The organism is Oenococcus oeni (assembly GCF_020510245.1).
Classification (GTDB): Bacteria; Bacillota; Bacilli; order Lactobacillales; family Lactobacillaceae; genus Oenococcus; species Oenococcus oeni.
The window spans coordinates 57672-115342 of sequence record NZ_CP084701.1; the positions used below are offsets into that span (position 1 = coordinate 57672).

At 36.9% G+C, this 57671-nt stretch carries 58 protein-coding genes, 2 tRNA genes and 2 pseudogenes (1 of these 62 only partly in view); 46 read left to right on the top strand and 16 right to left on the bottom strand.

Annotated features, from left to right (window positions below; genetic code table 11):
- Window positions 1-56: 56 nt before the first annotated feature.
- From J3U91_RS00300 to J3U91_RS00315, 4 genes are all read right to left on the bottom strand, one after another.
- On the bottom strand, window positions 57-257 hold the full coding sequence (locus tag J3U91_RS00300) for a DUF3923 family protein (RefSeq protein ID WP_002817997.1): 201 nt from the start codon (window positions 255-257) through the stop codon (window positions 57-59).
- Between the two features lie 206 nt (window positions 258-463).
- Window positions 464-1066 (bottom strand): MFS transporter, encoded by a 603-nt coding sequence (locus J3U91_RS00305; protein ID WP_226489952.1) that lies wholly within the window; start codon window positions 1064-1066, stop codon window positions 464-466.
- Entirely contained in the window at window positions 955-1401 is a 447-nt protein-coding gene (locus J3U91_RS00310; protein WP_026163830.1) for an MFS transporter, read from the bottom strand. The genes J3U91_RS00305 and J3U91_RS00310 overlap by 112 nt, the downstream gene beginning before the upstream one ends.
- A complete protein-coding gene (locus J3U91_RS00315; RefSeq protein WP_002818000.1) occupies window positions 1385-1726 on the bottom strand; it encodes a hypothetical protein in 342 nt (113 codons plus the stop codon). Before J3U91_RS00315 ends, J3U91_RS00310 begins: the two co-directional genes overlap by 17 nt.
- Before the next feature lie 273 nt (window positions 1727-1999).
- Here J3U91_RS00315 and J3U91_RS00320 point away from each other — a divergent pair, with 273 nt between their 5' ends.
- The 5 genes and pseudogenes from J3U91_RS00320 (at window position 2000) to J3U91_RS00340 (ending at window position 6585) form a co-directional block, all read left to right on the top strand.
- Window positions 2000-2851 carry a serine hydrolase domain-containing protein gene (locus J3U91_RS00320; protein ID WP_226489953.1) on the top strand — a complete coding sequence of 284 codons (852 nt, stop codon included), beginning with the start codon at window positions 2000-2002 and terminating at the stop codon, window positions 2849-2851.
- 64 nt (window positions 2852-2915) lie between these two features.
- Window positions 2916-3059, top strand: a pseudogene (locus J3U91_RS00325) (ATP-binding cassette domain-containing protein); the annotation flags it as partial.
- Between the two features lie 264 nt (window positions 3060-3323).
- Window positions 3324-5492, top strand: a complete 2169-nt coding sequence (topB, locus tag J3U91_RS00330; protein ID WP_002818003.1) for a DNA topoisomerase III — start codon at window positions 3324-3326, stop codon at window positions 5490-5492.
- Between the two features lie 63 nt (window positions 5493-5555).
- On the top strand, window positions 5556-5906 hold the full coding sequence (locus J3U91_RS00335) for a hypothetical protein (protein ID WP_002818005.1): 351 nt from the start codon (window positions 5556-5558) through the stop codon (window positions 5904-5906).
- Between the two features lie 448 nt (window positions 5907-6354).
- Window positions 6355-6585 carry a thioredoxin domain-containing protein gene (locus J3U91_RS00340; RefSeq protein WP_002818006.1) on the top strand — a complete coding sequence of 77 codons (231 nt, stop codon included), beginning with the start codon at window positions 6355-6357 and terminating at the stop codon, window positions 6583-6585.
- A 146-nt stretch (window positions 6586-6731) separates the two neighbouring features.
- Here J3U91_RS00340 and J3U91_RS00345 read toward each other — a convergent pair whose 3' ends face one another.
- Window positions 6732-7325, bottom strand: a complete 594-nt coding sequence (locus tag J3U91_RS00345; protein WP_002818007.1) for a TetR/AcrR family transcriptional regulator — start codon at window positions 7323-7325, stop codon at window positions 6732-6734.
- 107 nt (window positions 7326-7432) lie between these two features.
- On the opposite strand from J3U91_RS00345, the gene J3U91_RS00350 reads away from it, so the two are divergent.
- Together J3U91_RS00350 and J3U91_RS00355 are read left to right on the top strand one after the other, a co-directional pair.
- Window positions 7433-8914, top strand: a complete 1482-nt coding sequence (locus tag J3U91_RS00350; RefSeq protein WP_002818008.1) for an MDR family MFS transporter — start codon at window positions 7433-7435, stop codon at window positions 8912-8914.
- Window positions 8915-9630: 716 nt separating this feature from the next.
- The gene (locus J3U91_RS00355) at window positions 9631-9972 is read left to right on the top strand and encodes a nucleoside/nucleotide kinase family protein (protein ID WP_002818009.1); all 342 of its coding nucleotides are present in this window, start codon (window positions 9631-9633) and stop codon (window positions 9970-9972) included.
- A gap of 758 nt (window positions 9973-10730) precedes the next feature.
- Here the strand turns inward: J3U91_RS00355 and J3U91_RS00360 are convergent.
- Entirely contained in the window at window positions 10731-11267 is a 537-nt protein-coding gene (locus J3U91_RS00360) for a helix-turn-helix domain-containing protein (protein ID WP_002818010.1), read from the bottom strand.
- 594 nt (window positions 11268-11861) lie between these two features.
- On the opposite strand from J3U91_RS00360, the gene J3U91_RS00365 reads away from it, so the two are divergent.
- From J3U91_RS00365 to J3U91_RS00390, 6 genes are all read left to right on the top strand, one after another.
- Complete coding sequence (locus tag J3U91_RS00365) at window positions 11862-12620, top strand: helix-turn-helix domain-containing protein (protein ID WP_002818011.1); 759 nt, start codon at window positions 11862-11864, stop codon at window positions 12618-12620.
- Between the two features lie 99 nt (window positions 12621-12719).
- Window positions 12720-13949: an MFS transporter gene (locus J3U91_RS00370; protein WP_002820698.1), complete on the top strand. Its 1230-nt coding sequence runs from the start codon at window positions 12720-12722 to the stop codon at window positions 13947-13949.
- Window positions 13946-14881 (top strand): FAD-binding oxidoreductase, encoded by a 936-nt coding sequence (locus tag J3U91_RS00375; RefSeq protein WP_002818013.1) that lies wholly within the window; start codon window positions 13946-13948, stop codon window positions 14879-14881. Before J3U91_RS00370 ends, J3U91_RS00375 begins: the two co-directional genes overlap by 4 nt.
- Window positions 14859-15311 (top strand): hypothetical protein, encoded by a 453-nt coding sequence (locus J3U91_RS00380; protein ID WP_226489954.1) that lies wholly within the window; start codon window positions 14859-14861, stop codon window positions 15309-15311. The genes J3U91_RS00375 and J3U91_RS00380 overlap by 23 nt, the downstream gene beginning before the upstream one ends.
- Before the next feature lie 125 nt (window positions 15312-15436).
- Window positions 15437-16117 (top strand): metallophosphoesterase family protein, encoded by a 681-nt coding sequence (locus tag J3U91_RS00385; protein ID WP_002818015.1) that lies wholly within the window; start codon window positions 15437-15439, stop codon window positions 16115-16117.
- A 284-nt stretch (window positions 16118-16401) separates the two neighbouring features.
- Window positions 16402-16505, top strand: a tRNA-OTHER gene (locus tag J3U91_RS00390).
- A gap of 684 nt (window positions 16506-17189) precedes the next feature.
- On the opposite strand, the gene J3U91_RS00395 is transcribed toward J3U91_RS00390, so the two are convergent.
- A tRNA-Lys gene (locus J3U91_RS00395) sits at window positions 17190-17262 on the bottom strand.
- A 93-nt stretch (window positions 17263-17355) separates the two neighbouring features.
- Between J3U91_RS00395 and yycF the strand changes: the two genes are divergently transcribed.
- The 4 genes from yycF (at window position 17356) to rlmH (ending at window position 21968) form a co-directional block, all read left to right on the top strand.
- On the top strand, window positions 17356-18069 hold the full coding sequence (gene yycF / locus J3U91_RS00400; RefSeq protein ID WP_002818016.1) for a response regulator YycF: 714 nt from the start codon (window positions 17356-17358) through the stop codon (window positions 18067-18069).
- 21 nt (window positions 18070-18090) lie between these two features.
- Entirely contained in the window at window positions 18091-19992 is a 1902-nt protein-coding gene (locus J3U91_RS00405) for an ATP-binding protein (RefSeq protein WP_002821022.1), read from the top strand.
- Between the two features lie 64 nt (window positions 19993-20056).
- On the top strand, window positions 20057-21334 hold the full coding sequence (locus J3U91_RS00410; protein ID WP_002818018.1) for a S1C family serine protease: 1278 nt from the start codon (window positions 20057-20059) through the stop codon (window positions 21332-21334).
- Between the two features lie 151 nt (window positions 21335-21485).
- Window positions 21486-21968, top strand: a complete 483-nt coding sequence (gene rlmH / locus J3U91_RS00415) for a 23S rRNA (pseudouridine(1915)-N(3))-methyltransferase RlmH (RefSeq protein WP_002818020.1) — start codon at window positions 21486-21488, stop codon at window positions 21966-21968.
- A gap of 20 nt (window positions 21969-21988) precedes the next feature.
- On the opposite strand, the gene J3U91_RS00420 is transcribed toward rlmH, so the two are convergent.
- Window positions 21989-22369 (bottom strand): SHOCT domain-containing protein, encoded by a 381-nt coding sequence (locus J3U91_RS00420; RefSeq protein ID WP_002818022.1) that lies wholly within the window; start codon window positions 22367-22369, stop codon window positions 21989-21991.
- 64 nt (window positions 22370-22433) lie between these two features.
- On the bottom strand, window positions 22434-22610 hold the full coding sequence (locus J3U91_RS00425; protein WP_002818023.1) for a hypothetical protein: 177 nt from the start codon (window positions 22608-22610) through the stop codon (window positions 22434-22436).
- 95 nt (window positions 22611-22705) lie between these two features.
- Here J3U91_RS00425 and J3U91_RS00430 point away from each other — a divergent pair, with 95 nt between their 5' ends.
- The 12 genes from J3U91_RS00430 to gpmA all read left to right on the top strand — a co-directional run bounded on the left by J3U91_RS00430 (window position 22706) and on the right by gpmA (window position 32596).
- On the top strand, window positions 22706-23890 hold the full coding sequence (locus J3U91_RS00430) for an AI-2E family transporter (RefSeq protein ID WP_002818024.1): 1185 nt from the start codon (window positions 22706-22708) through the stop codon (window positions 23888-23890).
- Window positions 23887-24615 (top strand): 16S rRNA (guanine(527)-N(7))-methyltransferase RsmG, encoded by a 729-nt coding sequence (rsmG, locus tag J3U91_RS00435; RefSeq protein WP_002818025.1) that lies wholly within the window; start codon window positions 23887-23889, stop codon window positions 24613-24615. The genes J3U91_RS00430 and rsmG overlap by 4 nt, the downstream gene beginning before the upstream one ends.
- Window positions 24608-25378: a ParA family protein gene (locus tag J3U91_RS00440; protein WP_002818026.1), complete on the top strand. Its 771-nt coding sequence runs from the start codon at window positions 24608-24610 to the stop codon at window positions 25376-25378. The genes rsmG and J3U91_RS00440 overlap by 8 nt, the downstream gene beginning before the upstream one ends.
- Complete coding sequence (locus tag J3U91_RS00445; protein WP_002818028.1) at window positions 25359-25571, top strand: hypothetical protein; 213 nt, start codon at window positions 25359-25361, stop codon at window positions 25569-25571. The genes J3U91_RS00440 and J3U91_RS00445 overlap by 20 nt, the downstream gene beginning before the upstream one ends.
- Window positions 25561-26448, top strand: coding sequence for a ParB/RepB/Spo0J family partition protein (locus tag J3U91_RS00450; protein WP_002818029.1), 888 nt, complete (start codon window positions 25561-25563; stop codon window positions 26446-26448). The genes J3U91_RS00445 and J3U91_RS00450 overlap by 11 nt, the downstream gene beginning before the upstream one ends.
- The gene (locus tag J3U91_RS00455) at window positions 26448-26627 is read left to right on the top strand and encodes a DUF951 domain-containing protein (RefSeq protein WP_002818031.1); all 180 of its coding nucleotides are present in this window, start codon (window positions 26448-26450) and stop codon (window positions 26625-26627) included. Before J3U91_RS00450 ends, J3U91_RS00455 begins: the two co-directional genes overlap by 1 nt.
- 63 nt (window positions 26628-26690) lie before the next feature.
- On the top strand, window positions 26691-27794 hold the full coding sequence (gene ychF, locus J3U91_RS00460; RefSeq protein WP_002816650.1) for a redox-regulated ATPase YchF: 1104 nt from the start codon (window positions 26691-26693) through the stop codon (window positions 27792-27794).
- Window positions 27795-27867: 73 nt separating this feature from the next.
- Complete coding sequence (locus J3U91_RS00465) at window positions 27868-28671, top strand: DUF1129 domain-containing protein (RefSeq protein WP_002816651.1); 804 nt, start codon at window positions 27868-27870, stop codon at window positions 28669-28671.
- Window positions 28671-29363: a response regulator transcription factor gene (locus J3U91_RS00470; protein ID WP_002816652.1), complete on the top strand. Its 693-nt coding sequence runs from the start codon at window positions 28671-28673 to the stop codon at window positions 29361-29363. The genes J3U91_RS00465 and J3U91_RS00470 overlap by 1 nt, the downstream gene beginning before the upstream one ends.
- Complete coding sequence (locus J3U91_RS00475; RefSeq protein WP_002818033.1) at window positions 29363-30511, top strand: sensor histidine kinase; 1149 nt, start codon at window positions 29363-29365, stop codon at window positions 30509-30511. The genes J3U91_RS00470 and J3U91_RS00475 overlap by 1 nt, the downstream gene beginning before the upstream one ends.
- A complete protein-coding gene (locus J3U91_RS00480; RefSeq protein ID WP_002818034.1) occupies window positions 30504-31826 on the top strand; it encodes a D-alanyl-D-alanine carboxypeptidase family protein in 1323 nt (440 codons plus the stop codon). The genes J3U91_RS00475 and J3U91_RS00480 overlap by 8 nt, the downstream gene beginning before the upstream one ends.
- A gap of 56 nt (window positions 31827-31882) precedes the next feature.
- The gene (gene gpmA, locus J3U91_RS00485; protein WP_002816653.1) at window positions 31883-32596 is read left to right on the top strand and encodes a 2,3-diphosphoglycerate-dependent phosphoglycerate mutase; all 714 of its coding nucleotides are present in this window, start codon (window positions 31883-31885) and stop codon (window positions 32594-32596) included.
- A gap of 55 nt (window positions 32597-32651) precedes the next feature.
- Here the strand turns inward: gpmA and J3U91_RS00490 are convergent, their stop codons facing one another.
- Window positions 32652-34007, bottom strand: coding sequence for a hypothetical protein (locus J3U91_RS00490; RefSeq protein ID WP_226489956.1), 1356 nt, complete (start codon window positions 34005-34007; stop codon window positions 32652-32654).
- 15 nt (window positions 34008-34022) lie between these two features.
- Entirely contained in the window at window positions 34023-34532 is a 510-nt protein-coding gene (locus J3U91_RS00495) for a QueT transporter family protein (RefSeq protein WP_002818036.1), read from the bottom strand.
- 235 nt (window positions 34533-34767) lie between these two features.
- On the opposite strand from J3U91_RS00495, the gene J3U91_RS00500 reads away from it, so the two are divergent.
- The 7 genes from J3U91_RS00500 (at window position 34768) to hxlB (ending at window position 40274) form a co-directional block, all read left to right on the top strand.
- Complete coding sequence (locus J3U91_RS00500) at window positions 34768-35724, top strand: LacI family DNA-binding transcriptional regulator (RefSeq protein WP_002818037.1); 957 nt, start codon at window positions 34768-34770, stop codon at window positions 35722-35724.
- A 118-nt stretch (window positions 35725-35842) separates the two neighbouring features.
- Complete coding sequence (locus tag J3U91_RS00505; RefSeq protein WP_002816657.1) at window positions 35843-36100, top strand: hypothetical protein; 258 nt, start codon at window positions 35843-35845, stop codon at window positions 36098-36100.
- A 10-nt stretch (window positions 36101-36110) separates the two neighbouring features.
- Window positions 36111-36854 (top strand): sugar phosphate isomerase/epimerase family protein, encoded by a 744-nt coding sequence (locus J3U91_RS00510; RefSeq protein ID WP_002818038.1) that lies wholly within the window; start codon window positions 36111-36113, stop codon window positions 36852-36854.
- The gene (locus tag J3U91_RS00515; protein WP_002818039.1) at window positions 36851-38143 is read left to right on the top strand and encodes a hypothetical protein; all 1293 of its coding nucleotides are present in this window, start codon (window positions 36851-36853) and stop codon (window positions 38141-38143) included. The genes J3U91_RS00510 and J3U91_RS00515 overlap by 4 nt, the downstream gene beginning before the upstream one ends.
- A gap of 6 nt (window positions 38144-38149) precedes the next feature.
- Entirely contained in the window at window positions 38150-39112 is a 963-nt protein-coding gene (locus J3U91_RS00520; protein WP_002818040.1) for a sugar kinase, read from the top strand.
- A complete protein-coding gene (locus J3U91_RS00525) occupies window positions 39112-39735 on the top strand; it encodes an orotidine 5'-phosphate decarboxylase / HUMPS family protein (protein ID WP_002818041.1) in 624 nt (207 codons plus the stop codon). The genes J3U91_RS00520 and J3U91_RS00525 overlap by 1 nt, the downstream gene beginning before the upstream one ends.
- Window positions 39732-40274 (top strand): 6-phospho-3-hexuloisomerase, encoded by a 543-nt coding sequence (hxlB, locus tag J3U91_RS00530; RefSeq protein ID WP_002818042.1) that lies wholly within the window; start codon window positions 39732-39734, stop codon window positions 40272-40274. Before J3U91_RS00525 ends, hxlB begins: the two co-directional genes overlap by 4 nt.
- 252 nt (window positions 40275-40526) lie before the next feature.
- Here the strand turns inward: hxlB and J3U91_RS00535 are convergent, their stop codons facing one another.
- Window positions 40527-41516, bottom strand: coding sequence for an MFS transporter (locus tag J3U91_RS00535; protein ID WP_226489957.1), 990 nt, complete (start codon window positions 41514-41516; stop codon window positions 40527-40529).
- 69 nt (window positions 41517-41585) lie between these two features.
- The gene (gene zwf / locus J3U91_RS00540) at window positions 41586-43058 is read right to left on the bottom strand and encodes a glucose-6-phosphate dehydrogenase (protein ID WP_002818045.1); all 1473 of its coding nucleotides are present in this window, start codon (window positions 43056-43058) and stop codon (window positions 41586-41588) included.
- Window positions 43059-43134: 76 nt separating this feature from the next.
- Between zwf and J3U91_RS00545 the strand changes: the two genes are divergently transcribed.
- Window positions 43135-44340, top strand: coding sequence for an MFS transporter (locus tag J3U91_RS00545; protein WP_002818046.1), 1206 nt, complete (start codon window positions 43135-43137; stop codon window positions 44338-44340).
- A gap of 54 nt (window positions 44341-44394) precedes the next feature.
- Here J3U91_RS00545 and J3U91_RS00550 read toward each other — a convergent pair whose 3' ends face one another.
- Both J3U91_RS00550 and J3U91_RS00555 read right to left on the bottom strand, forming a co-directional pair.
- Window positions 44395-45807 (bottom strand): hemolysin family protein, encoded by a 1413-nt coding sequence (locus J3U91_RS00550; protein ID WP_032805139.1) that lies wholly within the window; start codon window positions 45805-45807, stop codon window positions 44395-44397.
- A gap of 73 nt (window positions 45808-45880) precedes the next feature.
- Complete coding sequence (locus J3U91_RS00555; RefSeq protein WP_002816666.1) at window positions 45881-46348, bottom strand: class Ib ribonucleoside-diphosphate reductase assembly flavoprotein NrdI; 468 nt, start codon at window positions 46346-46348, stop codon at window positions 45881-45883.
- Between the two features lie 343 nt (window positions 46349-46691).
- On the opposite strand from J3U91_RS00555, the gene nrdH reads away from it, so the two are divergent.
- The 6 genes from nrdH to J3U91_RS00585 all read left to right on the top strand — a co-directional run bounded on the left by nrdH (window position 46692) and on the right by J3U91_RS00585 (window position 53381).
- Complete coding sequence (gene nrdH, locus J3U91_RS00560; protein ID WP_002818049.1) at window positions 46692-46937, top strand: glutaredoxin-like protein NrdH; 246 nt, start codon at window positions 46692-46694, stop codon at window positions 46935-46937.
- Window positions 46938-47009: 72 nt separating this feature from the next.
- Entirely contained in the window at window positions 47010-49181 is a 2172-nt protein-coding gene (nrdE, locus tag J3U91_RS00565) for a class 1b ribonucleoside-diphosphate reductase subunit alpha (RefSeq protein ID WP_002818052.1), read from the top strand.
- Window positions 49182-49208: 27 nt separating this feature from the next.
- Window positions 49209-50222 carry a class 1b ribonucleoside-diphosphate reductase subunit beta gene (gene nrdF, locus J3U91_RS00570; protein WP_002818053.1) on the top strand — a complete coding sequence of 338 codons (1014 nt, stop codon included), beginning with the start codon at window positions 49209-49211 and terminating at the stop codon, window positions 50220-50222.
- A gap of 355 nt (window positions 50223-50577) precedes the next feature.
- The gene (locus J3U91_RS00575) at window positions 50578-51273 is read left to right on the top strand and encodes a response regulator transcription factor (RefSeq protein WP_002816670.1); all 696 of its coding nucleotides are present in this window, start codon (window positions 50578-50580) and stop codon (window positions 51271-51273) included.
- Window positions 51260-52636: a sensor histidine kinase gene (locus J3U91_RS00580; RefSeq protein WP_002818057.1), complete on the top strand. Its 1377-nt coding sequence runs from the start codon at window positions 51260-51262 to the stop codon at window positions 52634-52636. The genes J3U91_RS00575 and J3U91_RS00580 overlap by 14 nt, the downstream gene beginning before the upstream one ends.
- Before the next feature lie 49 nt (window positions 52637-52685).
- Window positions 52686-53381, top strand: a complete 696-nt coding sequence (locus tag J3U91_RS00585; RefSeq protein ID WP_002816672.1) for a peptidoglycan recognition protein family protein — start codon at window positions 52686-52688, stop codon at window positions 53379-53381.
- 33 nt (window positions 53382-53414) lie between these two features.
- Here the strand turns inward: J3U91_RS00585 and J3U91_RS00590 are convergent, their stop codons facing one another.
- Window positions 53415-54077, bottom strand: coding sequence for a phosphatase PAP2 family protein (locus J3U91_RS00590; protein WP_002818058.1), 663 nt, complete (start codon window positions 54075-54077; stop codon window positions 53415-53417).
- Window positions 54078-54343: 266 nt separating this feature from the next.
- On the opposite strand from J3U91_RS00590, the gene rbsR reads away from it, so the two are divergent.
- The 3 genes and pseudogenes from rbsR to J3U91_RS00605 all read left to right on the top strand — a co-directional run.
- Complete coding sequence (rbsR, locus tag J3U91_RS00595) at window positions 54344-55351, top strand: ribose utilization transcriptional repressor RbsR (protein ID WP_002818059.1); 1008 nt, start codon at window positions 54344-54346, stop codon at window positions 55349-55351.
- Window positions 55352-55487: 136 nt separating this feature from the next.
- Window positions 55488-56428: pseudogene (gene rbsK / locus J3U91_RS00600) on the top strand (ribokinase).
- Between the two features lie 452 nt (window positions 56429-56880).
- Window positions 56881-57671, top strand: the 5' portion of a protein-coding gene (locus J3U91_RS00605; protein ID WP_002820705.1) for an MFS transporter. It continues 427 nt past the right edge of the window; 791 of the gene's 1218 nt are visible here — the first part of the coding sequence; its start codon is at window positions 56881-56883; the stop codon falls past the right edge of the window.

Here is a 57671-nt window from a genome sequence, read left to right on the forward strand (position 1 = left end):
ATGGTTATGACAACTTCCCATTGATAATTTAGCTATCACAAGGAGGACATAGTTTTTTATTTCTTTAATAAGTGATGCCAAATTAACATTCCAATGAGAATAACCAAAAAAAGGATTACCCAGATAGAGAGTCCGATAACTTGGTAAGCAAATGTGTTTTTAACGCCAGCAGCGTCTGCTTTGCGAAACCAAATAAATAAAGCTCCGACAACAAATAAAACGGTTATGCCAAGACTAACGTTTCGCCATAGTTTCATGATTAAGAATCCCCCTATCTTAATTTCAATTGTTCAATCCTTTGTAATTCGATCTTTATTCATACGTCTTTCGGAAAAGCAGGTTACTAGCTATTTATCAATTCAGATTTTTAAATTAATTTTTCTGAAGCAAAACTGCATGCCATAATATTTTGAATTAAGACAATAGTTTAATCAGAGTTTCTTTTGGTATAAATAAGCAAACTCTAACCGCCGATTGGGACAGTTGCTTCTTTGCGTCGACTTACAATAATAAGAACCCAACATGATAGAACCAGCATGACCAGACCACCGAATGTAAAGACAACAAAAGTGTTAAATTGGTCAAACAGTATCCCAAATACTATCGTTCCGGCAGGCATTAGAATCGAACTTACAGTTTCATCTATCGAAAAGACGCGTCCCTGCATCTTTTCCGGGATATGTTGTTGCATGTAAACGTCGACCGGTGTGTTTGAAAACACAAGTAACAATCCGAGGACAATGTTAATCGCGATAAACAAAATGGTGTATGCGTCTTTTGGCAAAGCGATCAGGTTCGGAAGCCCACTCAGTGAAACAATTAATGAGAATATGCTCAAACTAAAGTAGGCCACTTTCAATGATTGTGTTTTAAAATTAAGCCTACTCAGAACCAAACCGCCAAGGAACATACCTCCCGCAAACGCAGACTCTGTAAAACCATATTGTGTGTTTGTTAGATTAAGTTTATCAACCAGAAAAAAGGCAGGCCGATATTGATTGTCGCAAAGAAGAAGTTGATAGCACCAGACGATCCCGAAAACACTAGGTATAATTTGTTTTCCCACAAAAATCTTAGACCTTCGATAAAATTTGACACAATATGACTTTCTGTGTCGGCAACTTGCAAATCCTCGGCATCCGAAATTTTGCTGTTCTTCAAAAACTTGAGAAATATGATTGCAATTAAGGCAACTGTTTCAAAACCTACTTCTATATATGCGAACATGTCTAGGTTAATCAAAGTGTAGACGACCGCCCCTAAAACCGGAGCCAGAAACTCTGCAAGAGATGAAGTTGACTGGTTGAGCGAGTTCGCCCTTTGGAGATCGTCTTTACCAAACAGTTGTGTGAGACTTGCCTGTACCGCGGTGGTTAAAAATCCATCAGAAACTGCAAGCAACGTAATCAATACCACCCAGCTCTACAAAATATATGTTAGGGAATTCAATGAAAAAAAGAGCAAATAACAATAGGAAGACAATTGTTCCAAGTTGCGAGGCGATCATAATTTTTTTATGGCTATACGTATCAACGGCATATCCAACAAAGGGCGTAATACAAAGGCTGACGATTGGTCCAGTGACCAAGCTGATTCCCATACCCAAAGTAGATACTGTTCGCCATAGGATATAAAGACCGATTGCAAAAGAAAGCATTTCGCTGCCAAACGTTCCAAAAAATTTCGCAATAAGAATCCTGCTAAGGTTATTGTTCACTCTCAACATAAGTTAATCTCCTATTTTTACTATAATAACAGTTGTTTTTTATGGTAAAGATGAGTGTCTTTTTCTCCTAAACGGTTCGCTTCGCCTTCCATACTGATATTTTTAATCAAAAAATATTCAGCCAAACTCGTCAGTGTTATTACTAAATAAAAGGAATTAAAGCAATTGTATTTATCATCAAAAGCAGAAGTTATTATTAAAAAAATTATCGGTTTATATCCAGAAAGTACGCTGTCAATCGGTACTTTTTATCAGGAAAAATTATCATGGCGAGTGTATGGTAAAAACTGCCGCCTGAATAAGGAAAAGCTGCAAAATTATGAAATTGGTTCGCTAACGAAAGTTTTCACAGCTTTTTATTTTATTGAATTATTCAAGGAAAAAGTTGTGACAAGTCAAACCAAAATAAATGAAGTTGTTTCTGATTTACCTACAAAAAATTATCCAACAATTGGCGAGTTACTGACGCACCAATCGGGTTATGGCTATTTAATCCCTCTAAAGCTAAGCGACTTGATTGGGATTATTAAACATAAAGGCATTTGTCGGTACAATCCTTACGAGAGCAATATGTGTGCAGATAATGTTAGAAAAATCTTGATTGAAAAGAAAATTCCAACTCATCGTAGACGCGTATATTCCAATTTCGGATATGCTGTTTTAGGTCTTATCCTTTCAGAATTAGAGGCTAAAAACTATGAAGAGTGTATTAACGCATTTTCTAAGAAGAAGTTGGGTTTAAACCATACTAATTTTGGCAATACTGATTTATTACCAGGTTATTTTAGAAATAAAAATTATGGCAATTGGCAATGGCTTGATTGTGAAAATAATCTTGGTAAGGCTACTGGTGGGCTTAGATCCAACGTAGTAGATATGCTGAAGTTTTCAAGTAAAATACTTGCGGAATCGACCTTTTTAAAGCAAACAGAATCTTTTTCCTTGATGGGGATGTTTAAAAGTCGAGATGGAATTTGGATGAAAATCGGCCAGACCGGAACACAATTATCAGTCATGATGATTGATATCGAAAACAGTTCATCTGCTGTTGTTTTAGTTAATTGTTTGAATAAATACAGTGTCTCCTTGGCCAGAGAACTACTTTTAAGAGCCTTTGAAGAGTAACTTTTCCAAATTCTCGATGAACTTCAATGTATACAAATTTATAATTCGGGAGAATAAACTATTTATGGCTTATATTCAGGTACAGCATCTTTATAAACGATATCAGATGGGCAATGAGGTAATTGAAGCAAATCGGGATATTAATTTCACGATCAACAAAGGAGAACTGGTGATCATTTTAGGCTCTTCTGGAGCGGGAAAATATACTTGACTAAACATTCTCGGTGGAAAAAGTTTTAATCCTTAACTTAACATTAATTGCTTAACTATTGTAATGACACTAATGACCACGCTTTTTAGATCACTGGATAAAGTCTAGGAGCTTTCAACATATACAATTGGTTTAGGTTTATCAGTTACTAAATCACTAATAACATTGCAGAATGTTTGGCAATTAACAGGAATAGCAAAATCAATATCATGTAATAGGAATGTTGTTGAAACACACAGGATGGAAAGGTGGGAAAAACGCATGACAACAGTTATTTTGGCCGAAAAGCCTAGTCAAGCCCGATCATATGTAGAAGCATTTAAGAACAGCACAAAAAAAGAGGGTTACTTTTCAGTCAGTGATCCTGTTTTAGTTAATGAGACATTTATAACCTATGGTTTTGGTCATTTAGTAGAATTGGCAACGCCGGAAAAATACGATCAAAAGTACAAACGATGGTCCTTTTCTAATTTGCCGATTTTTCCCGATAAGTACAAATTTATTGTCCCTAGGGACAAGAAAACCCAGTTTAAAATTGTCAAAGATTTGCTGATGAAAGCCGATACGATTATTATTGCGACTGATAGTGATCGCGAAGGTGAAAATATTGCTTGGTCGATCATGAATCAAGCAAAAATTAACTTAAAAAGTAAAACTATCAAACGCTTATGGATCAACTCGCTTGAAAAGGACGCTATTTTAAATGGTTTTAAAAATTTAAAAGATGCTTGGAATTATTACCCTGCCTACCAAGAAGCTCAAACCAGACAAATTAGCGATTGGCTGGTCGGAATGAATGGAAGCCCACTATATACATTGCTATTAAGACAAAGTGGAGTTCGTGGTGTCTATTCAATTGGTCGGGTCCAGACGCCAACTCTTTATATGGTCTATCAAAGAGATCAGGAAATTAAAAACTTTAAGCCGGAGCCTTATTTTGAAATAAGCGCCGAAATTTTAGCTAATCGGCAAAAATTCGTTGCCAAATTAGATCCCTATCAACGCTTTAAAGACGAAGGAAGTCTGACTTCATTTATGGAGGCAAAAGACCTTCGGATCGGTTTCCGAGAAGCCTTAATCAAAGATGTTTTACAAGAGACGAAAAAAACAGCTAGTCCGCGCTTGTTCTCTCTTTCGAGTCTGCAAAGTGCGATTAACAAACGCTATCACGCTAGTGCCAGCGATGTCTTAAAAGCTGTTCAAGCTCTATATGAGGCTAAGTTGCTTACTTACCCAAGAACCGATTGCAACTATATTACCGATCAAGAATTCAATTATTTGTTTTCAAACCTAACGGGATATTTGAGTTTGGTGTCTAATCAAGTCTCTTTAAATAATACTGAAGCGAATAAACGTTATGTAAACGGTAAAAAAGTCCAGGAACATCATGCTATTATTATGACTAAGATTATTCCAAATAAAGCGAAATTGGCAGCACTGCCTAAGTTGCAACAACAAGTTTATGGCTTAGTTTTGAGAACAACGCTAGCTATGTTTGCTGATCCTTATGAATATGAGCAAACAATAATTATTACTGAGGTTGGCAAAGCCAATTTTAAGGCAACCGGAAATGTGCCAATCAAACAAGGCTGGAAATTACTATTTGCAGACGATAAAGACAAAAATGATGAAACGGTTGTAACGCTGCCCAAGGTGACAAAAAACCAGAAAGTTCAAGCCGACTTGAAAACACCGCAAAAGGAAACTACCCCACCTGTACCCTTTACCGAAGGTACATTAATCACGGCTATGAAAACTGCCGGTAGAACTCTCGATGATGAAGAAGCCCAATCAATCTTAAAAGATGTTGAAGGGATCGGCACCGAAGCAACCAGAGCTAACGTTCTTGAGGTCTTAAAAAAACGCGGATATTTGCTTTCTAAAAAGAATCAGCTGCATGTTAGCGAACAGGGAATTACTTTATGTACAGCTGTTGAGCTTGAACCATTACTCACCAGCCCGGAAATGACGGCCAAATGGGAACTTGCCTTAAAAGAAATAAGCCAAAAGAAACGCAGCCAGGAGAGTTTCTTAATTCAAATTAAAAAATTTGTATCAAAATTGGTCGACGAAGTGCCGACACAAATTAAACAAAGTGAAGGTTTATCCAAGCAAGTTAAAAACCAAAAAATTGTTGAAATCCAAGACCGGCAACAAGAAGCAATTGGCAGGTGTCCTCTTTGCAAAGAAGGGATGATTGTTGATAAGGGCAAATTTTACGGTTGCACAAATTATAAGGCTGCTGTTCCGTGCCGTTTCACTCTACCGAAAAAATGGAGCGAAAAGACAATTGGTAAAACAGCTATCAAAGCTTTAATTACAAAGGGTGAAAGTAACAGGCTAAAAGGATTCAAGAGTAAGAAAAGCGGTAAGAAATTCGATGCCAAGTTGAAATTGGAGGGCAGTAAATTAAGTTTTGATTTTAGCTAATCTATCGTTTTCACAACATTCTACTTTTTTAAAATTTGTATTCTATCCTTTTATTTCTTTTCTATGCTGATTAAGAATATGCCGGATGTCCCGAATGGCTTTGACGTTATTACTAACAGCCACGATGGCTTGAATTTTGACGGTATCACACGTTTTTTCAAGAATGGCGGTTTATTCATTACTGAACAGGTTGGTGCAACCAACAATTACAGTCTCTCCAGCTTTTTAACAGATAATTATATTCCTGCCCATCCTGAAAACGTAATGGTTAATGTTATTTCCAAGCTGGTAGAACGTGGCTTTCAAATTCTTAAAAGCAATTCTTTTTATCCTAAAATTTGGTTCTATGATGTTGGCGCATTTGTTTATTATGCCAAGATAATCAGTTGGGAATTTCCTGATTTTCAGTGTTGAAATATCAGTCCTAATTGATGCGCTTGCAACGAATTATTGAGCAAACAGGTTTTATTGAAAGCAATGGGGACCGTTTTCTTCTAGTAGCAAAAAAACAATAAGATAACCAATAGTAGCCTGAGGGCTGCTTTTTATTTCACCGAAAGTAGATTAATGTCATTTAAATATTTTTAATTTAAGTAAGAATTTTCGCTGTCTTTTCTCTAAAACAATCAAATTGAGATCTGGTTCGGATCATGTTCAGTTCAAATACTTCTTATATTGATATGTTCGAAAAAGTAAAGATATTATCATAAGGATTATTAGTTCAAAAGAACCTGGTTTGTATATTTTTGATAATTATTAAAAATATTACATAAATTTTATTTTTTTAAATAGTATGACTTACTAATTTAAAGATTACCCGTTAGCATGTGAAATAACAAAAGAATTTAGGGGGGCGATTCATTTGTTAATAAAAGTCTATACAGATCAAAGTATTCAATCAGTGGCGACAAAAAAATGTTTGAGTAACCATCACGTAGATTTTAAGGAAATCAAAGCGATCGGCAATAAAAAAGTCTTTGATTATTTAAGAAAAGTAAAAGCCAAGATGCTTCCTTATGTCGAAACAGAAAATGATTCTTGGTCGGGATACCGTCCTGATAGATTAAGAAAAATGATAGAAAACAAATCTTGATTAGAAAACCAAGTCATTAAAAGATCAAGACCTAAGCTACGCCCAGATGGTTAAAAAATTGAATAAAGTTGATTTATTTGCATCAATTATATTCAACAAATCGATTAATTGCTTGTGGTGAATCTATATTATTAATTGTAAAAATCTCACTTATCTTCTAAATATATCGGCAGAATAATATCGTCGACTAACAATTCCAATGCTTTCTCATCAATACTTTCTTGAACAAATACTCGGTATCTCAACCAATCAAAGGGCAGTAACTTAATTGCTTCAGGTAAATTTTTTTTAACATGTTCACCACGCTTTAAGGCACGCTTAAGGATACGGTTAATCGCATTAATATCAACGCTCGAATTACCATTGATTATCTTGGCAAGAGAATCATTATAGCAATTAGGTTCAGCTAAAATTTCGCGGAAAAAGCTTTTGCCAATCACGTCGACGCTGACCAAAAAACGATGCAAAACTTGAAAGAGATCCTCTCGCAAACTTTGACCTGTTAGAACAATTTCGTCTACTTTACCATGATTATCTCTACGAATTTTGTCTTGTAGAGCCGCCAATGCAAGTCCAAAAGGTGTTTTCCAACGACGATAAATCACAGGTTTACTTGTAGCAGCTTTTTTAGCAACCCGTTCAAAAGTCAAAGTCCTAAAACCAGTTTCATCGATAATCCCTCTTGTTGCAATATAAATGTCTTTCTCCAATTCTTTTCCACGCCGTCTTTGCTTTGTCATAACTTTTCCATTAAGATACTTTTAGTTTCTTATTGACTTTTCTCTCTGAGAGTAATATAACATTTCTTGTTAAGAAACTTTAAGTATCTTATAAACAAGGAGATTAAATGAATCAAAAAGAAGGAATTATCGATAAAACAACGATGACGACCGCTTGGGTTTTGGTTTTTGGTGCGCTCGCGCCATTACTAGACTCAACAATGATTAATATTGCTGTGCACAGTTTAGTAAGGAACTTACATAGTTCTGTCTCAACCATCCAATGGGCCGTCACTGGTTATGTTCTAGCCACGGCCATTGCCGTGACTTTCTCAAGTTGGCTGTTAAATCAATTTGACGGAAAAAAGGTTTTTCTAGCTGGTGAAATTATATTCGCATTTGGCTCAGTCTTATCGGCTTTAGCAATTAATGCTCAGTTTCTGATTGGAGCAAGATTAATTCAGGGGTTTGCCGGTGGAATAATTATGCCTTTACTAACAACTTTGTTAGTTCAAACGGCAGGACAAAAAGTGATGGGCCAAATGATGGCCACAGTTGGATTGCCGATTATTATTGGGCCGTTAGTTGGGCCTATAATCGGAGGGATCATCATTAAATATCTCTCTTGGCAATGGATTTTTTGGGTTAATGTGCCAGTGGCTGTTATTTCAATTCTGCTGATTTTATGGAAGATGCCTAGTTATCCGGCCCAAAATAAGTCAGCGAAAATGGATTTCGTTGGAATTGTTTTCCTAGCTGGTGCGACAACCAGCATGATCTATGGGATTGTCAAAGCCGCTAGAAAGGCCAGTTTCGCCAATAAAGACACACTACTTTTCATTGGATTAGGTTTAGCTTTAGCTCTTCTCTATGTATTTTGGGCAATGCGAATCAAAGACAAAGCTGTTCTACCACTGAATTTGTTTAAATATCGTTCCTTTAATGGATCGGTCTTAGGACTGCTAATTGCCGGAACGGTTTTAAATGGTGCGATGTTAGCTTTGCCTCTCTTTTTCCAAGAAGTGCGCGGCATGAGTGTCATGATGGCCGGATTAGCTCTGATTCCGCAAGGTGCTGGTATGCTGGTCTCAAGAACATTAACGGGCAAATTAACAGATAAATTTGGTGCTAAATATGTAGTATTGACCAGTCTTATTATTACTTTTATTGGCACAATTCCTTTTTACTGGTTTAACCACGAGACATCCTATTGGATAATTGCACTCGTTCTTTTCGTTCGGGGAATTGGCGCTGGTGGAATTTTGATGCCACTCATGGCTGATTCCTATACAGGTATGCAAGGAGCATTAATTCCAGCCGCGTCGATTGGTTCACGCACGATTCAAAATATTGGTAGTGCTTTTGGCACGGCAATTATCACTACACTGATCACGGCCTATTCGAACGCCAAAATCAAAGGATTCAAACAAAATATTTCAAGCGCTAATTACCATGTTAAAGCCGCGAATATGTCTCAATTTGTTGCACGACATTTAGACTTGATTCAAATACACGCTTTTCAATATGGTTTTTTCTGTATTTCAATTGCTGCATTATTAATTGCTTTGCCAACTTTTCTATTGACTAACAAAATTGAAAAGAATCAGTAGCCAGTTCTTTATCCAGATCCTACTATTGTATTTTAAATACGCTCTTCCAATAATTGTCTGTTGGCTATTAGTTCTCAAAGGGGGATTTATTACTAACAAAAATTTGGCTATTTTTTTGAAGGACTGACTTCTTTGTGTTATTTTTAATCTTTTTTAATTAGTGTTTCTACCTTTTTTTTGAGCGAAAAGTTTTTTCGATTGAACGTTGTGAAGGTACCTCAAGCATAAGTTCGTTTTATTTTTTCACTGTAGATGGTTGTGTTTTGACAAAATGTTTTAAAAACTACATACTTTTTTCATTTATTGAAAAAATGATCTAAAAATGTCTTCGGTCTCTGTGGATTAGATATTTTTTACTTAAAAAAATTAGAAATAATCGCAAATAATTCAAAATAATAGTGTAAATAATCGCAAATTTTCGTAATAAATCCTCTGTGCAACAATCTGTGCTTGATGGGCTTTGAGTGAGAGAATAGTGCTAAAACATTGGTAGCTGGATAATTTAGAAGAAAAGTGGATTTAATTATGTCAAAAGTAATAGTAATTAGTGGCCTGACGGCTGGAGGAAAGACAACACTCATCAAACGCTGGCACAAAAATTAACCAATAGCAAAATTATTTCCTTTGATGATTATGATATTGATCAATTACCTTCAGCCCCATCATTGAGCACTCCCTTGTCTGAGTCTGTTAATCAGTATGATATTACAGAAGTTGTGCGAGCTGTAAAATCTGCTAGAACAAAATTCGATTATGTATTGGTGGATTTTCCATTTGGAAATCGCCATAATTCATTGGCTTCTTTAATTAACTTAACCGTGTATATTAAAACACCCTTAGATCTTTTATTGGCTCGACAGATATTACGCGATTATTCGACTAGCAAACTAACAGACATTCTCGATTGGTTAAAAACATACATCAGAATTGCCCGGCCTATATTTCTCGCAAATGAACAATTTGTTTCATCAAGTGCTGATTTGATCCTAGATGGCAGCAGTTCTCTGCCATCAAAAGTGGATTTTGTCTTAAAAACACTTCAGCGCGATAAATTTTAAAAGTAAATCTATGATTTAATATTCAAATTTATATTGATACTTTACTTATTGGATTGTATTTCTTCGTGAAGAAGCGTCCTAACTGATAAGTCATGCAATTGATATCCATACATGAGACTGTGAGATGCAACGCTAATTTATTTAATTCTTAAAATACATATTTGTTATCCTTATAAATTTAGGAAAATTTATTAAAGATATTTTGTTTTGCTATTCAGGATGACGAGTACTCTAATAAGCAAAAATTATGAACCAAATTTCAGAGATCTTAATTTCCTTGAATGTTGTAAGGATAAAAGTTAAAAAATAATAGGTACTTAAGCTTCTGAATTTTTTTACTGGACTTTAGATTTAGTAATTTTTAATAGGCATTGTATTGTTGACTGAATGAGTTAGGTCACTTTAATAAGCCAAAAATAAAGTAATTGTTGAGGATAGGGACTTTTTGCTAACTAATGATCATCGACTTTTTAAGAAAAATAATATATAAAACAAAGTAAATCATGGCAATCAATCAAGAGAAAAAGACATCTGAATTGTTATGAAAATATACTGAATCCGTGTCGTTATCATTTTAATATTTCAATTTACTATAAAAATTATAATAAGGCTCCCTTGAATCTCCAATGAGAGCCAACAATTTTAACTGAATTAAAAAGCAAAGAAGGTCTGACCCTATATGAGACAATCTTTGCTTAAGCATCCAGATAAATGAATGCTTTTTATTTTTCCCGGCTATTAACGATTTTTATAATCATTTATTTATAAATGGCTCTTTGATTAAATCGAAGATATTTAATCAAGAAATCTATTAGATAATAACTAACTTTTTTAGCAAAAGGATATAAAAATATGCCAATGATAAAAAAGACGATACTTAGACTTGTTTGAATTAAAGAAAATGATTGTAAGCCCAGTAAATTAACGATTAATAATATTATCGGAGAAAATATAAAACTAATTGAAATTGTCCAAATAGATAAAAGTAAACCAGCTGCAGTGATCAAAACACTAGAAAAAAGACACAAATTAAATATGATGGCACCGAACAAAGCTAACCAATTAATCTTTTTCATTTTTCTAAATTCCTCATTTCTTTTCGTTTGTAAAGAAAGATTATCTAAAGATAAACCATAGAGTTGTTTAAGCTCTCTAAGCACATATATATTTGGCAGCGTTTTTCCCTGTTCCCATCTGGAAACAGTTTGCCTAGTCACATACATTTTCTTTGCGACTTGGTCTTGAGTTAAGCCAACAGCATTTCTAGCAGATTTTAAAGATTCACCTAAAGACATTTTTCCTCCTAAAATTAACTATGATAGATAGTTCAAAAAAAAGAAAGCAACAAGTCTGTTACATGATGCGATTTTATAATTGGTTGATCCGTATTAATGTTTTTATTAAGATAACTCCAACAGTTTAGTTAATATTTGCGGATGAAAAAAACATCTTTAAGAGGAGGCGTTTAAGTATCGATTCCTCTCTTGTTTTTTTGTTTAAAAATATATATGCCTATATCCTATATTGAAGTATGAAGTAAGTCATTTTTATAAAAAATATTCTACTAAGAAATTCAATAGGAGATCTTCGTCAAGACAAAATATGATAAATGTGATTTGATTATCAGAGCAGTATTTAAATAATTTGTTTACTATTTTTTAAAATCTGAATTATCAAGAATAATATTATTTTTCTATTAATTAAATTTAAAAGGACAAAAAATTGCAGTATAAATCTTTCTGGAAATATGGAAATAATTCGTCACTCAAAAAAATATTAGTTTTGGACAAGGTGATAGTCTTCTTAAAAGTAGTTATATAGAAATATTTAATGGACTAGAAAATTTTATCCATAATTACGAAATATCTAATTTTAATTATCCAATTAAGATGTCCAAAAACGTTATTAGAATTGATTATTCTTATAATGAAATAGTTGAATTTGGTAAAAGTAAAAACAAAAAACTTTACTTATTTCCAGGCATTTTAAAATTCGATAAAAGAATTATGGATCAAAATAACTATAGTTTTAGAAAAGGGCATTATCAAGGAATCACTATCTTGGTAAAGAAGGATATAAAGGATCCATTTTTGAAACAATTTTTTGGAGAAGGAAAACTCTTTGGTTCTTTCAATCAGAGCGAGGACTATTTTTTTCTTAAAAGCGATTTTATTAAGAATTTTTTTGATAGTTTACTGATTCCTGATATTAGCGATTCTTTATTATTTTTAAGACTCAAAGCCATTGAATTATTATTATATCTATCTTCGGAGCGGGCGACTAAAGATATAATCTCAAAACAAAAAATATCAATAGAAAAAATCGGAATCCTAAGGGATATTCAGATATATTTGGATAACAATTTGGATAGAAAAATAAGTCTAACTTTTTTAAGCAACAACTTCCATATTAGTGAAAGTAAACTCGAATACTTGTTCAAGGATACTTATGGAATTACTATTCATGATTATTTTCTGATCCAAAAAATCGATTATGCCTGCCAAATGCTTAAAAATACTAATAATAAAATAACTGACATTGCTAATGAAGTAGGCTATGAAAATGCTAGTAAATTTTCTGCTGTTTTTAAAAACAGAAAACTACTAACCCCGCGTGAATATAGATACTTAAATAAAATTATTAATTAATTGAATTGGATCATAAAAAACCAATTGGAGCATTACCTCTATTAATTGTTTGCTAAATTGAAATCGTTGCAGTTTATATTGAAAGGATCTCAATTCTTAATGAAAAACAAATTATTTATAGCTACTTTAATATCATACCTTGGTATATACATCACAATGCCTGTTCTTTCTGCGATTTCTACTAAAGCCCATATGCTGCCTGGCCAGATTGGAGTGATGATATCCTTAGGTGCAATCGCTATGCTTGTATTTGCGCCAGTTTGGGGAAAGCTTAGCGATAAATTAGGCAGAAAAACTGTTATAGTTGCTGGGCTAATGGGAATGGGGGTCATGTTTATTCTTTATACGGCCCTTTTTAGATTGTCAATTTCACAAAGCAAAACAATTACGATTTTAGTAATCTTGCTTATGGCAGTGAGATTTTTATTAGGCATTTTTATGACAACGGCACCTACCGCAGCTAATGCCTATATGGCGGATATTTCTTATCCAGAAAATCGAGCCAAAGATATGTCATCTTTAGGTCTGGCAACCGGTCTAGCAATGGTGCTTGGACCAATAATTGGTGGAATTTTATCTTCGATTGGAACTTTATATCTTCCATTTTATATTTCTATAATTATGCTCATTTTGTTTGGATTTATTTTCATTACTATTCTTCCAAAAAAAGATCAAGAAAAAAACAATTCCAAAGAAATTGATAATATCAAAGCAGCTCTTGAAGATAAGAAAAGTTTTTTTACTTTCAAACTATTTGGGTGGTTAATAGCAGGATGTTCCATTATGTTTGCTGTAGTGGGGTTACAAATTTTAACGTCCTTATATTTGCATAACGATCTCGCTCAAACAGTAACGCAAAGCGCAAAAACAGCTTCATTGCTCTTTGTAATTCTAGGTATCTCTCTAATGATTTCTCAATTTCTTCAAATCAAATTATTAAAGTGGACAGCTCAAAAAATGATGTTGTTTGCTATTCCGCTGATTATAATTGGCTTATTGTTGATTGCTGCCGCAGATAATTTAGTTTTAATTATATTAAGCTACATTATCATCGGAGCAGGATCGGGTCTGAGAATGAGTTCTTTGTCAGCTGGAGCATCGTTATCGGTTTCTCAACAAAATCAAGGGGCCGCAGCTGGAGCCGTAGCAATGACGCAAGGTATTGCTGGAATAGTTTCTCCACTTTTTGGTTCTTTTATCTATGAAATAAACATAAAGTTCCCTTTTATTTTCTTTTCAATTTTTGCCGTGCTTACTTATATCCTTTTTGTTTTTTCAAATAAAGAAAATAATTATCTAAAAAATAAAGATCAAGGTGTTTATAGATGAAAAGAATTGCTATTAAAAATTGGCCAAAATTGCCAAATGATCTGATTCCTATCGCGATTGATCGTAATTCTGTTGATTATGTTCAGGCAAGCAGCAATTGTTTTATAACCGGTAAACCAAAATTAATTTTAATGGCTAGGACAGAGAACGAAGCAGCGGCCAGTATTAAATATGCTAGTAGGGTTAGAAAAGAAACAGGAATCGATGTACCTTTTTCTTTTCGTAGTGGCGGTCATGGAATATCAATGGCTTCTGTTAATAACGATGGTATTATTTTAGATATTTCCAAACTTAAAAAGGTTGAGATAGTTGATATTAATAAAGGACTAGTTAAAGTTCAAGCCGGAGCAGTGTGGGGAGATGTCGCTGAGTTCTTAAATCGATTTCACTTAGTAATTTCTAGTGGTGATTTTGGCGATACTGGGGTTGGTGGACTATCAACTTCTGGTGGAATTGGTCTATTAGTTCGTTCGTTCGGTCTAACAATTGATCATATTTTGGCTGCTAAGGTTATAACTGCAGACGGCGAAATTAGATCTGTCGATAAGGATAATGAACCAGATTTATTTTGGGCTATAAGAGGAGGCAGTTCTCAAATTGGTTTAGTCACGGAATTATTATTTCAAGCTGATAAAATTGAACCCGAGAATCAGTATCAATGCCCTATAACTGTTCAGAATATTGATTTTATAATAGACGATTTAGAAAGCTTTGTTCATAAATGGGGAAAATGGATTGATGAAGCACCATTAAAAATAACTAGCAATTTGATGTTCACTTCCTTTGATAATAATCAAATTTTGGTTAAAATGAACAATTTTTGGGTTGGAATGCCAAATCAAATTGCAAATGATGCTTTCAAAAAAGCATCAAAGCTAGCTATTGTTAAAAAATATGATCAAAAAGTAGTTGATTACGGGAAAGCTTGTTAAAGCTCCACATAATCCTCATAAGGGACAACAGCCAGTATATGTAAAGAATGTCTTATTAAATAATTTCATACCACATTTAGGAACAAAAATTTCCGATATAGTTCATAACCAGAAGACAATCGGGGTCGAATTACGATCAATTGGTGGATATTTAAATACTGTAGATGCAAATCAAACAGCTTGGGCAGACAGAAGTGCAGTTATTTTTATTGCTTTCTGGTCTAAGTCTAAGAATAATAAAAACATCAATAGAATTTTTGATTCGTTACAAAAAGTTGATGTAGGTGTTTATGGCGCTTACTCTAGCGACTTATCCATGAAAGAAAGTTATCGTATATGGCCAAGTGAAACCGCCCAAAAGCTGAAAAATATAATGAGCATTTACGATCACAAACATCTTTTTAATCAGGGACATTATTTATACGATTAATGAATAAAAAACTAATTATTCCAAAAAAATACTTAAAAAGGGAATCAAAATTTGAAAATAGCAGCCTTATATGATATTCATGGGAATTATCTTGCCTAAAAAAAGTTTCGGATGAACTTAATAATATGCAACCTGATTTGTTAGTTTTTGGTGGTGATTTAATTAGTGGCCCAATACCACTGGAAACTCTGGATTTAATTTACGATCTAAAAAGCAAATATAGGACCGCTAGTGTCTTAGGGAATAATGATCAAGATATTATCGATTCTTATGAAAATAAAAAACTTTCTTTATCAAATAAAGCTCAGGAACAGATTAAATGGGTTACTAGATTATTAAATGAAAAACAAATTTTAGATCTAAAAGATATGCCAATTAACATCAATGTTGGTAAGTATTTTTTCTGTCACGCAATTGCAGATGACAATAGAACTATCTTTACGCAAAAAACAAGGATCTCTAACATCAAACAATTATTTCTAGAAGTCATTTCTCCCTTTATTATTTGTGGCCATACTCATTTACAATTTAAGTTAAAAATTGGTTCTCAACAAATAATCAATGCTGGTAGTGTTGGAATGCCGTTTTCTGATAAAAAAGGAGCCCAATGGCTTTGGATAGAAAACAATAATTTTCAGTTTAGAAGAACTCTTTTCGATGAGGATATTGCTATTAAAAATATGAAAAATAGTGATTTTCCATTTGTGAATCAATTTATTGAAGAATATGTTAAAAATACTGTCAAAGTTAGAACTGGATATAAAATACTTAGAAGATTAGAAGAAAACAACAGATTGAGAAAATAAGTTTGATAGATATGATATTTATTTATTGCGTTTAATAATTAATTCAAAACAAATACTGATTCATGGTTATTCCATGGACACCGGTTCAACTGCCAGCATCAAAAAACTAATATTCTCAAAATTATACAAAGCATCTAACTTTATTGATCGAATGTTTATAATGATATTTTTATGTATTAATTATCTGAAAATACTAAATATTGTTTGATTATTATATTGCCTAAAATATATTTGTTTCTTAATTCGAAAGCTTTTATGTAGTATATTTTCTAATCGACAATTTCGGAGAAGTACTCAAGTCTGGTTTAAGAGGCCTGTTTAATTTATTAGGCAGGTAGGTCGTTAACTTTTGTTACGATGCGAGGGTTCAAATCCCTTTCCTTCTCCATAAAGTAAAACTAAATTATTTTCTAATAAAGTAATATAATTTCACATGGTACTGATACTTTAAGTACTAACTAATTAAATTCTGTCTTTATTCTTCATTCAGTTAAGCGAATAACTGTATGAACGAGAGAACCACTGGGTAATAAAACTGAGTGGTTTTATTTTTTTATATCAAACAAAATAAAAAGTATACAGAACAAAAAGCAGCAAATTGGAAATGGCAAGATGAACAAAATTGTATTGGACATTATTTAGGTAAATAGAACTTAAGATGTAATTAACTTAATATGGAAACCCATTTTGACCAATTTATTGTTTTTAATCTGGCTAAAAACTCTTGCAAAATGCTGCACCATAAAAATAAAGGGTTGCAGTTGGTGCAGTTTATTTTAAGGGCGATACTAGTGATTTTAATAATGCTTGACATGTATTTGAATGCTAGTAAATACTAGCCTGTTAGACGCTTTTATTATGGCTAATCGTTCAATATATTTATTTAAATAAACTTAATTAAGCGCCTCTGCAAAACCGACAGGAATGTTTTATTAGTCTTTAATTGATGTGTATTCTGTTTCATAAATTTACAAAATTTTTATTATTCTCTATCATTTTATTTCTTAGTAATATATAAAAAAGAAAAAAGCGCTCAACCATGCGGTTAAAGCGCCTTGTCAACATATAGCTATGGATGCTCAGGGGATCGAACCCTGGACCCACGGATTAAGAGTCCGTTGCTCTGCCAGCTGAGCTAAGCATCCAAACAAGTTCATATTCTATCACGATTCTTCACGTATGAGCAAGATCGCTTATCACTTTCGTTAATTATTTTTATAGCTGTTATAATATTATATATGAGCAAAATTCTTGTTGTCGACGATGAGAAGCCAATTTCAGACGTTATCAAATTTAATTTACAAAAAGAAGGTTACGATGTCGTGACAGCTTTTGACGGGCGGGAAGCTTTGGAAGTTTTTGCTTCCGAGAATCCAGACCTTGTTTTGCTGGACCAAATGCTTCCGGAAATCGAGGGAACTGAGGTTCTTCGTCAAATTCGTTCCAACTCTTCGACGCCGGTAATTATTGTAACGGCAAAAGACAGTGAGATCGATAAAGTTGTCGGCCTTGAAATGGGCGCTGATGATTATGTGACCAAACCTTTTTCAAATCGTGAATTAGTTGCTCGTGTTAAGGCTAATTTACGTCGCCAGGATGCGACTCTGCCTGGTGTTGACGCATCTGGCGATCATTCGCAAAAGGAGATTAAAGTTGCCGATTTGATCATTCGACCGGATGCCTATACGGTTACTAAAAACGGAATTGATCTCGATTTAACTCATCGTGAGTTTGACCTTCTTCATTATCTGGCCCGCCGTCCCGGACAAGTGCTGACTCGTGAGGCCCTCTTGACCGAGGTATGGGGCTTTGATTACTTTGGCGATGTTCGGACGGTCGATGTGACTGTTCGCCGTTTGCGCGAAAAAGTTGAGGACTCGCCCAGCCGTCCTGAAATTTTAATGACTAAACGCGGTGTTGGTTATTTCATTAAACCAGATAGTGTTCATTAATAAGAAATAAAACCACGAATAATGAATAACCTCTCCAATTTTATTTCCAGATTTTTTCGATCAGTGCATTTCAAAATTGCGCTGATTTTTACAGTGATCACTTTAATTACGCTTGGTTTGGTCGGAGCTTTTTTTGTTAACCAATATTCTTCTCAATTAATCCAATCTTTTGATGATCGTGTAACGGTCCCAAGCACAATTAAAAGTCAGCTGATCTCGGATTTGCAAAATTCAAATAAAAAAGCAGCCAATCAGGATATTAATCAGGCTCTTTCCACTTTGGGCGGTTCCACTGACCAAGATTATGTTTATGTCGTTGACAAAAGCGGTGTTATTCGTGGAAGCCTGACAGTTGAAATGAAACAGTTGGTTGGCCAGCAGATCGATTCTTCGATTAGCGGCAAGAAGGTTCAGAGCAATATTTATCATGCTCTTTCAAGCAGCAAAGATTACGTTCGTCGTTTTAGGAGCGAGTCATTGGGGCGTCGCTACGAAACCTTGACTATTCCGCTTGAATCCAAACCGGGCGATCGCAGTTCGACGGTCGGTGTTTTTGTCTACACGGCCAGCATGGAATCAATTTATGAATCAATTGCCAATATTACCAATATGTTTGTCGGCGCTTTATTTATACCCTTGCTAATGGCTATCATGATTGGTTTTTTGATGGTCCACTTGCTGACACGACCAATTACTGAATTGGCTGAGCAAACCGAACAAATTACAAAGGGAAATTACTCGATTAAAAATTCGATTAAGTCAAAAGACGAAATTGGTATTTTAGCGACACAAATAAACGATCTGTCCGATACGATTGCTTCGGAAACGGCAACCTCCAACATGGAAAGCGATCGATTAAATTCCCTGCTTTCTAATATGACTGATGGGGTTTTAGCTATCACGCGCGATGGAACAATTACGGTTATCAATCAGGCTGCCTTGGATCTTTTGCATATTCCGCGTACCGATAAAGCGGTTGGAAAGAACATCTCGGATTTACTAAAGTTGGTCGATAAAAAAATTACCTTGCGGAAACTTTTTCAATCGATCCGTGGTTTTGTCGTTGAACCCGATGGACCCGATGGAGTTACTCTGAATGTTGTTGCCAGTTTGGTTCGTCGCCAATCAGGATTCATCTCTGGAGCCGTTGTTGTTTTGCGCGATGTCACCCGCCAATTAAAACTAGAGAATGATCAGAAGAATTTCGTTTCCAATGTCAGTCACGAATTAAGAACTCCGTTGACTTCTGTTAACTCCTATATTGAAACTTTGCAAGAAGGAGCCTTGACGCAAAAAAAAATTGCCCGTGAATTTTTAGGTGTTGCTCATGACGAGACACAGAGAATGATTCATATGATTAACGATCTGCTTGAGTTGTCACGAATGGATCAAGGCAGAACAAAAATGGACACGGAAGCTGTCAATTTTACCAAGTTTATAAATTATGTTCTTGATCGTTTCGATGTCATGTTCAAACAAGGGCATTCAATGCATTCTGATAATCATTACAAAATTATCAGGAATTACGACCAGAAGAAATCCTGTTATGTTGAAATCGATTCCGATAAATTTATGCAGGTTGTCGATAATGTTATTAATAACGCAATCAATTATTCTCCTGATGGGGGTAATATTGAGATCGGGATCAATGAGACCGATGATTCGATAATTTTAAGCATTAAAGATCATGGATTAGGGATTCCGAAAAAGGATTTGGAGAATGTGTTTACTCGTTTTTATCGTGTCGATAAGTCGCGGGCTAGAAAACAGGGTGGAACCGGCCTTGGGTTGGCGATTTCAAAAGAAGTTGTGGAAGCTTTGCATGGGAAGATTCGTGTAGAATCAACAGTAAATGTCGGTACAACTTTCTTCATCAGTTTGCCGAAGGTTGATACGAGTTCTTCGAGATTTGATTTTAGCTAGAATTTTCCTTTTGATTAATTTTACTTTAATCTTATCTTGATAATATTTACGGAGGTATTTTGCAGTGACTGAAGAACAAGACCAAGGAAAAACGCAAAAAGATATCCAAGGCAAAAAGCCGAAAAAAAATCGTCCCATTGGTCGGATTATTGCAACTGCTCTTTTGGCTGGTTTTCTCGGTGGCGGTGTCGCTGTTGGAGCAGGCTATATTTATACGCAAACGACTGATTTTATTGGAAAATCGACCGGTGCCTTAAGCGATGGTAAGACAACTATTAAGGCCCCGACAATATCCGGAAAATCGAATGCTACTAAGGTTTATAACAATCTAAAGGGAGCAGTTGTTTCCGTTATAAATCAACAGGCGACCAGCAGTAGCTCGACAATTTACGGCGATAGTTCTAAAAAATCTTCCTCGAGCACCAGCTCCTCTTCGACGCTCCAGACAGCCTCCGAAGGGTCCGGCGTTATTTATAAAGATGCTGACGGGTATGCTTACATCGTCACTAATTATCATGTAATTTCCGGAGCCAAGAGAATTCAGGTTGTTCTTTATGACGGTACAAAGGTAGTCGCTAAAAAAGTCGGTTCCGATGCGATGACAGACTTGGCTGTTTTAAGAATATCGGGCAGTGATGTTAAAACGGTCGCGCAATTCGGAAACTCTAATCAAATTAAAACCGGCCAAACTGTTTTGGCGATTGGCTCGCCGCTCGGAACTGATTACGCCTCTTCTGTTACCGAGGGGATTATTTCAGCTTCCAAACGTCTCGTTTCCAATACATCGGAAAGCGGAAAAACAAATTATGGCGATTCGATTGCTATTCAGACGGATGCTGCAATTAATCCAGGGAATTCCGGCGGTCCACTTGTTAACACTTCCGGCCAGGTTATCGGCATTAATTCCCAAAAATTGACCGAAACCGATGAAGGCGAGTCCGTCGAGGGAATGGGTTTTGCAATTCCTTCAAATACAGTCGTTTCAATTATTAACAAATTGATTAAATACGGAAAAGTTGTTCGCCCGGCTTTAGGAGTCGAAGTCGTCGATCTCAGCGAAGTATCGAGCGATGTTGTTAAAAAGACACTTAAATTGCCAAGCAAGGTTAAGACTGGAATCGTTATTGCCGGCTTTTCAAGTGATAAATCACCAGCCAAGAAGGCCGGTATCAAGAAATACGATGTCATTGTTGCCGTAAACGGCGAGAAAGTTTCCAATCTGGCTGATATGCGCGATATTATTTATAAGCTCAAAGTCGGTGATACAGTTAAAATTACTTATTATCGAGCTTCGACTGAAAAAACAGTCAAGGTTAAGATGACTGAAACTTTGAAACAATAACTTTCCACAAATTATTAAAAAAATATAAATATTGTGGATAACTTTGGATACGAACACGATTAGAGCCTAGAAATGGGCTTTTTGTATTATCAAAAAAATTTTTTGTTCGTGTGGATAAGTATTCATCAACCCGAACAGTATAATTATATAGATGTTAAATATCCGGATATTGGTTGTTGGAAAAATTAAAGAAAAGTATTTTAGGAATGCTTTAGACCAATATTTAAAACGGCTTTCCCGTTTTACCAAGATCGAAATTATTGAGGTCAAAGACGAAGCAACTCCGGAAAAAGCCAGCAAATCGGAAAACTTGGAAATTCTTCAGACCGAAGGTGGGAGATTACTTGATAAAATTAATAATCGGGATTTTGTAATTGCTCTTGCGATTGAAGGAAAACTTATCACGTCTCCGGATTTAGCCGACATGATAAGAGAAATTCCTTTAGATGGCTATTCAACAATTGATTTCGTGATTGGCGGTTCGCTTGGTTTGTCGAATGAAATTAAAAATAGAGCTAATGCAAAAATTTCTTTTGGAAGAATTACACTCCCTCACCAGTTGGCCCGGGTTCTTTTGACAGAGCAAATCTATCGCTCTTTCATGATTAACGAAGGAAGTCCCTATCACAAATAAGCCATTAAAAAAACAAGCCGTTAACTGGGCTTGTTTTTATTACTGTTTCTATTGCTTCTTGTTGATCGAACATTTTTTTCTTCGTCTTTTTCGGCATTTTTGATATCCGAATCGCTGATCTCGGAAGCTTTTAAATTCAAGGCTCTTTTTCTTTTTAAATATTCGACTTCGGAGATTTCGGCACGGGCGAATTTATCGTCTAAAATTTCCTGTGCATGACTTGTATTCAGGGAGCTGCCCAAATTTTTGAAGTTTATTTTACCGCTCTTCTGATATCTTTTCCAAATCCTAACAAGAATCAGAATGATAAATATGATAACGGCAATTTGAATTACAAAAGCAACCAACGACCAAATCCAATTGAAAGGATTCATCATATTCCAACTATATTCGCTCATCATTATAATAGCCTCACTTTTTGGATGTTAACTTACAAAAAACTCGCTTTAGATTGCGGGTTTTTAATCATTTTCCATTAATTTTAACAGCTTTAGGTAGTTCAACTCCCTCAACGCCCTTTGCCCATTGCTGTAATTGAGCCGTACGTTGGAGTTGATTTTTCTTTTGTTGATTATGAGCAACTGGTCGTGGGCCGGCAAAGGAATTGTACGGCGACTTACCAGTTAAATTTTTATTAGACATAGTTACACCTCTGAAATATTTTAAGCAATTGTTTATTTTACGTGCTTTCCAGCTAAAAATCAAGGTTAGCATTAATCTTAGCTATAATTTAATTAATGGAATTCCTTAAAAAGAATCGGCTTCTTTATTGGACAATTGAATTTTTGCTATTGGCAATGTTGATTTTGGTCCTTTCGACACTTAGTTTTATTTTTGAGCCAATCGGTATTTTTATTCGGACAATTTTTCTGCCCTTGATTGTTGCTGGTTTTTTGTATTATTTGCTGCACCCGGTTGTTGTTTTCTTGGAAAAACATTTTCATTTCAAACATTTGTTGGCTGTCGCAATAACTTTCTTTGTTTTTATCGTTATTTTGATTTCTGTTTTCGTTATCTTTGTTCCCCAATTAATTGCTCAGATCAGCAACATGCTCGGTTCTTTGCCTAAGTTTGTCGATGATATGAGGAATATGACCGATAGTTGGGTTAAGTCGAAATGGTTCAAGCAATTATATCAGGACGTTAAGATCAGCAACATCCAAAAACAAATTAGTAAATATTCTTCGACTTTTTTGGAAATGTCTTTGAGCAGTTTGGGAAACATCGCCTCCTTTCTTACGACTTTTACGATTAACATTATTACGATTCCAATCATGCTTTTTTATATGTTGGCTGACGGGGATAAATTTATTCCTTTTATAAATCGTTTTATTTTTCCGAGCCGTTCTAAAGAGGTCAATGATTTGGCTGCTCGAATGAACAATACGATCAGCAGATATATCGATGGCCAATTTATCGAAGGAATATTTGTGATGTTTTTTATCACCGGCGGATATTTGATAATTCGCCAGCCTTTTGCTCCTTTACTTGGTATTTTCGCTGGTCTTTGTGTTTTGATTCCCTATCTTGGACCTTTTATTTCTATTATTCCAAGCCTATTAATTGCTTTGACTGTTAGTGGACAGCAGGTGCTGGCAGTGCTGGTAGTTGTCTTAATTGTCAGTCAGCTCGATGGTAATTTAATTTATCCGAATGTAATCGGTCGCAATCTGAAAATTCATCCGCTGACGATTATCATTATCCTGCTATCGGCTGGCAATATATGGGGGCTCATAGGAATTATCCTTGGTGTGCCAATTTATGCGGTTCTTCGAACTTTATGCATTTTCTTTTATAATCTTTATCAGTTGAGAAAAGGTAAAGATCTTTCTGTTGAACATTTGCTTGCCGAAGAGAGGAGCAACCGGAAGAAAAAAAAAGATAATTTATCGAGTGAAAAAAGGGAAGAAAATAATAAATGAATCCAGATGAATTTGTTACAACTTTAAATAATCAGAGCCTGCCGATTTCCAATCGAAAAATGGTTCTTTTTCAGACTTATCTCGAGTTTTTGTTGGAATACAGTAAAAAAGTTAACTTGACGGCTATTAAGGAACCAAAGGATATTTGGTTAAAACATTTTTATGATTCGCTCACGCCTTTACTGTATCTACCCGACATGAATAAGAAGGCTTCTTTAATCGATATTGGTTCGGGAGCTGGTTTTCCAGGAGTCCCGCTTAAAATTGTTAATCAAAAATTTCAATTAACTTTACTTGATTCTTTGCAAAAAAGAATTGCCTTTTTAGACCAATTAATTGACAAACTTAATTTGAAAAATGTTGAAACAGTTCATGGGCGGGCCGAAGATTTTGCTCATAATCTGAATTATCGGGAAAAGTACGATTTCGCAATTGCCCGAGCTGTCTCCAATACCAATACTCTTTTGGAATTGCTGTTGCCCTTTGTCAAAGTCGGCGGCAAGATTATTTTGATGAAAACTGTTCATGTCGAAAGTGAAATTTACGGTGCAAGCAAAGCATTGGAAGAACTTGGCGGTCGGGTATCTCAATCCTTTTCTTTTGAATTGCCGAATGACGATCCTCGTGTTTTGATCACGATAGACAAAATCAGTTCGACAAAAAAACGTTACCCAAGAAAAGCTGGCGTCCCTGAAAAATCTCCAATTGGAGGCAAACATGACTAAAGTGATTGCTTTAGCCAACCAAAAAGGTGGAGTTGGAAAAACAACGACGGCTTTAAACTTGGCTGCTGGACTTTTAAGACGCGACCAGAAGGTTTTGCTAATCGATCTAGACCCACAGTCCAATGCAACTTCCGGTGCCGGAATTACTAAAGAGGAAATTGTTTTTAATTCTTATGATGTTTTAATTTCAAATCGGGCTGTTAAATCTGCGATCATTCATCGCGCCGACAACTTCGATATTCTTCCGTCTTCGACTGAATTAGCCGGAGCAGAAATCGAGTTAACGAAGAAAAAAGACCGTCAAAAAATTTTAAAAAGAAAAATTGCCAAAGAGAAAGAAAAATATGACTTTGTCCTCATTGATAATCCGCCTGCTCTTGGTTTGCTATCTTTAAATTCTCTGATGGCTGCTGATTCGGTTTTGATTCCCGTGCAGGCTGAATACTTTGCTTTGGAGGGTTTGGCCCAATTAATGAAAACAATTAATTTGGTTAAGGAACACGGCAATTCAGGCTTGACGATCGAGGGTATTTTGATGACAATGACTACACACACGAAAATTAGCCGGCAGGTCGTTTCCGAGGTTGAAAAACATTTCTCTGAAGATACTTATCATGTTACGATTCCAAGAAACGTTCGCCTGACTGAAGCACCAAGTTTTGGACAGTCAATTTTCGATTTTGCCGGATTTTCATCGGGTGCGCGAGCATACAATAAATTGGTAAAGGAAATTATTAGCAAAAATGGTGAAGAACAAAGTTAATCAAATCGAGATTATTCATACAGCCGGCGATTATCATTTGCATGAACAAAAAGTAAATGATTATTTAAAGTATTCCAGTGGGCATGTGGTTGCTTCTTTTGTCGGAACGCCAAATGCGGCTCATCATCATGAACCGGGTCACTTTTATACGGTCATTGAGTATGAGCTAGAGGTATCTGCAGATGGCAAATAAACGTGGCTTAGGCCGCGGTATTGACGCTTTATTTTCTGATGAAGAAGATAAAAAAGAGGCCCAAGTGGTCGAAAAAGTTGCCCCAAAAAAAGATGATCGAAATTCCGTTTCGACAATTTCTCTTTCTTCGCTGAAAGTTAATCCTTATCAGCCACGAAAGACTTTTGACGAGGCTTCTCTTTCCGAATTGGCCGAGTCCTTAAAACAGAGCGGTGTAATTCAGCCGTTAATAGTTCGAGCTCACGGCAAAAATTATCAAATTGTTGCCGGCGAACGGCGTTTTCGCGCGGCTAAATTAGCTAAATTGACCGAAGTTCCGGTCATTGTTAAAGATTTGTCGGACAGTGCAATGATGGAACTGGCGATTATTGAAAATCTTCAGCGTGAAGACTTGAATCCAATCGAAGAAGCTCAGGGAATCAACTCTTATATGAAAGAACTGGCTTTAACCCAGGCCCAGGTAGCTGAAAAACTCGGAAAGTCGCGGGCCGGCGTTGCCAACACCTTGCGATTGCTAAATTTGCCGACAGAGGTTCAACAATTAATGATTGACGGGAAACTTTCAATGGGGCATGCCAGAGCCTTGTTGGGTTTGGATTCTCAACCGGATATGCTGTTGCTTGCGCATCGAATCGTTAAAGAAGGCCTTTCTGTTCGGCAAGTCGAAGAATTGGTGCGCAAGTCCGCAAATCCTGAAAAGAAAAGTTCGAATCAAGGAAGCAAATCAACAAATATTTATGCCGAAGAGGTCGAACATCAGTTGGAGGATAAATTCTCTACGAAAGTTTCCTTATCAAAAAAGAAAATTGAAATTAATTTTGCCAATGAAGACGAATTGGACAGAATTTTAACTTTGCTTGGAGTAAATCTTGACTAATGGATTATCAATTAAATACAATCGTTGAAATGAAAAAACCTCACGCCTGCGGAAACAACTCATGGAAGGTTGTACGCATGGGTGCAGATATCAAAATAGAGTGCAACAGTTGCCACCGGATTGTCATGATGACACGCCATGATTTTGAAAAACATCTTAATAAAGTTATTAAAGACTAGGCAACCGGCCTTTTTATTTACTCTAAATTAAATAGTAGAATTAATAAGGAATTAGGAGTAAATATGTCATTAACTGCAGGAATTGTCGGCTTACCAAATGTCGGCAAATCAACATTATTCAATGCAATCACAAAAGCCGGAGCCGAGATGGCCAATTATCCATTCGCAACAATTGAGCCGAATGTCGGTGTTGTTGAAGTGCCGGACTCCAGGCTTGCACGGATCCAGGAAATAGAACCAGCCGATAAGGTTGTCCCAACTACTTTTGAATTTACCGATATTGCCGGGATTGTCAAAGGTGCTTCAAAGGGCGAAGGTTTGGGAAACAAATTTTTGGAGAACATTCGTCAGACCGATGCAATTATCGAGGTTGTGCGGGCTTTTGAAGATTCAGAAATTACCCACGTTACCGGCAAAGTCGATCCAATTGCCGATATTGAGACGATCAATACCGAATTAATCATTGCCGATATGGAACAGATTGATAAGCGTTACTCGAAAATTGAAAAAGCGGCGGTTAATTCCAAAGACAAAGCTGCGATTGCCGAATACAACGTTTTAAAAAAAATAAAGCCGGTTTTGGAAGCCGGGAAACCGGTTAGAAGTTTGCAGTTTGACGAAGAGGAGAAAAAGATTGTTCATAACCTTTTCTTTTTGACCGATAAACCAATGCTGTATGTTGCCAATATTTCTGAAGGCGACATGGCTGATCCGGCCTCATCGCAGTTTTATCAAGCAATTTCCGATTATGCTGCCAAAGATGGTGCCGAAGTGATCGGTTTGGCTGCTAAAACCGAGGAAGAGATTTCGGAAATGGATCAAGCTGATAAAGCTGATTTCTTGGAAATGGCCGGTGTAAGCGAACCCGGTTTGAATAAATTAATTCGTGCTGCCTATCACTTGCTTGGATTGAGAACATTTTTTACTGCCGGCGGCAAAGAAACTCGGGCCTGGACCTTTAAGAGTGGGATGAAGGCACCACAAGTTGCTGGAATTATCCATTCCGATTTTGAACGTGGCTTTATTCGAGCTGAAACAATTAGTTTTCCTGATTTGGATAAACTAGGTTCGGTTGCAGCTGTTAAAGCTGCTGGCAAACTTCGCTCGGAAGGCAAAGAATATCTTGTTCAGGATGGCGATATCATCAATTTCCGTTTCAATGTCTAATTGTTTTTTGATATTGATCGAGCAATCTTAAGAATTTGTTCGCCTTTTTAGTATAATTTTACACGGAGGCTTAATGACAAATTCCGAACTTTCTAAGCGAAATCAGGAATTTATTTTTCATTTAACGAAACTTTTGAATAATTCCAAAAGTTTTAATGATGAGAAAACAAATTCAACTTTAATTACAGTCAGAGAAAAACTTTTGGCTGGCCAAAAAACCGGGAAAACAGCCCGGCAGCTTTTTGGTACGCCAAGTGAATTTTATCAGGATTTAATCGATCCAAAAGGGGCAGCCAATCGGCGAAGGAAATTGGCTCAACAGGGGCATAAGGTGAATAATCCGGCCAGTACAGCGGCTCGTCCAAGAATTACTCAACAACTTTTCGATTATGGTTTTGGAATCGAATTTATTGATACATCCTGGACCTTACTGATTATGTTCTCGGCTCTATATGCGATTACCGGAGCAATCGGCAGCAGCAAACAATCGCAGAGTATCGGTTTGATCACGATTTTTCTCTTTTCTCTCATATCGGGAGCGGCTTACGTCTTTGTCCTGCGAATTTTAACGCCGGATCCGAGCAAAAAAGAGCGGATTCCGATTTGGCAGCGTTTGCTTTATTCGCTGCTTATTCTGGTCAGCTGGCTGGTTCTCTTTACCGGCGTTACTTCGTTAATCCCAGTTAAATTTAATCCAGTTTTGAATTCGCTTTGGCTATTTGCGATTGCAGTTGTTGCAGGTGTTTCATATTACTTTTGGAATAAAAAATCTTCTTTGCCAAGAGGAATTTTGATTATTGGAAGTTTGGCAACCAATTCCAGTGTGCAGTATCGCCAGAAATATCCAAAGATTAAGAAAGCAAAGGGTAAAAGATAATGACGAAAATTCTTGTTGTTGACGATGACAAAGAAATCGCTGAGTTACTAGAGATTTATATTCGTAATGAAGGGAATGAACCGGTCTTGGCTTATTCTGGCGAAGAAGCTCTTTCAAGATTGAATACTAATCCTGATATCGCTTTAATGATTCTTGATGTAATGATGCCGGGAATGAATGGTTTTGATGTCGTTAAAGCTGTTCGGAAAGACACGAATATTCCGATTTTGATTGTTTCGGCTAAAACTGGTGATATGGATAAAATTCAAGGCTTAATTACCGGAGCTGATGATTATGTAACCAAACCTTTTAATCCTTTGGAAGTAATGGCCCGGGTTCGTTCGCTGCTTCGGCGTTCTTCAAATGAAGTTAAAGATGAAATACCGGAAGTTATCGATGCCGGTGCCCTGACAATTAATAAAGATTCCCACGAAGTCAAGACATCCGATGGTGAAATCGTTCAGTTGACCGCCTTGGAATTTGGAATTTTGTATTTATTGGCTAGCCATCCGAATCGGGTTTTTTCGGCCGATGAAATTTTTGAAAGAGTTTGGCAAACGGAATCGGTTGTTTCGGCCAAGACAGTTATGGTTCATGTTTCTCATCTACGCGACAAAATAAAAGAAGCCACCAACGGCGATGAAGTTATTCAAACCGTCTGGGGTGTTGGCTATAAAGTGGAAATCAACTAGTGAAGTTAACAGCGAAAGAAATTTTACATCTTAGTTTTTATGGAGCAGCTGCGGCAATCGTGCTGCTTTTTTTGGATTGGTCGGTTTTCTCATTCTTCACGGCTATTCTTTCCGGAAATTTTCGAATTAGCCGCGGTGGTTTTTACTCCTTGGCACGGATCACCTTCAACAGTCACAATTTTACTTTTAAGAATCAGCAATGGTGGGGTTTTGTCGCCATTCTATTGATAGGGATTGTTTTGTGGATTTTTCTTTTGTTGCGCGAGTATCAACAACTGCAGTTAAAACGTCTATCCAACGAAATTACAAGAATTAATAATACGAATGATAACGATCAAATAAAAATGACTTCGATTGACCCAATGGTTACTAATCTTGTTTCGCAAATCAATCAAATGACGCAGGCAAAACAGGAAATATTAGACACCGAATTGGACAACGAAAAAAAACAGCAGGAGCTGGTTACAAATGTTTCTCATGATTTAAGAACACCTTTAACATCAATTATTGGTTATTTGGGTTTGATTGAATCCAACCCCAAATTGCCGGAAGAACAAATGCGAAAACATGTCTCGACGGCTTATTCCAAAGCTCAACAACTAGTGTCGATGGTTGAAGATCTTTTTTCTTATTCGCAGACACAAACAAATGGGGAAAACATGAATTTTCAACCGATGGAGATTTCCGAATTTTTCGATCAACTGATAGTTCAATTCAGCCTCGATGCTCATAAACACAATATTACGATGTCCAGTTTAACTAATCCCGGTCAAATAAAAATTGTCGCTGATCCGGAAAAATTAGCTCGTTTATTTATGAACCTGATTAATAATGCCTTTAAATACGGAAAGTCGGCGATGACATTTATCAAATTGACGGCTGTTAAAAAAGATGATCGAGTCGAGATTAGGGTTCAAAATGATGGGGAACAGATTCCAAAATCCAGCCTGAATAAATTATTTGATCGTTTCTACCGGGTAGATCAATCCGGAAATAAGGATATTTCAGGAACCGGACTTGGATTGGCAATTTCTCAAGGTATCGTTAAACAGCATCATGGAGCTATTCGAGTTGAATCAAATACCCAACTGACAAGTTTCATAATCGAGTTGCCCTTAGACGCATCTTTGGGGATGCCTCGTGATTAGAAAACAATTTCGGCCTTTCAACTTTTTAATAATTTTTGCATTGCTCTTTCTGCTTGTTTCCTTTTTGATTGCTGTTTTTGTAAACAACAAAGCTACGCGAATTAAATTACCGACTATTGACGGTCGCCCGATTCAGCTCAAAACGAAGGCTGCTTCCGCGTTGGTTGTTAATTTTAAGAGTGGTCAAGTCATTGCTGAGAAAAATCCGAATAAAAAACTGGCAATTGCTTCGACAAGCAAACTTTTAACCGCTTATTTAGTTTTAAAAGCAATTCACGAAGGGAAACTATCCTGGAATAAAAAAATCAAAGCAAATCAGGAAATCTATCAACTTTCAAAAAATCCCGATTTGATGAATGTCACTTTATACAAAAACGGTTCTTATACGATCCGACAGTTAATGAATTCGACTTTATTGATTTCAACCAATGCAACCGGAATATTACTCGGGGATGCAGTCTCCGGGAATCAGACAAAATTTGCCGAACTGATGAATAAAACAGCAGCATCCTTCGGCATTCCTAAATCCGAGTTTAAATTTTACAATGCGGTCGGCATTTCAAATTCATATTTGGGTAGTGGAAAACTCAAAGGTGTTTCTGATCAGGCTGAAAATCTCGCTTCCTCAAAGGCTTTAGCAACAATTGCCTATCGATTATTCACTGATTATCCGGAAGTTATCAAAATTATTCAGCAGCCGGAACTAAATTTCTATGATTCGAATAAAAAAACTTCTTTTAAATCTGCCACTACCTTGAACACTTTTAATAGTGAAATCAGCAAAATGAAAATGAAATTTATTGCTGCTAAGAATGGGGCGTCTAAAAAAGCCGGCTCAGTTATGCTTGGATTGACGGATAAACTTGGTAATAATCAACAGTATTTATCAATTGTCATGAATGGCTCGAGCTATGATGATCCTCTGCCAACCTGGAATTTGACAGCCAAAATAGTTCAGCAGGCGGCAAAAGAAGGCCGAAATGTTGTTTTAAAAAAAGGAAGCTCAATTACCGGTGCTGATAAGCTTACTTTGCAAAAAACAGAATTATACCAAGTACCACTGAAAACGGCCTCAAAACTTGTTTTTTGGCTGCAAAAAGGATCTAAAGCTGTATCCGCCGATCCATTCCCTTATGATAAAAAGCTGTCGGAAATTAAAAGCGGACAGGTTTTCTATGGCAGGATTAATAATTTTAAAAATTTCAATTATTTATATGGGGTCAAAGGACCTGAAAAGATAAAACTTCAAGCAACCAAATCAACGAAAGTTACCAACGATTGGATCATTAGATACTGGCGTTGGCTAATTCATTAGTCTGGTGAAACCTGAGTTGTTTGCGATATGATAAATAAGGAATCTCGGAGGAAAAAATGGCTAAATTAGTATTTATTCGCCACGGCCAATCTGAATGGAACGCTTTGAATCTATTCAACGGCTGGGTTGACACAAAATTATCTGAAGAAGGAATCCGCCAGGCAAAAGAAGCCGGTGAATTGCTTGCTGAGAAAGGAATTCAATTTGATCAGGCATACACCTCGGTTTTGACACGGGCAATTCAGACTTTGCACATCGCTCTTGAAGAAATCGATCAGCTTTGGATCCCAGAAGAGAAATCTTGGAGATTAAACGAGCGCCATTATGGAGCTTTGCAAGGATTAAATAAAAAAGCTTCTGCTGAAAAGTGGGGTGACGAACAAGTCCATATCTGGCGTCGTTCTTATGATACTTTGCCGCCTTTGCAAGATGAAATTCAAAAATCGATCACTGTTAATGGCAAAACCTATCCGGCCTTGGATCGTCGTTATGCCGAGCTTGATCCAAAGACATTGCCGCTTGGCGAGAATTTGAAAGTTACTTTGGAACGAGTTATGCCTTTTTGGGAAGACAAAATTGCTCCGGATCTTCGCGCCGGCAAGAATGTAATTATTGCCGCCCACGGAAATTCGCTTCGTGCTCTTTCCAAGTATATTGAAAATATTTCCGATGCCGACATTATGGGTCTTGAAATCGCCAATGGCCAACCGATTATTTACGATTTCGATGAGAATTTGAAATTCACGAACAAAGAATTACTTTCCAAGTAATTAAAAAAACTCGCTAAGTGCTTAGTAGTTAGCGAGTTTTTTTATTTGTTTAAGTTTACTTAGTATTAGTAGCGAAGATGTCGACAATCGAATTGCTGATTTGCTGAATTGAATTTGGATTCTCGATTGAATTAAGTACCCTAAGTCGAACTTCGTCGATTTTTTCATCTGTCGCGGGAGCTTGTTTCCCTTTACTTGCGATTTGTTCGGCATAAAGGCTTTCGTTAGCCTCCAGTGAAGCATTCTGGCTGGCAAAGCGTGCGAACATTTGCGCGACTGAGTCCGGTAACTGCTTTTTAATTTTAATTGGTTCGTTATCAGGGTTTTCAGTTAAATTATCGTCGGTAAGTATTTCGGGGATGTGGGAAGCTTGAACTGAAGTATTATTTTTGCTCGTTTCATCAGCGTTTATTTCGTTTGATTGGCTTGAAGGGGCTTGGCTGCTTTTAAAAAATGATTGTTTATCAATCTTTGGCAAAGCAGCTTCGGAGGACGGAACTTCAGAGGACTCTGAGGTAGATGGAGCAGGCGCAAATGAAGATGCTTCCGATGAAGGAGCTGAAAAAGAAGGTATCACAGGCGACCTTGTTGCCGATGAAGGAATTTTCGATGAAGGTGTTTCAAAAAGATTATTTTCCGGTTCGGTCGCAGCAGAAGATGTTTTTTCAAAAGAGGGGATTTCGGAAAAACTTTCTCTTGGCGCAACTGGTGTCGAGGAAAAAGTTTCAGATCCAAGGTCAGTTGACTCTTTTAGCTTATTGGCTAAACTTTCGACCATTTTTTTTTGGTTCGAGTCTAGATTAGAAAATTGTTCGGCTAGCTCTGATAAGGAATCTGGAACTTCAGAATCGTTTGTAGTGTTATCGATTTCTTTAAAATTATCTGTTGAAGTAGTTTTTTTGGTAAGGGAAAAGTTATCCTCGGCTTGTTGAGCTTGTTGAGCTTGTTGAGCTTGTTGAGCTTGTTGAGCTTGTTGAGCTTGTTGAGCTTGTTGAGCTTGTTGAGCTTGTTGAGCTTGTTGAGCTTGTTGAGCTTGTTGAGCTTGTTGAGCTTGTTGAGCTTGTTGAGCTTGTTGAGCTTGTTGAGCTTGTTGAGCTTGTTGAGCTTGTTGAGCTTGTTGAGCTTGTTGAGCTTGTTGAGCTTGTTGAGCTTGTTGAGCTTGTTGAGCTTGTTGAGCTTGTTGAGCTTGTTGAGCTTGTTGAGCTTGTTGAGGGGCTCGACCGAAGGTAAAACTATCGATTGCCTGTTCATCACTATCCACATGATTAATTGATATTGGTGAACTTTCCTTTTCATCAACAACTGGGTTCTTTATTTCTTCGCGAGGATTTTCTTTCGTTTTGGGATTGCTCGTTTCATCAACTTCTTTTTTCCCAATGATAATCCTATGTAAAGCAGCTGTAAATTTCATATTCTAATTATCCTATCATTTTGTTAAATTAATAGTTTTGGAAACAGCATAGATAACAATTGAACCGACGATCATTGAAGCTAATTCACTAATGAAAAGCATACCGTAAGTTGCCCAGAAACTCCCATCGGCGGATTTAGGAAAGAAAATAACTAACTCAGCAGCAATCCAGAACATGAATAAACTTACGATCAAAGTTGAGGCCACGAATTTTAATGGCACATTTTTTATTTTTTGGGTAACCGTGTAAACGACCCAGGTCATTACCAATGTTTGCAAACCTCCTACGATTGCATCGATAATACCAAGACCGAAAAACAGGTTAAAAATAAATACCCCGATTGTTTGCGCAATAATATAACGTTTATTAAAAATAGCAAGGTTGTTAAACCCCTCTCCGGGGCGAATTTGAACTGCTCCACCGCGTAAGTTGAAAGGAGGGATCATGCCGACCAATATATATAAGGCCGCGACAACCCCGATTAATGTAATATTTCTTGCTTGACTTTTCTTATGGTTACTCATATTTAACATCATATAAAAAAAGCAGGCGAGTTTCTGTTACTTATGGCTATAAATCAATATCTTTCTTATCAATTCTTGCGTTGCAGCAAGATGCCAACTGTTTGTTTTAACAGGAAATTCCCGCTTTTTCAAAATGTCTATCCGAGACTAAAAAATTACTTTAAACTTAAAATGTAATAAGTGTAACGATTGGATAAATATTAGCGATCAAATAACAATTCATGACGTAGCAAAAATGGCGGGAGTTTCGATTGCAACTGTCTCTCGCTTTTTGAATGGGCAATTAAATAGAATGTCTAAAAAGACAGCTGATCGGATTGCCAAAATAATTCAGGAAACAAATTATGTTTCCAATGCTTCTGCGCGTCAACTGGTAACGAAAAATAGTGGAATTGTGGCTGTCGTCGCAGCAGATATTGACGATTATTTTTCTACTGAATTTTTTAAGGGAGCCAGTTCGGTTTTGGAACAGCACCATTTAAATGCAGTTCTTTTTGATTCTAATTCCAGGTTAAATCGAGAAAAACAAAATTTAAAATTTATTAATCAGCAGACCTTTGACGGCATGATTCTTCAGCCTCTGACGGATAAATCACAATTCGTTAAGGAACTTGTGAGACGTCCGATCAAAACGGTTATTTTGGATCGGGATCTTCATGATGATAGTTGGGATTCTGTTCAGACTAATAATTTTCAAGCAGCCAGAGAAGCAAGCCTTTATTTCTATAAAAACAGTTTCACAAAAATAATTGTCATCTCCGAACCGGTTACTGGAATTTCCACCCGTCAGGAACGCTTAAAGGGAATTCAAACGGTTTACCCAAATGTCCAGTTAATTGAGATTGATAACGACCGTCCTTTTCTAAAGAAAAATTATGAAAAAGTTTCAAATTTACTTAAAAAAAATCAGGTAAAGGGTGAAAAGACACTTTTTTTCTTCTTAAAAGAGCGCTTATTATTGAATTTCTTTTCCTTTTTTTTACAAGAAGGTATTTTAAGAAACAAAGACTTGTCAATCACGGCTTTTTCGGATACCCAAATTGTCAAGGGACTCTTGCCGGATTTTAAAATGATCAAGCAGGATCCGTTTCTATTGGGCGCCACTGCGGCGGAAATTATTGCCAATCAGATATCAGATAAGTCTGCAACTTCTCAAGGCGAAAAATTTATCGTGCCCGCTCATTTTGGGTAAACGATTTCCTATATTTTTAAATAAGTGATAGAATTATTTTTTTGGAAATGGGTAAGCGTTTACCCATAAAAAAGTTGGCGAAAATGGATTTGCCAAATTCCTAGATTGAGGTGAAAAGATGACGGAAAGAACTTTTATTGATCCAGAGAAGTTTGCCTTGAGTTTTAGTAAAACAGTTGCCGAGGGAAATGTTCCGGTCAGCGAATATGTTGACAAGGCCAAGGAACAAATGCTGGCTTATTTGACAGCCTATTATCTGGTTCAGGACTTTGATAAGAACGAATCGAAGAATTTCGGGAGTAGAGAAGATAAAAAATTCTCGGATCTTAGTTTTAATGAATTATTAACAAGAATAGCTCAATTAAATAAATACTAAGGAGAAAATAATGGCTATTTTTTTAAACACACTAATTTTTGCCGATCGCATTAAAAATGGTGAAAAACAAATTGATTTACTCGATGAAATCAAGCAGGCCGGTGCTGACGGAGTTGAGGCCAGATATGAATACTTCAAAGACTTTGATGCTGAAGCACCTTTAATTAAAGAAAGAGCGAAGAAATTGAATCTGCAGATTAGTCTGAGTATTCCAGATGAATTGTTCGAGGATAATGGCGGTTTAAATAAGCAACTTCCTGAATACTATCGACAAAATCTGCTGCTGGGTTCCAAACGGGCTAAGTTTAACACTGGTAATTTTTCAGCTTTTAACGGAAATTTGAAGGAAAATTTTTCGAATATTCCAAATGGCCTTCAACTGGACGTTGAAAACGACCAAACGGAATTATCCGGCCATATCGAAAATATTCTGCCTTTTTTAAAATCGGTTCAACAGGCAGGACTCAACATCGCCTTTGTTTATGATCTTGGTAATTGGGCTTATACAAAGGGCGATGCCATCGAGAATGCAAAAAAACTAGCTCCATATACTGAATATATTCACTTTAAGAACGTAAAAGGAACAGGCGACAAATTAATTACGACTGAAGACTTGGATGATGGTCGTTTTGACTGGAAAAAAATTGCCGATATTTTGCCGAAGAATGTTGATTCGGCGATTGAATTCTCAATTGATTCTGATGAAAAAATTGCTTCGCAGGTAAAGCTTTTGAAGGGCAAGTTAGTGAAATGAATACATTGATTGTCTGTTTGCTCTTAATTACCTTTTTTGGTTTCATCTTTTATATTTTTAAAGGTGGAAATCTGATGCTTGGATTTTTCATTATGGCTTTGCTATGGACCGTAATTGGTGGAATATCCTATCAAAAAGCGATTGTAAATGTTTTTGCCACGCCAGTGGCCAATTACGGCTCGACAATTGTTTATATCATCTTTGGTTCCTGGTTTGGTCAGGTTCTGGTCGAATCCGGTATTGCACCAACGATATCGCATGCCACGGGTCGTTTTGGTAAAAAGAGACCACTTGTAACAGCGATTTTGGTTGTCTTAGTTACCGCTTTGATTTTCAGTAGTGCTTACGGGGTCGGTTCGGTAATTGCAATTGGTGTTATTTTATTACCGGTTTTGTTATCGGTAGGTGTACCGCGCCCTATTGCGTTGACAGCTTTTTCATTAGCAATTGGTGCGCCAATGTATATTAACGTCGTTCTTTTCAACCAGATGAAGGCCTTTTTCCCTAAGGCGGTCTATGGCGGAAAATATTTGATTTTTGGTATTTGTGCTGCTCTAGTTCAACTGCTGGCAGTAATCATCTTCTTAGCTATTCATGCACATAAATTCGATGCAAGCAAAGCCGAAGCTAATTTGCAGGAAGTCGGTGCTACGGCGGATCGGAAAGTTGAAGTACCCAAAATACCGATTATTGCTTGGGCTATTCCGGTTGTTCCAGTGGCAATGAATATTATCTTCAAATGGGATGCGATTCCTTCTTTGGTAGTCGCTTCGATTCTAGCCATGCTTTTGACAGGAAAAATGGGCAGCTACAAAAAGATGATGTCATTTATAAACGACACGATTCAAAAAGGTATTGGCAATATTGCTGGCCTGATCATGTTTTTACTGATTTTGACGATGTTTTCCGGTGCTGCTAGTTTGAATGCTGAAAGATTCCAACCTATTTTTAAGGTAATTCTTCCGCATAGTACTCTTGCCATTTGCATTTTGATCGGTATTATTGCTCCTCTGTCTTTGTTTAGAGGGCCACTACAGGTATGGGGCGCTGGTGCGGCAACAGCGGCTGTCTTGTCAGGTATGCATTTGTTCCCAGACAGCTTTTTGCTCCCGCTGCTTTATACGGCGACCTTGTTTGCTGTCTCGACTGATATCACACAGTCTTGGAACGTCTGGGGTTTGGGCTATATGAAAGTCCAGTCAAAAGAGTTGTTGAAATACGGTATTCCGGTCATGTGGATTGTGTCTATTATTAACGAATTTCTAGTCTATCAATTTCTTGGGAGATAAATAAAAATGAGTGAATTTATCACAATTGGTGAGCCAATCGTTACTTTTGCTTCTACTGATGCAGACGCTGATTTGGTTCATGCAGAAAATTTCAAAAAAATTGTTGGCGGTGCTGAATTAAATGTTGCAATCGGTGTTTCCCGTCTTGGACATTCGACGCAATATATTTCAAGAGTCGGCAACGATCCTCTCGGTACCTTTGTTAAAAACGAGATTAAATCTAATCAGGTTGGTGCTGATTATGTTTCTTCCGATAACGATAACTGGACGGCTTTTCAGTTAAAAGAAAAAGTAACGGTCGGCGACCCTTTGACCTTTAATTTTCGCCGCAATTCAGCGGCTGCACATTTATCCTCGGGAATTATCGATCGGGTTGATTTAAGTGACGTGAAGATCGCCCACATGTCGGGAATTTTTCCAGCGATTTCAAAAACAGCGCAAACTTCTTTCCGTCATTTGTTTGAACGATTAAATCAGAGAAATATTTTTACAACTTTTGATCCTAATTTGCGTCCATCGCTTTGGCCGAATGAAAAAACAATGATTAAAACAATTAATGAGTTGGCTGCTTTTGCCGATGTTGTTTTGCCGGGAACCAACGAGGGAGAAATCTTAATCGGTTCCAAGGATCCAGAAACAATCGCAGATTTTTATCTGCAGGCCGATAAAACAAAGACCGTAATTGTTAAAGTTGGTCCTCAAGGTGCTTATGTTAAAAATAAAGGGCAATCCGGTTATTATGTAAATGGATTTAAAGTTGGCAAGGTTGTTGATACGGTCGGGGCCGGCGATGGGTTTGCCCTTGGATACATTACAGCTACTCTGGAAGGCAAATCGCAAAAATCAGCAGTTATGCGTGGAAATGCTGTTGGAGCTTTGCAGGTTCAAACACCGGGAGATAATGATGGCTATCCAACCGTTAAAAAGTTGGCAGACTTTTACGCAAAGGAAGGAGTTAGTGAAAAATAATGAAACTACAAGCTGCAATTGATCGAAGAAGTCTTCAGGAAACAATTGAATTGGCAAAGAAATTGGACCCGATTGTCGACATTGTCGAAATTGGTACTTCGGCAATCAAGGATTTTGGTTTTGCCGCATTGAAAAATTTGAAATCAGAGTTTCATCATGCCGAAATATTGTTTGATATCAAAACAAATGATGAAGGTGATTATGAATTCAAATCAGGTTATAAAGCCGGTGCTGATATTTTAACCGTCATGGGAGCAATGGATTTATCAACACTGAAAAAAACTTATCAGGTCTCTCAAGATTTCCATCGTGATATGTTCATCGACCTAATGGCAATGAAGAATCAACAAATTGCCCCTCTGATGAAATTTAATCAGGCTATTTTCGGTCTTCATCATTCACACGATTCCAGTTCTAATTTCGATGCCACGGATTCAGTCGCAAAGTTTCATGAGACCTATCCCTCTGCTTCAAGGATTGCGGTTGCTGGTGGAATCGATCTTAAATCAGCGGCAGCACTCTCGAAGCAGAATTTAACGGAAATTATTATTGTTGGCGGTGCGATTTCCGGCGCTGATGATCCAGTTCAATCGGCGAAAAAATTTATGGAGGTTATCAAATGACATTAGTCAATCAAGTTTTACAAGAAATAACGACGGTAATGGATGACGTCGATGAAAAACAACTTCAAGCGGTTGAAAAAATTATCAGCAAAGAAAAACGTATATTCGTTTTAGGAGCCGGCCGTTCAGGTTTAATGGCCAAGGGATTCGCGATGCGCTTAATGCACATTGGTTATACAGTTTACGTAATTGGTGAAACAATTACTCCTTCGATTGCTGCCGGCGATGTTTTGGTTAGTGTTTCCGGGTCTGGGACCACTGGCAGTGTTCTTGAACCGACCGAAAAAGCTCATCAAAACGGTGTTGAGATAGTTGCTGTTACCAGCAATTCCCAATCTCCTTTAGCGAAAAATTCTGATGTGGCTTTAATTGTGCCTGGCGCGACAAAAGCTGGCGATGGTGTTAAGTCCATTCAGTTGTTAAGTACACTGTTTGATCAGACAACGCATATTACTTTAGATATTCTGACTTTAATGCTGAGCCGGCGAGATAACACGAGTAATGATGCTGCCAAAGCTGCCCACAGTAATATGGAATAAATAAGTCGAAAATTTTAAGAATGCTTGGGCATTCTTTTTTTATTCGCGGAGAAAAAGAAATGAGTTACTGCGATTAGGCAGGCAATTATTAAAAATAACCAGGCGAAATAGTTGAATATTGATGATAGATTGTTTCTAATACCAAAAATTTTATCAGTAATTATAAATAAATATGGTTCGACAAAAACACCGACATTGAAACCAATTAAAATCACTGAAGTTACAAAGGTTTGCTTATTTCCTGGTGCTAATTTAGGCAACAAATGAAAAGCCAGTGGAGAAATTAGTTGTAAAGGAAAGCCGATTAAAATAAATCCAAAAAATGAGCACCGGTAAACTTTTGTGTGAATTTGCCACTATGAAATTGGAAATTGCGAACAAAGCTAAAGAAAAATAAATTAATTTGAATTTCATTAATTGATAAAAACGGCCGAAAAGGATTCCGCCAATCATTGCAATGATCAGCATAACCGACATAAATGGAGAGGCATTATAATCTTTGCTAATAATATTCGTGGCAATTTGAGCAAAACGAACCTGCATGCCGATATAATCGGCAACCAGGATTGCCATTAAAATAGCCAGAAGCCAGACAATTGGACTTATTTTGGAATTTTCTCTTTTATCTAGCGACTGCTCGGAATCAATTTCTTTTCCGTTTTTATCATCACCAACTTTTTTATGCTCTTTTGGTACGAACAAATTGAACATTAACAAAATTGGAATCGTAATTAAATAAACCAAAAAAGGTGCCTGCCAAGAAATATTCATTAACAAACCTGCAATGAAAGTGAGGAAAGCTTGGCCTACCTGTTCGATACTTGCTCTAAAACCTAATAAGGTCGCGGCGGTTTTTTCTTTAAAGTAGCTAGCAATTAATGAAACTGCCAATGAATTAATCATGCCAATACCAGCACCTAAAAAAACACGGGAAATTAGAATCAGGGGATAATTTTCCGTTAGAAATGGAATAATTCCTGTTAATCCAATAATTCCGACACCAATGTTGACTGTTAGTCTTTCACCGATTTTTGTCGAAATTAAACTGGAAAACAAAACCAACAAAGCCAAAGCGAAGCTCGGAACAGTGACCAGAGTCTCTACTTGAGCCTGTGTCAGATTTAATTCGCTGCGAATCATCGGCAGTGTTCCGTTAATTGCATAGGTGCTTGTTGTAATTAAAGAAATCGATAAAATACCGATGGCCGTTAATGAGTTCTTTGAGTTTGAGAATTTTTTCATTTGTTTCATTTTAACTTATAAAAAAACTCACAAGGAATGTGAGTTGAAAATAATCTCAATTTTTTAAAATTATCCGCGGTAAATCCAACGATCTCCAGTCTCAGCCAACAAACGATCACTGGCAACTGGACCCATTGTGGCAGATTCGTAAATTTCCAAAGGAGCCTTGTCTTCAGCCCAAACCTTGGCAATTTGATCGACAAATTTCCAGGAGATAGAAACGCCATTCCAATCAGCGAAGTTGGATCCATCGCCATTCATCGCATCGTGAAGCATTCTTTCGTATGGATCCGGTGTCTTAACCTTGTCTTGATCGGAAATTGACCATTTTAACAAATCGGAACGTGTTTCAAATTCGGTTGTAACATTTTTGCCATTCAAGGAGAAATTAATTCCCCCAACCGGATCGATTAAGATACTCAAAACCGGTTCGGATAGTTTGTCTTGATTGAATTTTCCAAAATCAAATGAAGATTTTTTATAAACAATATCGACTCGCGTTTGCTTGGCAGCTAATCGCTTTCCGGTTCTGATGTAAAAAGGAACACCGGTCCAACGATCATTTTCAAATTGAAGACGACCAGCAACATAAGTATCGTTCTTTGAATCTGCTGGAACATTGGGTTCTTCCGTATATGACTTTTGCCAAACTTCTCTTCCTCGACCATATTGTCCACGAACAAAGTTTGCGACAACCTCTCGTTCGTCATACATTTTCAGTTTTGAGAAAACAGTATTTTTAGCTGCTCGAATATCCGTATCGGAAAATGAACTTGGTTTTTCCATTGCCAGCCAACCAACGATTTGGAAGGCGTGGTTTTGAATCATATCAAGCAGAGCCCCGGCGGTGTTGTAATATCCAGCACGTTCCTCAACTCCGAGCTGTTCTGCTAAAGTTACTTGGACGTTTTTGATGTAGTTTTTGTTCCAAGTGGCGTCTAAGATCGGATTACCGAAACGAACAGCAGGAATATTTTGCACCATTTCTTTACCAAGGTAATGATCAATTCGGAAAATTTGGTCATCGGAAAAACCTGATTCAAGTTGATTTTGTAGTTCTTCGGCCGTCTTATAACTTGTTCCAAAAGGTTTTTCGACCATTAATCGGTTATAACCGGTATCCGACATCAGACCCTCGGATTTGATGGCTTGAGCGATTTGGCCAAAGAAACGAGGAGCAACAGACATATAAAAGATCCGGTTACCGCCGGCATCAAACTCTTTATCAAGTTTGGCCAGCATATTTTTCAATTTGCCATAATCTTTTAAGTCGGTAACGTCATGGCTGCTGTAACGGAAGTGGGCAGCGAATTCTTTAACTTGTCCTTCGGTTCCATTTTTAGCAATTGATTGGCGGACGACTTCTTGGAATTTTTCGTCGTCCAAGGGATGACGAGCAGTCCCAATCACAGCGAAGTGTTTTTGCAGATAACCTTTTTTAAATAAATTAAACAGTGAAGGATATAACTTGCGTTTTGCAAGATCTCCTGTGCCACCAAAAAGCAGCAAAACTAATGGTAATTCAGTAGGTTTATTATCCATATTTACTCCAAATCTTAACAACTAAAATTATAACCTAAGAATTTATTCGATTTTGTGAAAATGTTATATTTTATATATGGATACACCAGTAGAAGATAAAAAGCCTGTTCGAAGACCGCCTTTTTTTCCTAAACCAAAAAAATTAAAAGCTTTTTATATTTATCTCGAATATTTGATCGGTAACGCAGCCTCTGCAATGACTTGGCCGGTCACTTCTTTATATCTGCATAATTATCTTCATCAATCTTTTTTTGTGACGGGGATTGTTTTAATGTTCGGTTCGATTGTGTCGATGGTCGCATCTTGGGCAGCCGGTTTGATGTTTGATCATTGGCGACCATATCATAGCTTTCTGATTTCTTTATTTTTGGCTTTATTCGGATCGTTGATGATGTTTTTCTTCCATGATTGGCCGGTTTACGCAATTTGGCTAATGCTTTTAAATTTTGGCATTGGGATGTTTCAAACTTTGATCAACTCTTACGGCAGCCATATTGCTGCTGCCAGTCCAAAAAAATTCTTCTCGAATATGGCGATTATATTAAATATCGGCACAGTTATCGGGACTTTTTTTGGTACCTGGATCTTTGATAAATTGAATATTCAGGGAATGATGTTTCTTGGAATCATTTTTTATTTGCTGATGTTGGTAATTGCGATTATCTTTTTTTGTATCAAGATCCGCCCAATTGCTGAAATACCAAAGAATAAGCGGGAACTGCATTTACATTATTCACATTTGCTGTTGGCAATTGGCGCTTTGACAATGATGACCTATTTAACCTACCAATTTTGGGAAACAGTTATGAGCCCTCATATGGTAAGTCTTGGAATGACAATTGAACAATATGGTTGTTTATGGACGATTAACGGGATTGTTATTATTGTTTTTCAAAACTGGGTGACAAAAGTGACTAGCAATTGGTCTTTAAGAAAATCAGTTTCTATCGGTACGATGATCTTTGCAATTACCTTTCCACCGCTTATTTGGGCTGACAAATTTTGGGAAATGGTTATTATTACGATCGTTCTTGTCATTGGTGAGATGCTTTTTTCACCGGGAACGACAACTTGGGTTTCCCAAATCGTTCCGGAGCAGTTTCAAGGACAGGGAATGGCATTTGTAAGCGCGGCAATTAGCCTCGGCAGATCGATTGGACCTTTATATGCGGGGATTTTTATGGATCGTGGTTGGATCTTTGCTCTATTTATGAGCAGTTTTGTCGCCCTGGTTCTTTTGGATGGCCTGGTATTTCTTTTGGGCAAAAAACAGGCGATCTGAAAATTATATAAAAAAGCATCCTAGATTATTAGGGTGCTTTTTAATTGAAAAAAATTATTCTTCATCATTATTTTTTTCTTCAGAATCTTCATCGCTTTTATGCTCTTTATCTTCATCACTTTTATGTTCTTTTTCTGTTTTCTTAACCGTGAAAAATTTGATGTAGGCGTCTTCATAATCATTAGCGGTTATTTCGAATTTGTAATCGTCGTTTTCAACTGCAACTGTGTCGCCCTTTCTCATTTCGGGATAATTATTCTGGATAAAACCAGCTAAAGTAACGGCATCATCTTCATCGAATTGGGAAATTTTAGTATTGAAGAAATCTTCCAAATCATATAGCGAAATCTTTCCAACAATCTGATAAGTATCATCACCAAGTTTCTTGATCATCTCATCGTCTTCGTCGTCTTGCTCATCCCTTAGATTTCCGAACAATTCTTCATAAACATCTTTATCTGTAATTATTCCCGATGTGCCTCCATATTCGTCAATTACAATCGCCATCGGAACACGATGGGCGCTCATTTCTTCCATTACGTCCGGAACCTTCATATTTTCCGTAACAGAGACGATATCTCTCATAATTGTTGAAATTTTTGCCTTATCATCGATTCTTGCTTGACGAACAATGTCGTAGTTGTAGGCATAACCGATTATTTTATCTTTATCGTTATCGGCAGTAACGGGAAAACGTGAATATTGTTCTTCCAAATAAAGCAGGAGGGCATCAGCAATTGTCTCGTCAACATCGACAACACTCATCGATGTGCGATCGACCATGACATCGCTTGCAACTTTATCGTTCATTTCAAAAGCCCGCTGCATAAAATTGGCATCTTCTTCATCGACTTCCGAATCTATCGCTTGAGCAGAAGTCTTTGTTAGGCTGATAATCTCGTTTGGCGAGTATATATCTTCGTCGGTGGCTGTTTTAAATCCGAGTAAATTCGATATGGCGGCGGCTGTGCGGTCAAATAACCAAATCAAGGGGAAGAAAAGGACATGAAAAAAACTTACGGGACGGGCAATATTCAAAAGCACTTTTACCGGCTCGTCGATGGCAATATTTTTTGGTACCAAATCTGTGAAGACAGCATGAACAAAAGTGAAGACAAGGATACCAACAATCGAAGCGACAACATCCTCTGTCTGCCCGCCAAGAAATGAAAAAATTCCTGAATTCTCTAAAAATTTAGAAGCAGAATCTTCACCTAACCAACCAATAATCAGCGAAGTTAAGGTAATTCCTGTCTGAGCGGTTGAAAGATATTCATTGAGGTGCTTAGTCATATGCAGGGCTAAATCAACTTTTTTGCTTGGTTTTTTTTGATCTTTTTGAATTGCTCTTAGGGCAGATTGACGTGAACGAATTAACGAATATTCTGTCAAAGTGAACATAACGGCTAGTAAAAGGGAAATTAATAAAACAATTACTGAAACTAGTATTGAGGGGTCGGAGTCCATTATTGGTGTTTGATATCTACTTTCTTAAATAATCTAAACGCCATTATATCAAGCTTTCAGTATAGATATCAAATCATTTATAATCTTTAGGTAAGTTATCAACTATTTTCTCATAAAAATTTTCGATATCTTTTTGAATTCCGGACAATTCATAAGTATAAAGGAGTGGTTTATTGTATTTTGAAGCGTATCTTTTTGCCGTTAAAACAAATTGCACGTTGAAATTACGATTCCCGGAACCAAAAATTCCAATCAGCTTTTTGAAGTTGTCATGGTAGTCCAAATAATCGCCAAGGGCGTTTGTGAAAATTTCATGAATTTCCGGGCCGATTCCGGTACCTCCCTCTAAATAAGTTGGAACATTTATAAAGAACGGCTTTTCTTCTTCGACCAAATCGGTTGAATCACTAACTTCAACAGCTTCAATTTCAATATTGTTCGTGTTTTGTTCTTTTTTTTGTTTTGAATATTTTTCGACTCTCTCCATGAAATTACGTGAATTTCCTTCGATTGAAATATATAAAACACGAACTTTTTTCATGAAAGATACCTCATTTTAAGGAAATAACGTTCTGTGGTTTTTGAATAAATCCTAAAAGCGTTCATTTCCTAACTTTATTCTTTCTTAATATTTATATTGGTCTGGAAACGCCGATTTAAAGGCGTTTGCACGCTATCTAGCTTGCAACATTTTTATATTTTTTGCAAGTTGGTAAAGATAACAAATTGTAATATTTCTTCTCGATCCGCGCCCCTTCTGGATTTCACAAGCAAACAATCGCCTACTTACAAAAAATACCCCTTGTAAGTTTATTTGAAGGCGTTTATATTAATAACATCAAAGAAAAAAAGGTCACTAAAATACAAACATTAAAGGAGGAATGATGGCTGATATTACGGTTTATACAAAAAATAATTGCGTGCAATGCAAAATGACCAAAAAATTTCTTACGTCAATGAACATTGATTTTAAAGAGATTAATATTGACGAACATCCAGAACTGATCGCTCAATTGAAAGCTGAAGGTCATCGCCAGACGCCTGTTGTTAAGATTTCTGGTTTTGATAGTTTTTCCGGATTTCGTCCCGATGCTTTAAAAAAAGTGGTTGCTGCCAAAGCTGCTGCCTAAAACAATATTCGTGGAAATTTGGCACCGGATTTTATTCTGGTGCTTTTTAATCAAATCAATTAGGAGTTTGCAATGCCGTTAAAAGAGATCGATCTCGAAAAAGTTCATTATTATGATCTAAACAATGAAGTTAATATTCCAAAACAAAATACGATTCAGGTTGAAAAGGACAAAGAGGCCCGCGACGCATTTTTAAAAGAAAATGTTGAACCGAACCGTTTGCGTTTTTCTTCTTTGAAAGAGCGTTTTGATTGGTTGGTTAAGAATAATTTTGTTGAGAGCCAACTGGTCAAGAAATATGATTTTACTTTTATTGAAAAACTATATGATTTTTTGGATGCAGTTCATTTCCAATTCCAAAGTTTTATGGCGGCCTATAAGTTTTATACTCAATATGCGATTAAGACTGACGACGGAAATTACTATGTCGAATCCTACGAAGATCGGATCACTGTAAATGCTTTATATTATGCAGACGGCGATCAGAAATTGGCAATGAGAATTGCCGACGAAATGATTCACCAACGTTTTCAACCGGCTACGCCGAGTTTTTTAAACGCCGGCAGAGCTCGTCGTGGTGAATTGGTAAGTTGTTTCGTGTTACAGACGACCGATGATATGAATTCAATTGGAAGAGTGATTAATTCGGCGATGCAGTTGTCTAAAATTGGCGGTGGTGTTGGAATTAATCTTTCCAATGTCCGTGAAGCCGGTGCTTCGGTTATGGGCTTGGCCAATATGGCCGGCGGTGTTGTTCCGATTATGAAGTTAATGGAGGATGCCTTTACATACAGCAGCCAAGCAGGAGCTCGGCAGGGTGCTGGTGTTGCTTATTTGTCGGTATTCCACCCCGATGTAATGAGTTTTCTTTCCACTAAAAAAGAAAACGCCGACGAGAAGATTCGTGTTAAAACTCTTTCTCTTGGCCTAACTGTGCCTGATAAATTTTACGAGTTGACTGAAAAAGGCAAACAAATGGCTCTTTTTTCACCAGCTGATGTTGAGAAAGTTTATGGCGTTCCCTTTAATTATGTTGATTTAACAAAAGAATACGACAATATGGTCGCTAATGACGAAATTAAAAAGCAGTGGGTTGACGCTCGGAATTTGGAAATGGAAATTTCAAAACTTCAACAGGAATCGGGCTATCCATTTGTGATTAATCTGGATATTGTTAACCGTGCCAATCCGGTTTACGGTAAAGTCGTTACTTCCAATCTGTGTTCTGAGATTTTGCAAACCCAGACGATTTCACGAATCAATAATGAACAGGAATATACTCAATTGGGAGCAGATATATCTTGTAATCTAGGTTCGATTAATATCGATAATATGATGCATACAGCCGATTTCGGAAAATCGGTTGAGACAATGACCCGGGCACTGACTTTTGTTTCCGAAAGCTCGGATATTTCGGTTGTCCCTTCTGTTCAAAACGGCAATCGTCAAAAACATGCTATTGGTCTCGGTGCTATGGGATTAGCGGCCTTCCTGGCTAAGAACAAAATTTACTATGGTGATGAGGTAGCTCTTGATTTTGTTAATACTTTCTTTTTGATGACTAACTACTACACCTTGCTTGCTTCTAATCAAATAGCCAAGGAACGGGGAGAATCTTTCTTCGAGTTTGAAAAGTCGGATTACGCCAACGGCAAATACTTTGATAAATACTTGGTCAAAGATTGGGGACCAAAAACCGATAAAGTCAAGAAACTTTTTTCTGATTATCACGTGCCGACGATTGAAGACTGGCAGCGTTTGAAAGAAATGGTCGCAAAATATGGCTTGTATAACGCTTATCGACAGGCGGTTGCCCCAACTGGGTCGATCTCTTATGTAAACGATACGACAGCCAGTTTACAGCCGATTGTTTCTCGCGTGGAAGCCCGAGCTGAGGGGATGACCGGTCGCGTTTTCTATCCTGCCAACGGCTTGAGTAACGAGACTCTACCATACTATGTTTCGGCCTATGATCTCGACCAAAGAAAAGTTATCGATACTTATGCAGCTGCCCAAGAACACGTCGATCAAGGTTTGGCAATGACTTTATTTATGCGTTCAACGATTCCTGAAGGAATTTATGATTGGAAAGATGGCGATACAGATAAAATGACTACGCGAGACCTGACGATTCTTCGCCATTATGCCTATCATCAGGGCATTAAATCGATTTATTATATTAGAACGTTTACAGATGATAATACCGAACAAGGTGTCAATGAATGTGAGTCCTGCTCAATTTGATGGAGTATAAAACAAAAGAGGGTAATAATGGCAGATAAGAAAAATCAATTTACACATTATGATGCGATCAATTGGAACAAAGTCATCGATCCAATTGATAAAGCAACTTGGGAAAAATTAACCGAACAGTTTTGGCTTGACACACGAATTCCGATTTCAAACGACATGAAAGATTGGCGTTCTTTGGGACCGGTCGAACATAAACTTTACGACCATGTTTTTGGTGGTTTGACAATGTTGGATACCCTGCAAAGCCAGGATGGGATGGCCAGCTTGTTGGATGCAGCCGTTACACCCCATGAACGGGCTGTTTTAAATAACATTAAGTTCATGGAATCGGTTCATGCAAAAAGTTACTCAAGTATCTTTGAAACATTGGACACACCTGCTGAGATTGATGAGATTTTTGATTGGGCCTCAAAGAATGAGCAATTGCAATATAAGGCCAATAAAATTAATTCTGTTTATCATGATCCAGACCCGCTCAAAAGGAAGATCGCTTCTGTTTTCCTTGAAACTTTCTTGTTTTATTCAGGTTTTTATACTCCTCTTTATTTTGTTGGACATAATAAAATGGCAAATGTCGCTGAAATTATCAAACTAATCATTCGTGACGAATCAGTCCACGGAACCTACATCGGTTATAAATTTCAACTTGCCTACAAAGAACTAACCGAGCAGGAGCAAAAGGATTTGAATTCCTGGGCCTATGATCTGCTTTACGATCTTTACGACAACGAGGAAAAATATACTCACCAGCTTTACGACGAAATTGATTGGTTCGACGATGTAATGATTTTTCTTCGCTACAATGGCAACAAGGCTTTAATGAATTTGGGGCTTGAACCGATGTTTGCCGATGGCGCAGAAGATGTTAATCCGGTTGTGATGAACGGCATTTCGACTTCGACTGCAAATCATGACTTCTTTAGTCAGGTTGGAAACGGATATCGTCTGGGCCAAGTCGAAAATCTAAGTCCTGATGATTACAACGTTGGGAAGTCCACGCAAGCAGGTTTGGATTCGAGCAAAGAAGAATAAAAAGAAGGTCTAGTCCTTCTTTTTTTATTCAAATGATTCAGTTTTATAATGAAATCAACCTCTTTCTTTTTCTTTTTATACATAAATTAACTTTATCTTCGTTTTATCTCTCTTTTATTTTCTTTTAATCTGTCAATTGAATAATTAAAACTGTTCCAAAGGACAAGTTGTTAAAAACAAATCCCGACGAACAACTCCCAATAATAAAATATCCCTTCCAAATAAATTAAAAACTCTCTTCATAATAATTAATCCCAAAAAACGCCACCCCAAAGGCGTTTTTATTTGCTCTGCGTGTAGAATAAAGACAGAATTAATCTTGGTTTAATTAGAGAAAGGCAGAATTCTACATATTATGGCAAATAGTTCGGTAAAAATTCTATTGATTGAAGATGACAAAATTTTAAACGATGATATCACAGCGATGCTTTCGGAAATTGCGGAGGTCAAACAGGTCTTTAACGGCGCTGATGGCGAATATGAAGCAGTAGAAGCCCCTTATGATTTAATAGTCTCTGATTTAATGCTTCCTGAAATGAATGGCTTGGACATTATTAAAGAAATGCGCGACGCTCATATTGAAACTCCGGTTTTGATTTTGACTGCCAAGGATTCGGTTGATGACAAGGTTAAAGGCTTTGAGGTGGGAGCCGATGATTATCTAACTAAGCCTTTTCATCGAGAAGAGTTATTGGCTCGAGTAGAAGCCCTGTTGCGTCGCGCCGGTATTGATACCGAAGAAAAAGAAATTAATATCGGAAATTTAAAAATTCATCTTTCAAATCGAACCGTCACTGTTGGAAACCAAAATGTCCAATTAGTCGGCAAGGAGTATGATATTTTGGTTTATCTTGCTAAAAATAAGAACATTATTATTACCAAAGACCAGATTTTCGATCGTGTATGGGGCCTTGATTCCGATACGACGACTAGTGTTGTTAATATTTATCTAAATAATCTTCGACGTAAATTGGAGTCGGTTGGTAAAAATGATTTAATCAAGACCTTAAGAAACGTTGGTTTCATTCTCGAATCTGATGAGCAAAACTAAAATTAATTCTAAACAATATATAAAATTATTTCTGTTGGAAGCGATTGGGTTTCTGATGATTTTTTCTTTTGTTGGCAGTTACATTTATTTCACTTATACTCGGACCGTTCAACGCAATGCCGATCAAATTTTGAATTCAATGGTATTACGAATTCAAAAAAGCTTTAGAAGCGGTTCAAAACAATTGATGATTCCCGGTCTCGTTGGACAGGGGCAGGGGTCGACAACTGTTGGAGGAACGCCAAGCGCCAGTTCCCCACAAGAAGGTAGTTTGCTCAAGTCGAATGTTTCCGGACAGGACACGATTTATTACAGTAAGAGTGGAAAAATCGTTAATTCTTATTCACTCGGTTTACGAATTTGGACCTACGAAAATCTTTATAAGAAAATTTCCGGAGAATTGAACAACATCCAAACTATTAAATTATCCGGTTCATATTTTAGAGTTCGCCTTATCAAATTAAAGAAGCCGATTTTTCTGATTTATGGAGCCAATACGATCCTTGGGACGGCCAAATATGCAGCGGTTGTTTATAATTTCGATACAGAACGATCCAACATGGATTCATTTCGCTCGGTCCTATTTTGGACTTTGATGTTTGCCGGAATGTTTTCGCTGGTTGTGAGTTGGCTGGTTACTCTTCGAGTTATGCGACCGATCCTTCAGTCTTGGAAACAACAACAGGAATTTGTTAATAATGCCGCTCATGAGTTAAGAACCCCGTTGACGATTATTCAAAATAAAATGGAGGGGTTGCTTAGAAAACCAACTTCATCTGTTGCGGATGTATCTGAAAATATTGTAGTTTCACTTTCCGAGGTCCGGCGTTTGAATCAATTGACCTCCGATATGCTGACCTTGGCGAGGACCGGATCGAATATGACGCAACTTGATCCAAAAATGGTTGATATTGAGAACTTCATCAAAGAAGTTATCGAACCATATTCCGAGATTGCTGCATCCAAAAAAAGGAAATTTGCTGAAGAAATCGATATAAAAGGCAAAATGGTTATTGATACCCGACGAGTTCATCAATTGATCGTTATTTTGCTTGATAACGCATTGAAATATACAGAGGCAAAAGATTTAATCAAAATTAAGGCTCGCAGAGAAAAAAACAATCTTGTTATTGAAGTGGCCGATAACGGCCGGGGAATTTCTGCTGAAGCAAAAAAACATGTTTTCGATCGTTTTTATCGGGAAGAAAAATCCGGAAACCGCAGTACTGGTGGAACCGGTCTGGGTTTGTCGATTGCTAAATGGATTGTTAACGCCTTTCAGGGCAAAATATCGGTTTCCGATAATTCTCCAAAGGGAACAATTTTCAAGGTTGTATTACCACAATTGAAGTTAAACAAATAAAGCTTCAAATCTTTTAAAAAAATCCGTATCAATAATTAGGAGGATTTTTATGAAGGGAATGAAGTTTTTATTTTGTTTATTAACTGCGATTTTGGCTACTTTTTTCTTTATTAACGGTAAAGCCAAGGCCGACACACCGAATAATTCAGTACTTAGGTATATTCGGGATGGTGTTAAAAATAAGGGCTGGAAACCAGCAGCCGAACAAAATTGGTTGAGCAAAAGTACAATGCTGCCGAAAAATAATTATCGTTACGGCAAGGCTCGTCCGGAAGGAATTGTAATTCATGAGACCGCCAATCCAAGGTCGACGATCACCAGTGAAATTACATATATGTACAAAAATTGGCGGACAGCTTTTGTCCATAATTTTGTAGACGGAAACAGTTTAATCGGTGTTGCCGATACAGATTATCAATGTTGGGGAGCTGGAGCGATCGCCAATCCACGTTTTATTCAAATTGAGCAGGTAGAAGTTCATTCAAAAGACGAATTTGCCCGCGAACAATTGAATGCTGCTAAATTCGCAGCCGATCAGCTGAATCATTATCATCTGGGAGCCGCCAGCCAGCGTAAAACTATCTGGACGCATGATGATGTCAGTAAGTATTTGGGCGGAAGCAACCATACCGACCCGATCAATTACTGGAATAATTCAGCAAAAGATTGGTTTTCCGGGATTTATACAATTAATGATTTTATTTGGCTTGTTAATCAAATTAAGAATAATACTCTTACGAAATAAAAAAGGAAATATCTTTGTTTGACATTTCCTTTTTTATACTGCGTCATATTTTAATGCCGGAATTTTATCGTGTAAAGTTCTGGCATATTTTTCATAAAGCCAAACCCAAAGAGTTACCCAAACAATTCCCAATGTTGCACCGGCAATTACGTCGCTCAAATAATGATCTTGGAGATAAATAACTGCTTCTAATAGCAATAAACCAAATGTTGCTGTTCCCCAACCAAACCAAATTTGCAGCCGACTGGAAGAAAGATTTGGCAAAATCAGCACGAAAATAATTGTAATTACAATAAAGGTCGTTAGTGCATGATTTGAAGGAAAAGCGTATCCGGAGGCCAAATGTCCGGTTGGCCGAGCACGACCAACCGCAACTTTTAAGATCTCGCCAATTGCTAATCCACTAATATAAGTGGCAAGGACCCAAATTGCCGGAATGCGTAAATTAGAAAAATAAAGTAAGCCGGCAATCACGACTGCATAAATGAAGGTCGCTAAAGGTGAACCAAGCGCTGACACGATTGTCATAATTGTGTCTCCAAGAGAAAAACTGTTATTTCCCAAGGAGGCTGTTAACCATTTATCAATGCCGATAACAATTCCAAGTTTAATACCCACTGAAATCAGCAGCAAAAGGAAAATTACGGCCGCAATGATTCCGGTCTTTTTCAAATATCTTGGCATCCTAACAATCATTTCAACCTCTTAATAAAACCTTAATTAAATTCTATTATAACGGAAAGGCTATTAATTGTATTCCTGGCGCTCTAATCTGGCTATTGTTAATTCTGTTTTTTTGCTAATTTTTCCTCTGTTTTCAAAAACAAAAAACTATTGATTAAAAACAGACTTAATAAATACCGAAATTGAAAGATATTAGTCAACGCTCATCCTGGGTAATTTCTAAATAAAATTTGTTGTAAACGTTTTAAGAAAATAATATTTTTCCTTATACTTGCTTTATGAACAAGAAAGTGACAATCAAAGAGCTTGCCGAAAAAACCGGTTTATCGACAACCACCGTCAGTCAAATCCTAAATGGCAAGGGATCTCGTTTTTCGGAAAAAAACATCAAAAAAGTTTTGGCTTTTCGTGATCAACTGCATTATGTTCCCAATTCTGCGGCGAGAAATCTTAGCAATAAAACCGATAAAACAATTGGAGTTTTGGTTCCGACAATTTCTAACCCTTTTTTTAGCGAATTTCTGCAGTTAATTGAAAATTACTCTGACTCAAAAACTCATGTCATTATGATTGGTCTTGATGGGGACCGCAGTCAACTCTATTCGGCAATCGAAGGTTTGATCGCTCAAGGGGTCGATGGTTTGATTGTGGCTGTTGCAGTCGAGGAAAGCTCCAAGGTCAACGACCTTTTAAGGGAAAACTGGATTCCTTATATCGTTTTGGATCAAAACAGCACCAAAGACTCCGATTTTATTGCAACTGACGACTTTCATGGCGGGCAATTGGTTGCACAGTATTTGTGCAAACTCGGCCATCGCAGATTTAGTGTTGTTGTTCCCGACAAAGAATCAATGACTTATAATATAAATCTTCGTTTGAATGGATTTGTTGAAAAATGTCGGGATTTAGGAATTGTCACAGATGATATTCAAATTCTCGAAGCCAAATTCAGTAAACACGGCGGCCAAAAAACCGTCCCGGATATTGTTTCTTTTAAGCCAACGGCTATTTTTACGTTAAGTGATGAATTAGCAATCGGAGTACTTGGCGGAATCTATGACCAGGATCTGGAAGTTCCGGGGAATTATTCTTTGGTCGGTTACGATGATACCGATTATGCAGAATTTATGAATCCAAAATTAACAACAGTCAGACAGCCAATTTCTTTGTTGGCCAAATATGCTTTGGAAATGTTGGAAAACAGGATTTCCGATTCGAAACTGAAACAGCAGGTCAGAGCTGTCGATGTCGAGTTGGTCATTCGCAACTCGACGAAGGAAATTTAATTTTATCAGCATCTTTTAAGGGCTGTTGATAAAATTTATTATACTTAAATTATATTTATCCATAAGTCGTTTTGACGATATTATTTTTATCTACATAATTTAAAGCGAGATTGTTTTCACAGACGATCCTACTTTGTTGGAGGAAAGAGTCATCAAAAAAGAAGCCAAAAAAATTGTTGTCCTTGGGTCCTTAAATGTCGACACAATTCAACATTTAAATAAGTTACCAGAAAGAGGCGAGACGATTCACCTGAACGGATTGACAAGCGCCCCAGGAGGTAAGGGAGCAAATCAAGCAGTCGCTGCAGCCAGGCAGGGAGCTGATGTTAGCTTTATCGGTGCCGTTGGCAATGATGCTAATGGCCGTTTTATGAAACAAACCCTGTCTGATAATAAAATCGATGTATCACACATAGTTACAAAAAAGTCCCAACCGGTTCGGCCTATATTATGCTCGAAGCCGATGGGAATAATACGATTCTTGTTTATGGTGGGGCAAACATGCAGGTTAGTGTCGAAGATGTTCGGGCTGCAAGCAGTTTGATTGAATCGGCGGATGCTATTATTACCCAATTTGAAACACCGGTCACTGCCGCCGTTGAAGCTTTTGAGATCGCTAAAAGGAAAGATGTTTTAACTATTTTAAATGCGGCGCCAGCTCAAAAGATCGATCCAAAATTATTAAGTATTTCTGATTTTGTCACACCAAATGAAAGTGAAGCACAGGTTTTGATTGATCAGAAGGTTCAATTTACAAAAGAATCTTTAAACAATGCAGCTCTTTCTTTTGAAAAACTTGGTGTTAAAAATACTTTGATTACACTTGGCGAACACGGATCTTTTTATAAGTTTGGTCAACAAGAAGGCATAATCCCAAGCTTTAAAGTGAAAGCTGTTGATACAACGGCCGCCGGCGATACTTTTATTGGATCTTTTACTGCTAACTTGAAACCGGATTTAAGCAATTTGACCGATGCGCTAACTTGGGCAACTCGCAGCTCCTCTCTAACGGTTCAAAAAGCTGGTGCTTTGCCGTCGATTCCGACTTTTGAAGAAGTAGAGACGGCAATGAGATAAGAAGGAGTTTTTGTCAGGATTCTTTAGATGGCTATCTTATGAACTAAAGTTTGTCCGTTCTGCCAATATAAAAAACTAGTGTTAATGCTTAACTCTTTTAATAAAAAAGTTGACTTTTGTTTACTGTCTTGTTTTAATATATACAACTTAATTCATTCGGAAAGGAATTTATTATGATCTTAAAATCATTCGTTGTTACATCATTTTATTATGACTATTTGTTTAGATAGTGTTCGCTCCAACTTTGGTGCGAACACTCTTGTTGCTCGCATCTAAAGTTGGTAGTCATGATATTTTTTTCAACCAGCTAGATGTTTGATTAATTCCAGTTGGTATGACGAAATTATTTTAGATATTGTAACAAATTTTTGATTTTAATTTTAAAACAGCTGGATTTTAAAAAATCTGGCTGTTTTTTGTTTACCAAATAAATTTAAAAAGGATTAAAATCAATGATTTCCAAATCGCTCAGAAGAAAAGTAATGTTTATTTTATACACGAATTATTTTGTGCATGGGTTGGGTTTACTGATACTTACCCAGAATATGTTTGCTTTTAGCAAGTCATGGAATACACCCTTATCGACAGTATCTTATACGATTTCTGCCGTAGGCATCGGCAGAATTTCAGCCTACTATATCTTGGGTTCTTTTTCTGACAGGATTGGCCGCAAGCCGGTCCTTTACGCCGGAATGTTATCTTATTTGTTATTTTTTATAATGACACCCTTCATCAAAGATTTTCACCTTGCCTATTTGCTGATTATTTTAGCCGGGGTCGCTAATTCGGCTTTGAATGCTTCCACATATCCGATTTTTTTGGAAATTGACAAAAAGAGCACCGCCCCAAGTATTTTGATTAAAGCGGTTATGTCAATGGGCGAATTTGTCCTTCCTATTTCTGTTGTATATGTTGAAAAACTGCAATTATGGTTTGGAATAAATTTTATGATCGCTGCAGCTATTCTGTTTATTAATTTCATCCTTTTGTTGCCAATTGAATTTTCCGACCAATCTTTTTCAAGTAAAGAAAACTTTCACCTGAAGTTAAATCAGATGAGCAATCGCCAATTTTTTCTGCTTTGTTCTCTAGCTCTTTATGGCTACAGTTCAATGGCGATCATGATTCACTTTACTCAATGGGTAAGTATTTTCGCCGGGAAAGAACTTGATATGACAAAAGTATCTTCCCACTTGTTGTTGTCGCTTTATAGTCTCGGTTCAATTGTTGGGGTCATTGCCAT

What these genes read in the sequence shown, in the direction of transcription:
- J3U91_RS00345 (WP_002818007.1), bottom strand. Translation starts at nt 7,325, where the DNA reads ATGACAAAGCAAAGACGGCGTGGAAAAGAATTGGAGAAAGACATTTAT.
- zwf (WP_002818045.1), bottom strand. Translation starts at nt 43,058, where the DNA reads ATGGATAATAAACCTACTGAATTACCATTAGTTTTGCTGCTTTTTGGT.
- topB (WP_002818003.1), top strand. Translation starts at nt 3,324, where the DNA reads ATGACAACAGTTATTTTGGCCGAAAAGCCTAGTCAAGCCCGATCATAT.
- J3U91_RS00420 (WP_002818022.1), bottom strand. Translation starts at nt 22,369, where the DNA reads ATGATGAGCGAATATAGTTGGAATATGATGAATCCTTTCAATTGGATT.
- J3U91_RS00445 (WP_002818028.1), top strand. Translation starts at nt 25,359, where the DNA reads ATGGTGAAGAACAAAGTTAATCAAATCGAGATTATTCATACAGCCGGC.
- nrdE (WP_002818052.1), top strand. Translation starts at nt 47,010, where the DNA reads ATGCCGTTAAAAGAGATCGATCTCGAAAAAGTTCATTATTATGATCTA.
- rlmH (WP_002818020.1), top strand. Translation starts at nt 21,486, where the DNA reads ATGTTAAATATCCGGATATTGGTTGTTGGAAAAATTAAAGAAAAGTAT.
- J3U91_RS00585 (WP_002816672.1), top strand. Translation starts at nt 52,686, where the DNA reads ATGAAGGGAATGAAGTTTTTATTTTGTTTATTAACTGCGATTTTGGCT.
- J3U91_RS00385 (WP_002818015.1), top strand. Translation starts at nt 15,437, where the DNA reads ATGCAACCTGATTTGTTAGTTTTTGGTGGTGATTTAATTAGTGGCCCA.
- J3U91_RS00555 (WP_002816666.1), bottom strand. Translation starts at nt 46,348, where the DNA reads ATGAAAAAAGTTCGTGTTTTATATATTTCAATCGAAGGAAATTCACGT.
- nrdH (WP_002818049.1), top strand. Translation starts at nt 46,692, where the DNA reads ATGGCTGATATTACGGTTTATACAAAAAATAATTGCGTGCAATGCAAA.
- J3U91_RS00550 (WP_032805139.1), bottom strand. Translation starts at nt 45,807, where the DNA reads ATGGACTCCGACCCCTCAATACTAGTTTCAGTAATTGTTTTATTAATT.
- J3U91_RS00525 (WP_002818041.1), top strand. Translation starts at nt 39,112, where the DNA reads ATGAAACTACAAGCTGCAATTGATCGAAGAAGTCTTCAGGAAACAATT.
- J3U91_RS00580 (WP_002818057.1), top strand. Translation starts at nt 51,260, where the DNA reads ATGAGCAAAACTAAAATTAATTCTAAACAATATATAAAATTATTTCTG.
- J3U91_RS00465 (WP_002816651.1), top strand. Translation starts at nt 27,868, where the DNA reads ATGACAAATTCCGAACTTTCTAAGCGAAATCAGGAATTTATTTTTCAT.
- hxlB (WP_002818042.1), top strand. Translation starts at nt 39,732, where the DNA reads ATGACATTAGTCAATCAAGTTTTACAAGAAATAACGACGGTAATGGAT.
- gpmA (WP_002816653.1), top strand. Translation starts at nt 31,883, where the DNA reads ATGGCTAAATTAGTATTTATTCGCCACGGCCAATCTGAATGGAACGCT.
- nrdF (WP_002818053.1), top strand. Translation starts at nt 49,209, where the DNA reads ATGGCAGATAAGAAAAATCAATTTACACATTATGATGCGATCAATTGG.
- rbsR (WP_002818059.1), top strand. Translation starts at nt 54,344, where the DNA reads ATGAACAAGAAAGTGACAATCAAAGAGCTTGCCGAAAAAACCGGTTTA.
- J3U91_RS00590 (WP_002818058.1), bottom strand. Translation starts at nt 54,077, where the DNA reads ATGATTGTTAGGATGCCAAGATATTTGAAAAAGACCGGAATCATTGCG.
- J3U91_RS00335 (WP_002818005.1), top strand. Translation starts at nt 5,556, where the DNA reads ATGCTGATTAAGAATATGCCGGATGTCCCGAATGGCTTTGACGTTATT.
- J3U91_RS00430 (WP_002818024.1), top strand. Translation starts at nt 22,706, where the DNA reads ATGGAATTCCTTAAAAAGAATCGGCTTCTTTATTGGACAATTGAATTT.
- J3U91_RS00535 (WP_226489957.1), bottom strand. Translation starts at nt 41,516, where the DNA reads ATGAAAAAATTCTCAAACTCAAAGAACTCATTAACGGCCATCGGTATT.
- J3U91_RS00360 (WP_002818010.1), bottom strand. Translation starts at nt 11,267, where the DNA reads ATGTCTTTAGGTGAATCTTTAAAATCTGCTAGAAATGCTGTTGGCTTA.
- rsmG (WP_002818025.1), top strand. Translation starts at nt 23,887, where the DNA reads ATGAATCCAGATGAATTTGTTACAACTTTAAATAATCAGAGCCTGCCG.
- J3U91_RS00450 (WP_002818029.1), top strand. Translation starts at nt 25,561, where the DNA reads ATGGCAAATAAACGTGGCTTAGGCCGCGGTATTGACGCTTTATTTTCT.
- J3U91_RS00515 (WP_002818039.1), top strand. Translation starts at nt 36,851, where the DNA reads ATGAATACATTGATTGTCTGTTTGCTCTTAATTACCTTTTTTGGTTTC.
- J3U91_RS00350 (WP_002818008.1), top strand. Translation starts at nt 7,433, where the DNA reads ATGAATCAAAAAGAAGGAATTATCGATAAAACAACGATGACGACCGCT.
- J3U91_RS00505 (WP_002816657.1), top strand. Translation starts at nt 35,843, where the DNA reads ATGACGGAAAGAACTTTTATTGATCCAGAGAAGTTTGCCTTGAGTTTT.
- J3U91_RS00440 (WP_002818026.1), top strand. Translation starts at nt 24,608, where the DNA reads ATGACTAAAGTGATTGCTTTAGCCAACCAAAAAGGTGGAGTTGGAAAA.
- J3U91_RS00575 (WP_002816670.1), top strand. Translation starts at nt 50,578, where the DNA reads ATGGCAAATAGTTCGGTAAAAATTCTATTGATTGAAGATGACAAAATT.
- ychF (WP_002816650.1), top strand. Translation starts at nt 26,691, where the DNA reads ATGTCATTAACTGCAGGAATTGTCGGCTTACCAAATGTCGGCAAATCA.
- J3U91_RS00425 (WP_002818023.1), bottom strand. Translation starts at nt 22,610, where the DNA reads ATGTCTAATAAAAATTTAACTGGTAAGTCGCCGTACAATTCCTTTGCC.
- J3U91_RS00470 (WP_002816652.1), top strand. Translation starts at nt 28,671, where the DNA reads ATGACGAAAATTCTTGTTGTTGACGATGACAAAGAAATCGCTGAGTTA.
- J3U91_RS00490 (WP_226489956.1), bottom strand. Translation starts at nt 34,007, where the DNA reads ATGAAATTTACAGCTGCTTTACATAGGATTATCATTGGGAAAAAAGAA.
- J3U91_RS00300 (WP_002817997.1), bottom strand. Translation starts at nt 257, where the DNA reads ATGAAACTATGGCGAAACGTTAGTCTTGGCATAACCGTTTTATTTGTT.
- J3U91_RS00365 (WP_002818011.1), top strand. Translation starts at nt 11,862, where the DNA reads ATGTCCAAAAACGTTATTAGAATTGATTATTCTTATAATGAAATAGTT.
- J3U91_RS00510 (WP_002818038.1), top strand. Translation starts at nt 36,111, where the DNA reads ATGGCTATTTTTTTAAACACACTAATTTTTGCCGATCGCATTAAAAAT.
- J3U91_RS00405 (WP_002821022.1), top strand. Translation starts at nt 18,091, where the DNA reads ATGAATAACCTCTCCAATTTTATTTCCAGATTTTTTCGATCAGTGCAT.
- J3U91_RS00500 (WP_002818037.1), top strand. Translation starts at nt 34,768, where the DNA reads ATGGCGGGAGTTTCGATTGCAACTGTCTCTCGCTTTTTGAATGGGCAA.
- yycF (WP_002818016.1), top strand. Translation starts at nt 17,356, where the DNA reads ATGAGCAAAATTCTTGTTGTCGACGATGAGAAGCCAATTTCAGACGTT.
- J3U91_RS00495 (WP_002818036.1), bottom strand. Translation starts at nt 34,532, where the DNA reads ATGAGTAACCATAAGAAAAGTCAAGCAAGAAATATTACATTAATCGGG.
- J3U91_RS00370 (WP_002820698.1), top strand. Translation starts at nt 12,720, where the DNA reads ATGAAAAACAAATTATTTATAGCTACTTTAATATCATACCTTGGTATA.
- J3U91_RS00520 (WP_002818040.1), top strand. Translation starts at nt 38,150, where the DNA reads ATGAGTGAATTTATCACAATTGGTGAGCCAATCGTTACTTTTGCTTCT.
- J3U91_RS00375 (WP_002818013.1), top strand. Translation starts at nt 13,946, where the DNA reads ATGAAAAGAATTGCTATTAAAAATTGGCCAAAATTGCCAAATGATCTG.
- J3U91_RS00455 (WP_002818031.1), top strand. Translation starts at nt 26,448, where the DNA reads ATGGATTATCAATTAAATACAATCGTTGAAATGAAAAAACCTCACGCC.
- J3U91_RS00545 (WP_002818046.1), top strand. Translation starts at nt 43,135, where the DNA reads ATGGATACACCAGTAGAAGATAAAAAGCCTGTTCGAAGACCGCCTTTT.
- J3U91_RS00315 (WP_002818000.1), bottom strand. Translation starts at nt 1,726, where the DNA reads ATGTTGAGAGTGAACAATAACCTTAGCAGGATTCTTATTGCGAAATTT.